Below are 53,131 nucleotides of genomic sequence, written 5' to 3' on the forward strand. Positions count from 1 at the left end.
AGCTGGCGGTACTGCATCTTGGTCCTTCAGGAATCAGGTTCCAAGATGCTAGCTGGCCGCACGCAGTTTGTCTGTCACAGGCTGCGGCTCACCGGGCCGCATCCCTGCTCAATCGAGGCCGCTGTCGTCGCCTTCCTCGTCGTCGTCCTTTTCGAGCTGGCTGCGGTTGTGCAGCTGGTCGCGCATGCTGTCAGTGCCCTGAATGAACTGGTCCACCGAGGTGGTGGGGGCCCAGCGCCATTCAGGCGGCAGCACGGTGGACATGTAGAGGTTGTCGCCCAGGCGCTTTTGCGTTTGCCACTGCAGGCCCAGCTTGGCGCCTGCGCCCAGCACCAGCAAGCTGGCCATCGCCAGCGCCAAGTTGCGCGCCGACACCAGGGTGGCCGCGCGCAGATGGAACCAGCCGACCACGGCCAGCAAGCTGAGGGACACCAGGCTGGCAAAGCGGGTGAGCAGGGGCCAGGACAGCGCAAAGCCCAGCACCGAGAGCAGCACATCGAGCAGCGCCATGACCACCAGGCCCACCGAGGCAATGCAGACATGGCGCCAGAACCCGGTCACCCCGGTGAACAGCTTGCCCATGAAGGACCAGCCCAGGGTCCAGACCAGCAGGCCCCCCAGCATCCACAGCAGGATGGCGGGCAGCTGGCGGGCAAGGTCGCCGGTTTCGGTGGCACCGAGCCAGGTCGTCCAGGCCGACAGCAGCACCAGCAGCACCAGGGCCATGCCGGTCAACAGGCCTTGGGCGCGTGAGAAGGGGCGCCAGTGCTGGGTGGCGGGCAGCGGCTGGGCGGTGCTGCGCAGGTTCAGCTGCACACCCCGGCCCAGGGTCAGCCGCTGGCCGGGCTGCCAGGCAAAGCGCTCGCCGGCCCCGTAGTGGCGCCGGTCATGCCAGACGCCATTGGTGCTGTCGAGCACCTCGACCTCATATTGGCCCGCACTCGGGTGGCCCGCATGCTGGCGGTGCAGGCGCACATGGCTGGGGCCGATGCTGGGATCGGTCAGTACCAGGTCATTGTTGGCCGCGCGGCCGATGGTGCAGGGCCAGGCAAACACTGGCAAGGCCAGGGCCAGGCGGTGGCCGCGCTCGACCAGCTCCAGCACGGCGCCTTCGGGCTCGCTGTCAGCGGCTGCTGGCTGGACACCCGCGTCTTCGTGCTCGGGAGCGATCTCGGTCAATTCGGGGTAGTCGTGCTGGCTCATTGGGCGGCCTCGCTGGAGAAGCCTTGCAGGTACTGGCGGGCCAGGCGCTGGGCATTGTCAAAACTGACGGCACTGACATTGAGCCGGCCGAGGACACCCTGGCGTGGCTGGTCCACCGAGACGGCCAGCACGGTCAGGTCATAAAGGCCGCTGAACTTGCGGTAGGCGGCCATGCAGACGACGGCACGCAGCGGCAGTTGGGCGTCACCGGAGACGAAATCCTCGCGGCACTCATAGCCGGTACGCACGCGGTTGCCGCGCTTGCGCAGCGGCTCGTTGGCAAAGCTCGACCCGTAGGTGTGGGCGAACTGCCAGGGGCTCAGGCGCGGGGCGTCATAGGCTTCGTAACGCATGCCCAGGCCGCCGACATCACCGTCGCCGGTGAAGACTTCGCTGTCGATGCGGCATTGGCTGCGCTCAAAATCAAACAGCGATTCGCTGCGCCGCTCGCGGCCATCGCCCCAGCAGCGGGCCAGGGTTTCGGATGGAACGGGTACGCGGTAAGGGCCGTAACGCTCGGTGCGGCTGCTGCCGCTCAGCACCCGGTCGACCAGGTCTTTTTGGTGGGCCATCAGCTGGCGCGTGACTTCGCCATGCATGGCGCCCTTGACCGGGGTGGCCTCGCGGCCCTGGGCGAGCAATTGCTCGACAAACTCCACCGGCACCAGAAAGCTCAGCTGCTCGGCGCCCAGCTGCTTGGCCACATTGACGCCGACCACCCGGCCCTGGGTGTCAATGGCCGGACCGCCGCTCATGCCCGGGTTCAAGGTGCCACCAAAGAAGATGCGCGGGTAGAAGCTGCGCTGTACCAGGCCGTTGTAGGTGCCCTCGGTGATGGCAAAGCCCACATCAAGCGGGTTGCCCAGCGAGAAGATGCGTTCGCCTCCGCTCAGCGGCCGGCTGCTGGGGCGCAGCGGCAGTGCGCTGTAGTGGGGCGCCGCTGCGGCCTCTGCGCCTGCGCTGCCTTCCTTGGCTGGGGCCACGCGCAGCAGTGCCAGGTCATGCAGCACATCAATGGCGAGCAACTGCACCGGCGCTTCCTGGCCGCTGACCGAGACCAGCACCGCCCGGTGGCGTTCGGGCTCCAGTGCCAGCTGGCTGACCACGTGGTAGTTGGTGATCAGCAGGCCATCTTCCGAGACAAAAAAGCCCGAACCGGTGCTGCTTTGCGTATTGGTCTGGCGCCGCAGCGTGCGGATCTGCACCAGCTTGTCGCGCGCAGCCATATAGGCCTGCTGGGCATCGGGGGAGGGCGGGGGCGCGTCGGCCGCAGGGGCTGCAAGCGCTGTAGCCGTTTGCGCGGGCGCGAGCGGGCTGGTGGCCTGTGCCGCAGGTGTCTGGGCACTGGCAGGCGCTGCCAGCAAGGCGGCCAGGGCAAGCGCCCAGCCGTTGCGCCGCGAGAGAGAAAGAATGCAATGGATCATGGTGTTGGGATTCGCGCCCGGCCGGTGAGCAGCTTTGCTCAGATGCACGGCGGGACGATGGGCACAAGGGCGGGCGGCCAGGGCTGGGTACCGGACCAGGGCAAATGCTATCAAAATTAAAGTGGTGCTGGGTGAACGGATGGGGTTGGGGTGGTGCAGTGGATGGGGCTCAACCCGCACTGCGTTGGATGACATCGTCAATGAGGTTGCGCAGACCGCCCCAGGCAATCTGTATGCCCACGCAGAGCAAAATAAAGGCGGAGAAGTTCAGAAAGATCATGACGCCACTCTTGCCCAGGGGCTTGAGCAGCCGATCCGCATAGCGGTAGCAGACGAGCACGGTGGCGCCCGCAGCCAGGCAGCCCAGAATGGCGCCGAGCAGGTTGGCGGTGACCACCGCAGACGAATCGCTGTCCAGCAAAGCCACGCTGACCGTGATGGTGCCGGCCAGGGTGCCAGGGCCAAAGGACAGCGGGAAGGTCAGCGGATAGAAGGTGATCACACGTGCGGACTCGGGCGTCAAGGTGGCTGGCGGGGGCCTTTCGGTCAAGTCCTCATTGGGCTTGGCGTTGATCATGTTCCAGCCAATCACGGCCAGCAGCAAGCCACCGCCCAGCCGAACAATATCGATGGACAGTGAAAACAGGCTGAGAATGATGGAGCCAAACAGCATGAAAAAAACCATCAGCAAGCTGACCTGGATGGCGATGCGGGTGGCCATGCTGCGCCGCAGATCCTTGGGCGCGCCCTCGGTAAGGGCCAGAAAGAACACCGAGATACCCACAGGACTCAGTGCGGGAAGGACCGTAGCAATCAAGAGCCAGAAGCTCTGATGGAACGCATTTAGATAAATGTCATTCATTGGTAAGTCCATTCCGATAGCCAAAGTGTGGCCCGATGATGCCACTCTAAAGTCTTAGGCACTAGGGGGCAATACAACGATATGGTTACAGCGTATGTGCGTGTTGCAGGCAGGGAGTTTGGCCAATTGGCCCCTGGCAGCAGGCAGGCCTCGCAGGCAGTGGACAATAGCGCCATGAACTGGAGAAACATACTGATCCCCGTTGGCCTGCTGGTGCTACTGGGGGCTGCTTACCAAAATTACAAATGGATGGGCGTGCTGGCGGTCAGCGGCGGCATTGTGCTGTGGCTGATGCTGCACTTCACCCGTCTGATGACCATCATGAAGCGAGCCGCCCAGCGGCCCTTGGGCTATGTGGGCAGCGCCGTGATGCTCAATGCCAAGCTCAAACCGAACGTGCCCTTGGTGCATGTGGTGGCCATGACGCGCTCCTTGGGTCTGCGCCAATCCAATGCCCTGGAGCAGCCCGAGGTGTTTGTATGGCGCGACAACACCGACTCGACCGTGACCTGTGAGTTTGTGCACGGCCGCTTGAAAACCTGGGCCTTGCAGCGCCCGACCGCAGTGGACGCGACTGCGGATACGCCCGCCCATCCTCAGCCCTGAGCCCTTGTCAGCTTCTTGTCAGTTGTAACAAGGGCGACCTGCGACCTGCCTGCGGAACCCTTTTCGGCGGGTTTGGCGGGCAATTCTGAGCCGGGCGGTCTGCATCTTCTGCCAAGTCGGCCCCCGCCCACGTAAAATCACTGCCCAGCACGGGAGCCCCTTGGGGCTGGTACCCACCCCCCGCCCTTGCCCACAGAATCATCGATAGCCGGTCCGCGACAGGGGTGCGGGGCCGGTACAGGAAAGTTGAAAACCATGACGCAGGCAGTTATTGAGTTGCTGGCCAAAGACCTGAACGCCCAAGGTGGCGTGTTTTGCCCCAATCCCAAGGCAGACATGAAATTGTGGAGTGGCCACCCCCGCGTGTTTCTGGATGTGGGCCACAGCGGTGAAGCCAAGTGTCCGTATTGCGGCACCGTGTACCGACTCAAAGCGGGCGAAACCTTCCACGGCGGCCATTGAGTGGCTGAGTCCCCATTGGGCGGTGCTCCAGCTTCGCGCAAGCTGACGCTGACCATTGGCATCCTGACGCTGAACGAAGAAGACAATATCGAGGCCTGCTTGCGCAGTGCCTCGTTTGCCGACCAGGTGGTGGTGGTGGACAGCGGCAGCGTAGACCGCACCACGGCCATTGCCTGTGGTCTGGGTGCCCAGGTGTTTCGCTACGAAGATTGGCAGGGCTTTGCCTTGCAGCGGAACCGCCTGCTCAGCCACGCCAAGGGCGACTATGTGTTCTTCCTGGATGCCGACGAGACCATCTCGGACGCTTTTCGCGAGGAGCTGCAGGCCATTGTGCAGTCGGGCGAAGAGGCCATCTGGATGGTGCGCTGGCGCATGGTTGCCTTTGGCAAGGAGCTGAAGTACCTGCGCTCCACTGCCAAGGTCGAGCGCCTGTTCTGGCGCGGTTTGCTGCGTGAGTACACCGGCGTGGTGCACGAGGAGGCGCAGCTGAGCCGCACCAACGTGACGCGCCACCTGATGCGCACCCCCTTGCTGCACCATTCGCGCAGCAGCGTGCACACCAGCCTGGAAAAGCTCACCCAGTACGCCATGTTGGGGGCGGCCAAGCGGGCCGAAGAGGGCGTGCGTGGCGGCATTCTGCGCGGCATGGCCTCATCGACCGCCATGTTTGTGCGTCTTTACTTCTTCCATTTCGGCTTTCTGTGCGGAGGTGCGGGCTTTTTGTACTGCGTATTCGTCGCGCTGGAGAGCTTCTTCCGCTATGTGGCCCTGGCCTATGACCGCCCCTACCTGAGCGGAGACGTGCGCCGATGAACCCTGCTGCGGCACGGCCCGCTGCGCTCTCGCCTGCGATGCGGGCCAGCCAGCTGGCGGCCTTTCTGGTGCCGGGCGTGGCGCTCAGCCTGCCCTCGGGCTACTCGGTGGGTGCGGCTGTGCTGGCGCTGTCCAGCCTGATTTTTGTGCGCCAGTGGTGGGGCCGCAGCTGGGACCGGCGCGCGCTGGTGTTGGCCTGCATGCTCGCCACCATGGCCGTCATGTGGACCATGAGCTTTGATGACTGGCACCTGCGCTCGCGCAGCGACCAGTTCGTCAAATACGCACTGGCCATCACGGGCCTGGGTTTTTTGCAGGCCTTTGCGCCCCGGGTCAGGCCTCTGGGCTGGGGCATGCTGGCGGGCGCGCTGGGCGCGGGCCTGGTCGCCGTCTACCAGATGGGCTGGACTGATGCCCACCGTGCCAATGGGTTTACCAATGCCATCCAGTTCAGCGGCATTGCACTGGTGCTGGCACTGGCCTGCTGCTTTGGGGTGCTGCTGCTGTGGCGTTCTTTGGTGGCCTGGCAGCGTGCCCTGGGCCTGGTGTGCAGCCTCTTTGGGCTGCTGGCGGTGATTTTGTCGGACACGCGGGGCAGCTGGATTGTGCTGCCTTTTGTGCTGTTGGTTGGCGCGCTGCTGCTGTGGCGCTGTGGCCTGCGCAAGCCCGTGGGCCTGGGTCTGCTGGCGGCAGTGCTGGGCATTGGCGGGCTGGTGTCATTCAAAGGTGGGGAGATGGCCCAGCGCTACCACACGGCCGTGCAGGAAGTGCAGAGCTACCAGGTTCAAGACAGCAATGCGGCTGAGACATCGGTAGGGCAGCGCCTGGCCCACTGGCACCTGGCCTGGCACATGGGGCTGGACAAGCCGCTGACGGGCTGGGGCCTCCAAGGCTATATCGCAGAGAAGGCCCGCCGGGTGGCGGCGGGCGAGGCCAGCGCCTCGGTGCTGCCCTATGACCATGCCCACAACGAATTGCTCGACATGTTTGCCAAGCGTGGCTTGGTGGGCGTGGCCCTGCTGCTGGCCTTTTATACCGTGCCGCTGCTGGTCTTCTGGCCCACCCGCAAGCGCATGGCGCAATGCGCTGGTGCGCCGATGGACCGCCAGATCCTCTACCTGCGCATGCTGGGCATCACCGTGCCGCTGTGCTACATGGGTTTTGGCCTGACCCAGGTGTTTTTTGCCCACAACAGCGGCCACATGTTTTACGTCTACATGCTGGTGCTGCTGCTGGGCGCGCTGATTGGACGTGAGCGCGCACTGTTGGCGCTGCATCCCAAGCACTGAGCAGGCGGTTCAAGCGCAGCGGCTGTGTTTCAGCCTGCGCGGCTGTGCCACTCGCGGGCCAGCAGCGCGTAGATGTACTCATCGCCCCACTGGCCGTTGAACTGGTCGTTCTCGATCAGATGGGCCTCGCGGCGCATGCCCAGGCGCTCGACAACGCCAACCGAGCCTTGGTTGGCGGCATCCAGGCGCGCAAAGATGCGGTGAAAGCCCAAGGGCCCAAATCCCTGCGCCAAGGTCAGCGCCACCGCCTCGGTGGCATAGCCCTGGCCGCCATGGGCGGGGTCAAAGATATAGCCCAGCTCGGCCTGGCGCGCAGCGGCGCTGGCTAATTTGAGCAAGGTCTCCCCCAGCAGGCAGCCATCGCTGCTGCGCACCACGGCATAGCGCCGCGTGTCGCCGTCCTGCGCCAGGCGCTGGGGCAGCGCGTCGCGCACGAACTGGGCCTGCAGCACGGCGGGCTCCTGCGGGGCTTCGGTATAGAGGTAGCGGTATACGGCAGGCTGGCGGTGGTAGCGGGCGTAGGTCTCGAAATCGCCGGGTACAAAGGCGCGCAGCTGTAGGCGGGGGACGGAGCTTGTATGCGACATGCCGTTGCGGATTCTCTGGTCAGGCCACTTGCTGCGCTGTAAAGCGCGCAGCCGGCTCAATCAGCTGGGCCTGCGCGGCCACCAGCGGCAGATCGCGTGAGCCCGCCACCGTGCCCTTGACCAGCGAGTACAGCGTGGCAGTGGCCAGTGCCAGCGCCTCGGGCAAGGGGCGGCCATCCATCAAGCGGCCCAGCAAGGTGGCGGCAAACACATCGCCCATGCCGTTGGGCAAGGGGTGCAGGTCGATGCGCGGCGTGGTCACCAGCCAGGCGCCTTGGCCGTTGACGGCCAGGGTGCCCAGTTGGTCGGCGGCGATATCGGGGGTGGCCAGGCTGGTGATGACGATGGTGTCCGGCCCCCGGCCGCGCAGCTGGCGCGCCACGGCCACGGCCTCATCGATGCTGGCCAGCTTGGCGCCGGTGAGCAGCTCAAACTCAAACTGGTTGGGCGTGATGATGTTGGCAAACGGGATGGCCTGGTCACGCAGAAAATCGGGGATGGCCGGGTTGACGAAGAGCCCCCGGCCGACATCGCCCATCACCGGGTCGCAAAGGTAGCGCAGCTGCGGATTGGCATGGCGGATGTCGTTGACGGCATCGAGGATGGCCGCGCCGGTATCGGCATTGCCCAGGTAGCCTGAGAGCACGGCGCCCACTTTTTGCAGCGCGCCGCGCTCGCGCAGGCCGGCAAGGATCTCGCGGATGTGTTCGGCGCTCAGGATCTGGCCCCGGAACTGCCCATAGCCCGTGTGGTTGCTGAACAGCACCGTATGCACCTGCAGCACCTCAAAGCCCAGGCGTTGCAGCGCAAACACCGCCGCCGAGTTGCCCACATAGCCCCAGGCCACATGCGATTGGATGGACAGGATAACGGGGCGAGTGCTGGGGGTGGCGGCAGAGCCAGCGTTGGAAGGGAGAGCAGAGGGTGCGGCAGTGTTCACGGTAGGCAGTCTTTGCAGGCCCGGACCAGGCTGCCGGGCAATGGCCGCTATTGTGCGCCAGCGGCCAGCCACTCCTCTTTGAGCTTTTGCAATAGTTGCGCAGCGGGCAGGGCTCTGGCCTGGGCCACGCCCTGGCCCGCCCAGAGCGACAGGTACTGCGCATCGCCCGCCGCGCCGGCGAGCTTGCGCAGCGCGCCTGTCAGCGCGTTTTGCACCGGGTAGGGCGGTATCGCCGCTTCATCGGCTTCGAGCGCATCGATCATCGCATTGCGGATGCCGCGCGCGGGCCGGCCCGAGATGGTGCGGGTGGTGACCGTGTCGGTGGCCTGTGCCCCGGCCAGCGCTGCGCGGTAGGCGGTGTTGATGGCCGATTCGGGGCAGACCAAAAAGGCGGTGCCCATTTGCACCGCTTGTGCGCCCAGCGCCAATGCAGCGGCAATGCCGGCGCCATCCATGATGCTGCCGGCCGCGATCACCGGCACTTGCAGCTGTAGCACGCAGTCGCGCACCAGGGGCAAGGTGGAGACCATGGACGAGGCATAGTCGGCCAAAAAGGTGCCTCGGTGGCCGCCGGCCTCACTGCCGCTGGCGATCACCGCATCGGCCCCCACGGTCTGCCAGGCCAGCGCCTCGGCCACGGTGGTCGCCGTGCCCCAGACCTGGCAGCCGGCGCCATGCAGGCGCTGCACCTGCGCGGCGCTGAGAATGCCGAAGGTAAAGCTGGCCACCGCCGGGCGGCAGGCGACCAGCGCATCGAGCTGCTGGCCAAAGTCTTCGCACCACTGCGCGGGCAGGGCCGGCTCGGCACCAAAGCGCGCATACAGCGGGGCCAGGCGTTGCAAGGCCTGCTGCACGGTGGCGGCCTCGGGCGTGGGCGTGGCCTGCACAAACAGGTTCATGGCAAAGGGCCGGTCGGTCTGCGCGCGCACCGCCGCTGCCGCCTCGGCCATGGCCTGGGGCGATCGCATGCCGCAGCCCAGCGAGCCCAGGCCGCCAGCGGCGCTGACGGCAGCGGCCAGCGCCGGGCTGTCCGCGCCCGTCATGGGGCCTTGCACCACGGGCAGCTGCAGGCCCAGTTGTTGCATCCAAACGCTTGTCATGCGGTCTCCATCGGTGGTGAAAAAGGGGTAGGGGCCGCTGCCTGCAGCACGGCCAGCAGCTGCTGCACGGCCGGTGTGGCATAGCCCTGTCGGGTCACAAACATGGTGGTGCAGGTGGCCAGTGGCTGGCTGTGTACGGGCAAGGGCCTGCGCTGCAGATCCAGCACGGTCTGCGGCACCACGGCCACGGCGCTGCCTGCCGCCACCGCCGCCACAATCGCGTGGTACGACGACAGCTGCAACACCCGCGTGGGGGCCGTGCCATGGGCCTGCGCCAGCCATTGCTCACCAATGCGGCGGTAGGTGCAGCCCTCGCTGAAACCGGCCAGGGTGCGCGGCAGCTCAGTGGGCGGGCCGCCTGGAAGGTTGTCTGACGGGGTTTGGACGGGGCGCAGCAGCTGCAGCGATTCTTCGTACAGCGGCACCAGATCCAGTGGCAGTGGGGCATCCACATCGGGCGGCGGCCAGGCCACCAGCGCGGCATCGAGCTGGTGGTCCAGCACCTGCTCCATCAGCTGCAGGGATGCGGCGGTCGACAGCTCCAGCTGCACCTGCGGGTGCGCGCGGTGGAAGGCGGCCAGCGGCATCGGCAGGCGTGCGGCGGCCGTGCTCTCCATCGAGCCCAGGCGCAGCCGCCCGCTGGGCTGCTGGCCGCGCAGGCTTTGCGTGGCCTCTTCGGCCAGGGTCAGCAGTTGGTCGGCATAGCGCTGCAGGCGCTGTCCCTCGGGTGTCAGCACCATGCGCCGTGCTTCGCGTACAAAAAGCGCCACGCCCAGCGACTCTTCCAACTGCTGGATGCGGGTGGTGATATTCGACTGGGCACGGCCCAGCTGCTGCGCTGCACGGGTGATGCTGCCGCTGGCAATGACCTGCTGAAAGATGGCGAGGGTGGCGAGATCCAACACGTTTGTATCTATCTTTTTTGAAGATGTTAATTTAACATAGCATCTCCAAAAAAGATACATAAGCAACAGGTCCGCACCATGCCACCCTCGGCCAGCTCTTCGGTCTCTTCCTCCACACCCGCCCCATCGCTGCCTTGGGGCCAGCGCCCCTGGTGGGTGGCCGTCGCCGGCATGCTGGCGCTGGCCTCGGCCATGGGCGTGGGGCGCTTTGCCTTTACCCCCTTGATGCCGATGATGCTGCACGACGGCAGCATCGACCTGGCCCAGGGCAGCTGGCTGGCGATGAGCAACTACCTGGGCTACTTTGTCGGCTCCCTGGTCTGCATGGTCTTGCCCTGGGTGGCCCCGGGCTGGATGCAGCGGCTGCACCCCTCGCGCATGGTGCACTGGTGGCTGTTTATCACCGCGGTGCTGACGGCGGCCATGGCGCTGAACTGGCCCGGGGGCTGGGCCAGCCTGCGTTTTGTCTCCGGGGTGGCCAGTGCCGTGGTGTTTCTCAATATCACCTTGTGGTGCATGTCGCAGCTGGCGCATTTGGGGCGGCCGCAGATGGGCGGCTTGCTGTTTTGCGGCCCTGGCATTGGCATTGCGCTCACGGGCCTGGCCACCAGCGCCATGGTGGCGGCTGGCTGGCATGCGGTCAGTGCCTGGCTGGCCTTTGCGCTATTGGCCGTGGTGCTGTGGCTGATGGTGATGACGGTGGTGCGCGGGCCGCTGGCGCCGCCGCCTGCCCATACCCAGCCCGGCGCAGCGGTGGTGGCCGCGCCGGAGGGCCCTGCCGACCGGCTGCTGCTGACCCTGGCCTACAGCCTGGCGGGCCTGGGCTATATCGTCACCGCCACCTACCTGCCGGTGATTGCGCGCGGCGCGCTGCCAGCCGATTCCATCTGGCCGGATCTGTTTTGGCCCATGTTTGGCGGGGGCGTGGCGCTGGGCGCTTACCTCTCCACCCTTTTGCCCGCGCGCTGGGACCGGCGCCGCCTGCTGATGGCGGGCTACGGCATCCAGGCGGTGTCGATTGCCATCAGCGCGCTGTGGCCTACGCCGCTGGGCTTTTCGCTGGGCAGCTTCTTGCTGGGCCTGCCGTTTACCGCGCTGACCTTTTTTGCGCTGCAAGAGGCGCGCCGCATCTGGCCCAGTGCGCTCAGCAGCTTTCCGGGCCTGCTGACCGCCGCCTATGGCCTGGGCCAAATTGTGGGCCCCCCCATGGTGGCCTGGATGCTGGCCCACAGCGCCAGTACCCAGCAGGGCTTTGCCTACGGCCTGGCGGCTGCGGGCGCGGCGCTGGTGCTGGGCATGGTGATTCTGGCCGGCATGGTCTGGCGCCACCCGCACCGGGGTTGAGCCGCCGGACGTCCGCTGGCAGGCGGCTGCAAAGCGGTTGCCCAGCGGTGGCGCAGCGGTTGCCAAGGGGCCTTTCCACCCGCATGTCCAACTCGTGAAACATTGTTTGACCTTGGGGTAAACTCCGGGGCGCAAACGTTTGCGCCTATGCAAACATGCGGCATCTCGCGGCTATTGCTGTAGATCGGCTGCGTGATGCACAACAACTTTCGGAGACATCTCTCATGCGCTTTACCCGCCGTACCCTGACTGCTGCGCTGGCATTGGCCACCGTGGCTGGTTTTTCCCACCAAGCCGTTGCGGCTGACAAGCCCAAGGTGGCCCTGGTGATGAAATCGCTGGCCAACGAGTTCTTCCGCACCATGGAAGACGGGGCCAAGGCGCACCAGAAAGCCAATGCCGCCCAGTACACCTTGGTGGCGAATGGCATCAAGGACGAAACCGATACGGCAGCGCAGATCAAGATGGTTGAGCAGATGGTGGCCCAGCGTGTGCAGGCCATCGTGATCGCACCGGCCGATTCCAAGGCCCTGGTGTCGGTGCTCAAAAATGCGGCAGACAAGGGCGTGCTGATCATCAACATCGACAACAAGCTCGATGCCGATGCGCTCAAGAGCAAGGACCTGAACGTGCCCTTCGTCGGCCCGGACAACCGTGCTGGCGCCAAGTTGGTGGGCGACTACCTGGGCAAGCAACTGCAGGCCGGTGACAAGGTGGGCATTGTCGAAGGCGTCTCCACCACCTTCAACGCCCAGCAGCGCACCCTGGGCTTCCAGGATGCGATGAAGGCCGCCAGCATCAATGTGGTCAGCCTGCAGTCGGGCCAGTGGGAAATCGACAAGGGCAACACCGTGGCCGCCGGCATGCTGCGCGAGCACCCCGATCTCAAGGCCATCATGGCGGGCAACGACAGCATGGCGCTGGGCGTGGTCGCTGCGGTCAAGGCTGCTGGTCGCACCGGCAAGGTGCAGGTGGTGGGCTATGACAATATCGCCGCCATCAAGCCCATGCTCAAGGACGGCCGTGTGCTGGCCACCGCCGACCAGTACGCCGCCAAGCAGGCCGTGTTCGGCATCGAGATGGCGCTCAAGGCCCTGGCCGACAAGAAAAAGCAGAGCGAGCTGCCTGCCGAGGTCAAGACCGATGTGGCCTTGGTGACCAAGGACAGCAAGTAACAACGGCGCGCACCATGGCTATGACTGAGGCGCAAGGCGCCAGCACACCCCGCGTGCGTTTGCAGCAGATGGGCAAGGCTTACTCCGGCACCTTGGTGCTGGAGGGCGTGAGCCTGGATCTGCATGCCGGCGAGGTGATGGCGCTGACCGGGGAGAACGGCGCGGGCAAGAGCACCTTGTCCAAGATGCTGTGCGGGTTGGTGGATCCATCGCAGGGCCAGATGCAGCTCGATGGCAAGGCCTTTGCACCCACCTCGCGCCGCGATGCCGAGCGCCAGGGCGTGCGCATGGTGATGCAGGAGCTGGGCCTGGTGGCCACCTTGACGGTGGCGGAGAACCTGCTGCTGGGGCGCCTGCCCCACAAGCTGGGCTGGCTGGACCATGCAGCGATGCGTGCCCTGGCCCGCACCCAGCTGGCCAAGATCGGCATGGCGCATATCGACCCGGACACGCCGGTCTCGCAGCTGGGCATTGGCCAGCAGCAGATGGTAGAGATTGCCCGCAATCTGCAGGACGGCACCCGGGTGCTGGTGCTCGATGAGCCCACCGCCATGCTCACGCTCAAGGAGACCGAGCACCTGTTCACGCAGATTGCGCTGCTCAAGGCCCGGGGCGTGGCCCTGGTCTATGTGTCGCACCGCCTGGAAGAGCTGCAGCGCATTGCCGACCGTGTGGCCGTGCTGCGCGATGGCCGCCTGGTCGATGTGCGCCCCATGCAGGGCGTGCAAGAGCATGAATTGGTCGAACGCATGGTGGGCCATGCCGTGCAGGACAACGAAGGCCGGCCGCGCCGCAAGCGCGGTGCGCTGCGCCTGTCGGCCAAGCAGCTACAACGCGGCACGCAAGTGCGCGGCGTCAGCCTGTCGCTCTATGCGGGCGAGATCATGGGCCTGGCCGGTTTGGTCGGCTCCGGCCGTACCGAGCTGGTGCGCCTGCTGTTTGGTGCCGACCGTGCCGAGCAAGGCGAAATCAGCCTGCATGCCGCTGGCAGCACGGCCCCCACGCAAACCGTGGCACCCAACTGGTCCAGCCCGGTGCAGGCCATCCGCGCGGGCATTGGCCTGGTGACCGAGGACCGCAAGTCGCAAGGCCTGCTGCTGTCGCAATCGATCCGCGCCAACACCACCTTGGCGGGCATGCACAAGATTGCGCGCGGCGGCTGGTTGCAGCGCGCCCAAGAGAGCGAAGTGGCGCGCCATTTTGTCGAACGCCTGCGCATACGCTCGCGCAGCGCCGAGCAGGCCGTCTCCACCTTGAGCGGTGGCAACCAGCAAAAAGTGGTGTTTGCCCGCTGGCTGCACCAGCCCTGCGATGTGCTGCTGCTCGATGAGCCCACACGCGGCGTGGATGTGGGCGCCCGCGCCGATATCTACCACGAGATCGACCGCATGTGCGATGACGGCAAGGCCGTGCTGATGGTCTCCAGCGACCTGCGCGAGTTGATGGCCATGTGCGACCGCATTGGCGTGATGCACGATGGCGAGCTGGTCGCCGTGTTTGAGCGCGGCCACTGGAGCGACCAGCAACTGCTGGCCGCCGCGTTTGGCAATGTGGATGCGGCCCCGTCTGCCCACCCGGCAGCACAGGCTGCCACCCCCGAATAAAAGAGCAGGCAAGAGGACCCAGCCATGACCACCCCCCTTTCCGCGCCGCCGAGCGCGACCACATCGTCCGCCACCACCAGCCCCAAGCTGTCTTCAGGCCCCATGCAGGCCTGGGGCACCTATGTGGGCCTGCTGCTGGTGCTGGCCGCCATGGTCGCGCTGTTCAGCTTTTTGAGCGAGTATTTCTGGAGCAAGGAAACCTTTGTCACCATTGCCAACGAGATCCCCGCACTGGCGGTGATGGCCGTGGGCATGACCTTTGTGCTGATCCTGGCGGGCATTGACCTGTCGGTGGGATCGGTGCTGGCGCTGTCGGCCGCCGTGGCGGCCCAGGCCATCCTGGTCTGGGGCCTCAACCCCTGGGCCGCTGGCGCCTTGGGCTTGCTGTGCGGCCTGCTTTGCGGCGCGGTGCTGGGTTCTATCTCGGTGGCCTGGCGCCTGCCGACCTTCATTGTGTCGCTGGGCATGCTCGAAGCCTTGCGCGGCGCGGCCTACCTGGTTACCGACTCGCGCACCCAGTATGTGGGCGATGCCATCTCGGGTCTGGCGGCGCCCATTGCCCAGGGCGTCTCGGCCGCCTTTGTCATCGCCATCGTGGTGGTGTTGCTGGGCCAGATTGTGCTCACCCGCACCGTGTTTGGCCGCTATGTGATCGGCATTGGCACCAATGAAGAGGCCATGCGCCTGGCCGGTATCGATCCGCGACCTATCCGCATTCTGGTGTTTGCGCTGACCGGCTTGCTCGCCGGCCTGGCCGGCCTGATGCAATCGGCCCGTCTGGAGGCCGCTGACCCCAACGCCGGCAGCGGCATGGAGCTGCAGGTGATTGCCGCCGTGGTGATTGGCGGCACCAGCCTGATGGGCGGGCGCGGCTCGGTGATCGCCACCTTCTTTGGCGTGCTGATCATTGCCGTGTTGGAAGCGGGCCTGGCCCAGATCGGTGCCAGCGAGCCGGCCAAGCGCATCATCACCGGCGCCGTGATCGTGGTGGCCGTGATCATCGATACGGTGCGCCAGCGCCGTGCCGCACACCGGGCCTGACCGGTGGTGATGAGCAGTATCAAGGATGTGGCACGCCTGGCGGGCGTGTCCGTTACCACCGTCTCGCATGTGCTCAACAAGACACGCGCGGTGCTGCCTGCCACGCAGGAGCGGGTGATCGAAGCGGTGCAGACCCTGGGCTATGTGCCCAGCGCTGTGGCGCGCAGCCTCAAGATCAATGCCACGCACACCATTGGCATGCTGGTGCCGGACAACTCCAACCCCTACTTTGCCGAGCTGGTACGCGCGGTAGAAGACGCCTGTTTTGCCGCCGGCTACGCGCTGCTGCTGTGCAATACCGATAACCATGCCGGACGCCAGCAGGTCTACCTGGATGTGCTGTCGCAAAAGCGGGTCGATGGCCTGATCGTGGCCTCGACCAGCGATGATGCGCTGATGTCGCAGCACCTGGCGCAAACCGCCTTGCCGATGGTGCTGATCGACCGGGCCATTGCCGGCCTGGATCGCCCCTGCGTGCAGACCGACCATGTGCAAGGCGGCATGCTGGCCACCCAGCATCTGATGGGCCTGGGCCGCAAGCGCATTGCCTGCCTGGGCGGTCCGCAGGATCTGCAATCCAGCGAGCAGCGCGTGCAGGGCTGGCGCCAGGCGCTGCAGCTGGTGGGCTTGCCCGCCGATCTGCTGGTGCATGGTGATTTCACCGCCAATGGCGGCTATGTGGCGATGCGGCGCCTGCTGCGCGACCGTCCAGCCGACCGGCCCACGGCCGTGTTTGCCTGCAACGACCTGATGGCCATGGGCGCGCTGCGCGCCGTGCATGAGGCGGGCCTGCAGGTGCCCCGTGATGTGGCCGTGGTGGGTTATGACGATATCGAACTGGCTGGCTACACCCAGCCGGCGCTGACCACGGTGGCCCAGCCCACCCAGGCCATGGCCGAGCAGGCGTTGGCCTGGCTGCTGGAGCGCATCCAGCTGGGCCGCAGCACGGAGCCGGTAGCGGCCGCGACGCAGCTGCTGGTGCCCGCCCTGGTGACCCGGGAGAGCAGCAGGGCGGTGGCCCGGGCCGCCGTGCCGATTGTGAGTGGAGAAACCCTGTGAATGTGCCTATCTTGAGCCAGGCCCCCCGTATCGTGGTGCTGGGCAGTTTGAACATGGACCTGGTGCTGCGCGTGCCGCATATGCCGCGCGCCGGCGAGACCATGCTGGGCCAGTCGCTCAGCCAGGTGCCGGGTGGCAAGGGCGGCAACCAGGCCGTCAGCTGCGCGCGCCAGGGCGCGGCCGTCAGCCTGCTGTCCTGCGTGGGCGAGGACGCCTATGCCGACCAGCTGCTGGCCGGCCTGGTGGCCGACCATATCGATGTGCAGCATGTGCAGCGCAGCGCGCGCGATGCCACGGGCGTGGCCGTCATCAGTGTGGACGACAGTGCCCAGAACCAGATTGTCGTGGTGCCCGGCGCCAACCTGCGCCTGCAGGTGAGTGAGCCCGTGCTGCGCCCGCTGCTGCAGGATGCCGCCTATGTGGTGCTGCAGTTCGAGACCCCCATGCAGGAGGTGGACCAGGCCTTGCGCAGCGCGCGCGCCGTGGGCTGCAAAACCGTGCTCAACCCCTCGCCGGTGCAGCCCTTGCCCGATGCCTGGTGGCCGGCCATCGATGTGCTGGTGGTCAACGAAGCCGAGGCGGCGCAACTGAGCGGCAGCGAGGTGGACAGCCCCGAGAGCGCGGCCCGTGCCGCCCGCTGGCTGCAGGCCAAGGGCACCGGCCAGGTGGTGGTGACCCTGGGCAGCCAGGGCGCCGTTTGCTGCGATGCGAACTCGCCAGCGGGTGCTGAAGCCCCCGCCCACTGGCACCGTGCCCCCCAGGTGCAGGCGGTCGATACCACCGCTGCAGGCGACACCTTTTTGGGCGCACTCACCGTGCAGCTGGCCTCCGGTGCCAGCCTGGATGAGGCCACGCAGTGGGCCATCCGTGCCGCAGGCATTTGCGTCACCCGCGCTGGCGCGCAGCCTTCCATCCCCTTTCATGCCGAGGTGGCCAGCCGCACCGAAGCCAGCCTCTGGAGTCCCGTATGAAGCGTGCTGCGCTGTTGAATATCGAGCTGTCGCAGATCATCGCCGGCATGGGCCATGGCGACATGTTGGTGATTGGCGATGCCGGCTTGCCGGTGCCCCCCGGTGTACGCCGGGTGGACCTGGCCGTCGCGCGGGGTGTGCCGAGCTTGGACCAGGTGCTGCAGGCCGTGCTCAGCGAGCTGCAGGTGGAGACCGCCATCGTCGCCAACGAATGCCTGGATGGCCAGCAGCAACTGCCGGCCTGGTACCAGCAGCGCCAGGCGGACGGTTTGCCCAGCGCGCCGCAATGCGTCTCGCACGAAGCATTCAAGGCCATGAGCCGCCAAGCCGTGGCCGTGGTGCGTACCGGCGAGTGCACACCGTATGCCAATATCGCGCTGCGCTCGGGCGTGGCGTTCTGAGCGCGCGGGTATAAAAAAGGGCCTCGGCCAGTCGGCGAGACCCTGGATGAAGCGCTTGAACGGCTGTCAAACGCTGGGCGGGGGCAGCGCTTCGGCCAAGGCCGGGCGTGCCAGCGGTGCCAGCGGCAGGCGCAGCACAAAGACCGCGCCACCGCCTTCTCGCCCCTCGCAATGCACGCTGCCATCATGGCGTTCCGCAATCGAGCGCACCAGGGCCAGGCCCAGGCCCACACCGCCATGGCGTTCGCTGGCGCCGGGCATGCGGTAGAAAGATTCAAAAATACGTTCACGCTGGTCAGGCGGCACACCCGGCCCCCGGTCAGCCACGCGGATTTCAGCAAACGCGCCCTGTTTGTCCAAAAACAGCGTGATCGGGCCCTGGGAGTAGCGGCGGGCGTTTTCCAGCAGGTTGCGCACGGCGCGGCGCAGCAGCTTGGCAATGCCGCGCACCTCGATGGCATCGCCATGCATGTCGGCCACTTCCAGATCGGCCTCCACCCGCGCACATTCTTCGGCGCACAGGCCGATGATGTCGATCATCTCGGTGGCGCCCATATCCGCCTCCCGGGCGCCCAGGCGGCTTGCCAGCAGGATTTCGTCGACCAGCTGGTCCAACTCGGCAATATTGCGCTGGATCTCTTGCTTGAAGGTGGGCGAGGGCTTGTCGCCCATCAGCTCCACGCCCATGCGGATACGGGTCAGGGGGCTGCGCAGCTCATGCGAGGAGTTGGCCAGCAGCGATTTGTGCGATTGCACCAGCGCCTCGATGCGGGCGGCAGCGGCATTGAACTGCTGGGCCAGATCGCTGACCTCGTCATTGCCACGCACATCGAGCCGCACCGACAGATCGCCATCGCCAAACTGCTTGACGCCTTTGCGCAGCGCTTCGAGCCGGCCCATCAGGCGCCGGATGATGGGGAACACGCCGACGACGACGACGACGCCAATGAGGCCCAGCATCCAGAAGAAACCAAATGGCGGCTTGACCCAGAACCACCAGGGGCTCAGGTTGGGCGGGGGCGGGCGGTGGCCTTCACCCCGGCCCGAGCGGCGCTGCAACTCCATTTCGTAGGCTCGGCCCTGGTCGTCCTCGATCAGGTAGAGCACCAGCTCGCTGGGGTCGCCGGGCTGGCGCACCGCCTCGCCATGCAGCAGCACCGTGCCATCGGCACTGCGGATCAGCAGCTCACGCGCGGGCGGCTGCATGGGCGTGGCATTTTTCTCTGCAGCCGCTTGCCAGGCCCAGCCAATCACCAGGATCAGCACGGCCACGCCGCCCACCACGGTGAGCCAGATGCGCAGATAAAGCCGCTCGGCGAAGTATTTGTACAGATGCATGCGGAGGAAGAAGCGCTAGGTCGGGGCCTCAGTCCTGCTGTTTGGCGAACACGTAGCCGACGCCGCGCACCGTCAGAATGCGGCGCGGGTTCTTGGCATCGGCCTCGATGGCGGCGCGGATGCGGCCCATGTGTACATCGATGGAGCGGTCAAAGGCTTCAAGTTCGCGGCCGCGCACGGCTTCCATGATCTGGTCGCGGCTGAGCACGCGGCCGGCCCGCTCGGCCAAGGTGACCAGCAGGTCAAACTGGTAGCTGGTCAGGTCGGCCGCCTTGCCGCTGATGGTGACGGCGCGGGCATCGCGGTCGATCTCCAGGCTGCCAAAGCGCAGCACCTGGCTGGCGGGGGCTGCGGCGCTGCCCCCATCGACGCGGCGGCGCAAGATGGCGCGGATGCGGGCCAGCAGCTCGCGCGGCTCAAAGGGCTTGGGCAGGTAGTCATCGGCGCCCACTTCCAGGCCAATGACGCGGTCCATCGGGTCGCCCTTGGCGGTGAGCATCAAAATAGGCACCTGGGCGGCGGCGCCGCTCAAGGTGCGGATACGGCGGCAGACCTCCAGGCCGTCTAGATCGGGCAGCATCAAATCGAGGATGACCAGGTCGGGCGACTGGCCGTTGGCCGGGTCCTGCAAGGCCGCCAGGCCGCTGGCGCCATCGGCCATGTGGCTGACCTGCAGCCCCGACTGGGCCAGATACTCGCTCACCATATTGGCCAGACGCTCGTCATCTTCGATCATCAACAGTTGGTGGGTATGCATGGCAGTCATGGTTATGGGCGGGTGGACCCGCAGATTTTGCTATAGAGGGCCATCGTGGCACGCTGGGGTCGCGCCGGATTGTCCCCGCCGTAAAGTTTGGTAAACCGCAGCCCTGGCCCTGTCAACCTCTTTATGACCTGCCCGGCACCGGCGTGATGCGCGAGGCCAGCCAGACCAGCACCAGCGCCGGCACCCCCAGCAGCGCCGTGGAGACAAAGAACTGCGCATAGCCGAAATGGTCCACATAGACGCCCGAGAACCCGGCAATCCACTTCGGCAGCGCCATCATCATCGAGCTGAACAGCGCGTACTGGGTGGCCGAGTAGTTCACATTGGTGAGGCTCGACATGTAGGCGATAAAGGCGGCCGACGCAATGCCGCCGGCCAGGTTGTCGGCGCTGACCACGGCAATCAGGCCCACCAGGTCATGCCCACGGGTGGCCAGCCAGGCAAACAGCAGGTTGCTGCCGGCCGACAGCACGGCGCCCAGCATCAGCACCCGCATCACACCGATGCGCATGGAGATCACACCACCAATAAACGCGCCCACCAAGGTCATGATGACGCCAAAGATCTTGCTGACCGAGGCGACTTCGGCCTCGGTGTAGCCCATGTCCACATAGAAAGGGTTGGCCATGATGCCCATCACCACATCCGAGATGCGGTAGATACCAATCAAGGCCAGGATCAGCGCCGCATTCCAGCCATAGCGGCCGATAAAGTCAGCAAACGGGGCCACCAGCGCCTCTTGCAGCCACTCGGCAGCATTGCGGGCGGGGGTTATGGCCTTGGCCGCCGGCTCGGGCGACAGCAGAACGGTGACCACGCCCACCAGCATCGACGCGGCCATCACCATATACGCAAAGCTCCAGGCCTCGCGCTGGTAGTCGCCCGCGCCTGCTTGCAGGCCCAGCGCCACCAGCCACAGCACGCCGGCGCCGGCCCAGATCATCGCGATGCGGTAGCCCGTCTGGTAGGTGGCGACCAGCGCGGCCTGGCGTTCGGCATCGGCCGATTCGATCCGGTAGGCATCGAGCGCAATATCTTGGGTGGCCGAACCAAAAGCCACGGCCAGCGCACACCAGATGACCGGGTTCAGGCTTTGCTGCGGATCGACCCAGGCCATTCCCAGCAGGCCGGCAATCACCAGGCCCTGAGCCAGCAGCAGCCAGCTGCGCCGGCGCCCCAGCAGCCGCGTGAGGCCCGGCAGCGGCAGCCGGTCGACCAAGGGCGACCAGATCCATTTGCCGGTATAGACCAGGCCTACCCAGCTGAGGTAGCCGATGGTGCTGCGGTCAATCCCCGCCTTGCGCAGCCAGAACGACAAGGTGCCCAGCACCAGCACCAGCGGCAGGCCGGCAGAGAAGCCCAGCGCCAGCATGCGCAGGCTGGCCGGCTCGGTATAGACGCGGAACGTGTCCGCCCAGGAGCGGCGGGCAGCAGGTGCGGTAGCGGACGAGGGGGTGGGCGAAGAGGTGTCGGCCATGCGGACGGGGCAGTGCAGTAAATCGAGGGACGCCCAGGCCAAGCCCGGACAATGCGCCAATATACGCTGATCCGCGCTGCTGACCTGGCCAAGCGGCGCAACAGACGGCAACGGCCACCGCTTGGCTACACTGTGCCCCTATGCACTGATGCACCGCTGCTGCCATGGCCGACCACTCCCCCCACCGCTTGCTGGCTCCCGACTACTCTGTTCGCCACTACGAAGGCGAGCAGCAGGCGCACAGCCATGACCATGTGCAGCTGCTGTATGCGCTGGCCGGGCGCATGGAGTTGGAGGTAGACGGCAAGGCCGCCTATGTGGATACCGCCAGTGGCGTGGTGATACCGGCGGGCGCCACCCACGCCTACCTGGCCCAGCGGGGCAGCGCGCTGGCCGTGGTGGATGTGCCCGATGGGGCGAACTTTGCACAGATGCGGCGTTTTGCCGTCCCGCCGCGCGAATGGCTGGCCACCCATGCCTCGGCGCTGACGGTGGCCCAGGCCCATGTGGCCTGGGTGCAGCAAACGCCGGCGCTGCTGCTGCGCCGCGCACTCGATGTACAGGCCATCACTGCTGTAGTGCGGGCCGATCTGGCGGGTGACTGGCGCACCCCGCAGCTGGCAGCCCTGGCCCACCTGAGCCCGCAGCGCTTTCATGTGCGCTGGCAAGAGCTGACCGGCAGCACCCCCCAGCAATGGCTGCGCGACCTGCGCCTGACCGAGGCCAGCCAGGCGCTGGCCGCCGGCCAGCCACTGGAGACCACGGCCTTGCGCTGCGGCTACAGCACCGCCAGCGCGCTGGCCTATGCGCTGCGGCGCGATCGCGGGGTGGGCAGCCGCAGCCTGCGCAAGGGCGCGGGCGGTTAAGGACCCTCTGCAAAACTCCCTGCCGTGGTCTGAACGCGGGCTCGGGCGATCCGCTGCGTTGTCTTCCTTGTCAATAGCTACAGCTCGACTGCAAAAGACGCCTTGCGTCTCAATCTGATCCGCGTCCATCCCATTGGGCGAGGGTCTTGCAGACGATCCTTAATGCCCTGGGCACGTTGGGTACATTGGGCAGCGCAGGCATAAGCGTTTCTCGACATTTGCCCGGGCCCCGTCGCGGCACCATAGCGGCATGACACAGACATCCAGCAGCATGGCATCTCCCGCCCGTTCTTCGTTTTTCAGCGCCTCTGCGCAAGGTATTGCGCTGGTCGCCATTGCCGGCGTGCTGTGGGGCACCAGCGGCACCGCCCAGTACCTGGGGGCGGCGGGGCTGTCGCCGTTTTGGGTGGGTGCGGCGCAGCTGGCCGTGGCCGCAGCATTTTTGGGCCTGAGCCTGCTGTGGGACCGGCGCGGCAGCACGGGCAGCCTGGTGCTGCGCCCCCGCCAGGCAGGGCTGCCGCTGTCCTCGTTTTTCTGGGCATCACTGGGCATTGGCGGCTACAGCGTGTTCTTCTACGCCGGCTTGCAGATGGCGGGCGTGGGCGTTGGCACGGCCGTGGCCATTGGCAGCAGCCCCATCTGGGCGGGCCTGCTGCAGGCGGTGGTGCTGCGCGCGCCACTGTCGCCCTTGTGGTGGCTGGGCACCTTGGTCAGCGTGGCCGGCGGCGTGGCCATGGTGATGGGCGAGGGCGCCAGCAGCCAGGTCTCCTGGCCCGGGCTGGCGCTGTGCCTGCTGGCCGGGCTGTCCTATGCCGGCTATGCGCTGGTCAACAAGCGCCTGGTCAGCCATATGCCCCCCAAGGTGGTGAACTTCTATGTATTCAGCGGCGCTGCGCTGCTGGCGCTGCCGGTGGCCGCGCTGTATGCAGGCCTGCCGCAGTGGAGCCTGTCTGCCGTGCTGGTGGTCGTCTACCTGGGCGCCGTTGTCTCGGGCATTGCGCACTTGCTGTTCTCGATGGGCCTGCGCCATATCTCCGGGCCCACGGGGGTAGCGCTCAGCCTGATTGAACCGGTGGCGGCCTTTGTGCTGGCCGTGTGGATTGTGGGCGAGCACCAGCCCTGGGTGGCTTGGGTGGGGTTGGCAGCGGTGTTGTTGGGGCTGTGGGTGGTCGTGAAAGCGGAGATGCGAGGCTGATCCCAGGTCACTTATCCGCTGGCGCAGCCTGCAGGCCCGGCGATAGAATGGCGCTCTTGCCACCACGGACTGCGTTTGCTGCCCCTGTATGACCTTGCCAGAAGCCACTTACCAACTGGATGACGCCGTATGGTCACGGGTGTTGACGCAGGAGATGGCCAGCCAGCTCCAGGGCCAGTCGCTGGTCTTTCTGGCGGGGGACACTGCCGGCCAGACGCAGCAGATTCCGCTGCTGGTAACGGCTTATGAGCAGCAAAGCCGCGCTGCCCCCGGCATGGCCGCATACCGGCTCAATTTCCAGGGCCCGCCCACGCCTTTGCTGCCCAGCCAGACCTACCGCGCACGCCATGCGGACTGGGGCGACTTTGCGATCATGGTGTCCGCCACCGGGGTCGATGCACAAGGCGTGTACTACGAAGCCCAATTCAGCCATGCACTCTGAGCTGCCTGCGGCCCTGCGGCTGGGTAGCTTGCAGCTGCGCCAGGCGCAAGCATCAGACACAGCGTTTTTGCGCGCGCTCTACCGCGATGTGCGCAGCGACGAGCTGGCGGTCACCGGCTGGCCCCCCGAGGCGATGGATGCCTTTTGCCAGTCGCAGTTTGATTTTCAAAGTCAGCACTACCGCAGCTACTACCCTGAGGCGGTGCATTACCTGGTCGAGCGGGATGGCCTGCCTGTAGGGCGGCTGATCGTGGATGACAGCCCGGATGCACTGCGGGTGGTCGATATCTCGCTGATGGCGACGCAGCGCGGCCAAGGGCTGGGCAGCCTGCTGATGCACTGGCTGTGTGAACGCGCCGATGCGCAGTGGCAGCCGCTGGCGCTGAGTGTGGAGCCCCAAAACCGGGCGCGCCATTTATATCTGCGGCTGGGCTTTGTGCAGCTGCCAAGTGATGGGCTGTACTGGACCATGCGCCGTGAGCCTACCAAGATGGAGCCTGCCGAATGACCGGCCGACCCGATTCCGCTGCCTCCATCTTTCCGCCAGGCCAAGCGGTGCTGCCGGCGCAGCGCGCCGCGCTGATGGGCCATGCGCCCTGCTGCATCTGGCTCACGGGCTTGTCGGCCTCGGGCAAGACCAGCCTGGCCCATGCGCTGGAGGGGGCCTTGCACCAGCGCGGCTGCCATACCTATGCGCTCGATGGTGACAACCTGCGCCATGGGCTCAATGCCGATCTGGGATTCAGCGCCGAGGCGCGGGCAGAAAATATCCGCCGCATGGCCCATGTGGCGCGGCTGATGGTCGATGCGGGCCTGGTGGTCATCGTGGCTGCCATCTCGCCCTTTGCGGCAGACCGGGCACAGGCGCGGGCCTTGTTTGCGCCCGGCGCCTTTGTCGAGGTATTTGTCGATACGCCCTTGGCCGTATGTGAGGCACGCGATCCCAAGGGCCTGTATGCCCGCGCCCGGCGTGGCGAGCTGCGCGACTTTACCGGTATCGACAGCCCTTATGAGCGGCCGCTGCAGCCGGAGCTGCATTTGCAAGGCGCAGGTCTGGCGCCCGAGGCTGCGCTGGGGGCTGTGCTGGCGTATTTGAACGCGCTGGGCTTGGATCTGAAGCGGCCCGGCTGAGCGGGCTGCTGCTGACATGCCCAATGCTCAGTTGCGCGAGGGGAAGACGCCTTCCAGGGCGATGATGAAATTGACGCCCAGATAGGGCTGCATGACGGAAATCGGCACTCCATTGCCCACAGGGTTAATTCCACCTAAAGCGACTGTTGTACCTTGCTGACCGCCTGCGATGAATTGTGCGTCTCGCTGGTTAGATTGCGCAAGGAATGCGCCGTCAACCGGTGTTTGCAGCGTGCCGGCTGAGGTGCTAACCCGTAGAGGGTTGTTCTGAGGGGGGAGATTTGACACAAGCAGTGTGACGTTCTGAGATCCTGCAACTTCTCCTTGAGTGATATTGGCAAGTCCAGGCCCTGTACCCATACCCACAGGTACCCGACCACGCAAGTCAGGAAGCGCAAAGGTCGTCTGACCATTGCCGCCATAGGTGGTCCCCAGCAACGAGAACAGAGCCGGATTTTGGGCGATGGCGATTTGCTGCCCCCAGCACAAGGCCCAACCGCGTGGGGCAAAATTGCCCCCGAACATCATGATTTGGCTTACAAACGGTTCCATGGTCGATTCCTTTGATGTTGTTAGGTTTGCAGATAGCCGTTGAGCCATCCGCTGACAAGAGGGGTCATAGGGCGGTTGTGCATGTTGGTGGTCGAGGCGATATCGCGCGAACTGCTTTCGCGTGGACCCTGTCGCACCGCCATTTGCCAACGCTGGCGCAACGCAGCAGCGAAGGGCTGTTGAGCAGGGTTATCAAATGCAGCCGCAATGCTGTATCCCGCTTCGGCGCCAAGCAAGGCCGCAGCGGTCCAAGGCAATCCAACCCGCTCAAAACGTTGCTTCCAAACCGGCTCAGCCTGAGCGGCGCTGGGCCAAGTGCCAGCAGTGATGGTATTACCGCCGGTATGTACATCCTCCAGCCACGGAAAACCAGCCAGTCCCCAAGCACCTTGTGACTGGGCATGCGCCTGCCACCAGCGGGCAAAGCGGGTCAACTGCGGGCCGGAGTACAAGGCCACAACGGCATCAGGCCGGTGGCTAAAAATGGCAGTGCGCAGGCCGTCGAATTCCTCGGCTTGTGGTCCATGCTGACCCACATGGCGGGCCAGCACCCGTCCACCTAGCGCGCGGTAGGCATGCTCGAAGCTATAGACAAAGTCATAGCCGCCTTCCATCTGCCCAACAGCCAGCACGGCGCGAGGCCCTAGCTGTTGGTAAACGGCCTGCGCCAGCTGCGCAGCGCTGCCGCACAAGTCCAGGCTATGGCGCACGACAGCCTGGGGCTGGCCAGGCTTGGCGGCGGCAGGCAGATCGGCGCCGGTATCGCTGGCCCACAGTGGCAAGCCCAGGGGCTGCGCATGGGCGGCTACTTTGGCTTCGACGGTGGGCGGCATCCAGCCGACAACACCATGCAGCTGGGGCAGCTGATCCATCGCAGCCATGATGCTGCGGGCGGCGCGGTTGGGGGTGGGTGGGGCCTCCACCCAGTGCAGCTGTACAGCGACCTCGGGACGCTGGGCCAGGCCCAGCTCCAGGCCCCGGCGGTAGTCCGAGCCCAGATCGGCCACTTTGTGTGACTGGGGAGCGACGGCCAGCAGTTGCCAGGCCTTGGAGGCCTTCGGGGCCAGGGCATCAGGGGCAAGCGCCTGCGCAGCGCCCCAGCCGCCTGCGGTGCTGACGGCCACACTGGTGGAGGCGAGAAAATGGCGTCTTGGGATCATGGTCATATAGCGGCCTCGGTGAGAGTCTCTGCGCGGTCATGGGCTTCGCACCGGGCCCGTAATTGCTGGTAATGGGGGGCCATCCATTGCTCGGCCAGCGCGCGCAGTGCGGCGTTGGCCTTGGCATGTTTGTCATTGGTGTCCTGGGCAAAGGGCTCATGGGGCCGTTTGCCGTGGCGCGACAGGCGCTCGCGCAGGGCGCGCATCGCAGGGGCATCGGGCTGCCAAGCCAGCCGTGGCAGCACCAGCTGCTCGATGGCCTCGGGCAGCTGGGCATGGTCCAGCACCAGCGCTTGCGCCGGATCGGCGACGCGGGCCATGTCGGCATAGATGCGGCCCAGCATGCGGGCGCAGTACTGCTCGGGCGGCATGGTGGCCTGCTCCAGCAGGCTCAGGCCCGGTAGGCCAAAGCTGGGGCCAAAGGCGCCAGGCACCAGGTAAAAGGCGCGCTCCTGCATTTGCGACACCAGCACAGCCAGCGGCTCACGGGTGAGGAACACCGGCAAGGCCTGGGGCCAGGCCTGCATCAGCAGCGGGGCCTGGTCGGTGTTCCAGGCGTCGATCTTGAGGCTGGCCGATTGCAGCGCGGGGCTGGCCGCATCGCTGCGCTGGGCCCAGGCGCTCATCCAGGCGCGCAAGGCTGCAATGGCTTGCGTGGGGCTGAGCCAGCCGTTGACCAGCGCTTCGCGCAGCAAAAAATCGACTGGCGGCGGCTCGGACATCGCCAGGTGGTGCGCACTTTGCGCCAGGGCCTGGGGGAACAAGGTGGAGCCGCAGCGCGAGACATGGAAGACCAGCAGGCAGGGCGCGATTCCCGGCGACTGGGCATGCCAGGCCAGCAGCGTATTCAGCGGCGTCTGGCGGCGAAAGGCCTGGTTGAACGGGGTGCTGAGCAGCGGCTTGAGGCTCTCTTGGTAGAAGGGTGCGCGCAGCGGGGCATCGCCCAGGCGCGCCCAGTCCACCATGACCTGGGCCCCATCCCAGTACAGCCGAACGGGCCGCCAGCCCTGGAGTGTCAGAGCATCCATTGGGCATTCCAGGCGCGGCGCCCGGCCTTCATCGCCGATTCCACATCAGAGGCATCAAACACCAGGCCCTGGGCCTGGCCCAGCTCCATGCTGCGGGCGCTCAGGGTCGCCAGATCCGGGCAATCTGCCAGTGCATCGGCCATGGATTCTTGCGCAAACACGCGCTGGCGAAACTGCGCAAAGGCCAACCAGGGGTCGCCGTCATCGGGCGCTGGCTCGCCCTGGTCACCGGCGGCAAAGGCCTGCGCCAGGCGCTCGTCGACCAGCGCATCGGCCACCAGGTGGATGCGTGCCTTGCCGCTGCGGTTGCGCACGCGGTGGGGCAGGGAGACATCGGTGTACCAGCACTCACCCACGCGCATGGGTACGCGCTGGCCACCCAGATGGAAAAACACCTTCTCTTCGGTTTGCAGGGGGATGTGCAGCCGGGCATCGCCCTGGGCGGCGCACAGGCCTGCATCCGTATGCTCCATGATCTCGCTATCGGGCTGCAGGCGCATCAGGCGCACCGATTTCCACTGCAGGCCCAGGCTGTGCAGCATGTCTGCAATGGCCGGGCAGGCCTGCAGCGCTTCGCAGTCTGTGTAAGTGTCCAGGTCGGCATCCATGGGCATGATGTCGGAGGGCGCTTGGTTTGACGCCCGCAAGGCCAGCGCCTGCCAGCCGCCATCGTGCCGGCCTTGGTTGAAATGCATGCGCCACAAGGATTCGGGCAGCTGTTGGGCTTGTTGCAATGCCGCTGCTACCTCCAGGCGCCAAGGCAGGCGCATGGTGGTGATGCCCTGCAGGCGCAGACCCTGGCGGGGCTGGGCTTGCAGGCAGGGAGCGGCTGCAGTGCTCATGGCTTTACGGGGCGCAAATCGCGTAGGCTTTGCAAGTCAAAGAGGTGTCGCCCTTGAACGAGTTCAGCACCTGCACCGACCAGCCTCGGGCGCCGCCGCCGCAGCTGGCGGGCGTGCCCGGTGCACTGACCGAAACGCGAACGTCGAAAGCAGCATTGCCGGGTTGTGTGCTAGAAGCGGAATGCCCGCCTCCGAGCACCTGCTCGCCAGCGCTGCAGCAGGCCACTGCCTGGCACAACTCACCCGTGCCGCTGGCTTCGACCGTGTGGACAGCGGCAATCGCGCCGGTCGCGCCTGTGGGGCCTGCTGGACCCACGGGGCCAACAGGACCCTGAACGCCGGTGGCGCCTGGGTTGCCAGTAGGTCCTGCAGGACCCACGGATCCAGTAGCGCCGGTCGCTCCGGCCGGGCCTACCGCACCTGTAGCGCCAGTGGGACCCGCGGGTCCGGCAGGGCCTACAGGGCCGGTGGTACCAATGGGGCCGGTCGCGCCCACAGGGCCAGCAGCGCCAGTGGGACCGGCAGGGCCCGCCGGGCCGGTGGTGCCGATGGGGCCCGCCGCACCGGTGGGACCTACAGCGCCGGTGGGACCGGCTGGCCCGATAGGACCGGTTGCGCCAATAGGGCCGACAGCACCTTGAGGGCCTACAGGGCCGGCTGGGCCTGTATCGCCTGTGCCAATCCCAGCGGCACAGCGCAGCAAACGGCCCGTGGCGGGGTCCATGCACAGCTGCTCAGTGCCGGTGGCCGGCGCGCTGGGCAGCGGCGGGGCATAGGTCTCGCCAGTGCCCTGCACCCGGAACAGATCTTGGTTGGCCTGGCCCTTGATGACAAAGCCCGAGCCTGCCGCCGGTTTGAAGCTGGTATCAGCGGACCAGGCGGCGCTTGCAGCCAGGGCCATGATGCCGCCGGCCAGCCAACGGCTGTGGAAGAAGGAGGTGACGAGGTTCATGGCTGGGTTCTCAGAAAAGAGCGGATGCGGGTGGAGCGCAAGGCGCCCCAAGACAGAATCGAGAGCAGCAGGGCCAGGCTGGCCGTCCAGCCCAGGCCAGACACCGGCACCGGTACGGCGGCGGTGCTGGGCGGTGGGCCGACGTAGACATTGACCAGGTTGACGTTCTGCTGGCTGACCTGGGCGCCGGGACCCAGGGTGAAGGTCGCGGGCTGGCCGGCAGCGGTGACGATCTGCAACGGTTGGCCAGGCTGGCCTTGCAGCACCAGGCTGCCAGTGACCACGATATTGGCGCCGTTGGGCAGCACAAAGCTTTGGCCGTTGTTGGAGCTGAGGGTGAGGTTGGCGACAGTGGTGACACCTGTAACCGTGATGCTGGCCCCGGGTGCGGCGCAGGATCCATCAAACACCATGGCGCTGGCCGCTGCGTTCAAGGTTCCCTGGTTGCGAAAGTCGGAGCCCAGTTGGATGCTGCCCTGGGCATCGAGAACGCCACCGGCGGCGATCAAGAAAGCGCCAGCGTTTTGCAGCGAGCCCCCATCCAAGGCGTAAGTGCCTGCGATCGTGACGGCCTCGCAGCCCACATCCTGGCTGCCTCCGCCAAGACTGCCTTCAGAGCCAGCAGGGATGTCCATCTGCGCGTGTGCAGCAGAGGCAAGGCCGACCGCGAGAGTCGCGGCAGCAAAAAAACGGAGGTTAGGCATGGGCGGGCCTGTTTTGCTTTGAAGCAAAATGTAATTAGGTGTCAATTTGTACCAGAGCGAAACATTGTTTGCAATTCATTTATTAAATATATTTATGGGCATGGCAAGCAAAATGATATTTGGGGCTAGAACCGGTGTGCAATCATCGCGATTTCATGATTGGAGTTCGAATGCCAGAGCTGCCCGACCCTTTACCCCTGTTGAGCTGCGCCTGCCACGGGCGCCGCGCCTGGCTGCAGACCTTGGTGGCTGGGGCTGCAGTGGCTGGCGCGGGCACCGCATGGGCCCAGGTGGATGTGGGCAAGTCCTCGGCGCTGCGCAAGCTGGTGCCCGCTGAGACGCTGGAGCAGGCGGCCCAGGAACAGTACGCGCAGCTGCTGGCACAGGCCAAGCAGCAGGGCGCGCTGGCAGGGCCGGGCAATGCCCAGCTGCAGCGGCTGCAAACGATTGCCCAGCGCCTGATTGCGCAGGCCCAGGTCTGGAACCCGCGCGCCAAGGACTGGCGCTGGGAGGTGAACCTGATTGGCAGCAAGCAGATCAACGCCTTTTGCATGCCCGGCGGCAAGATCGTGTTCTACACCGGCCTTATTGACCAGCTCCAGCTCAGCGACGATGAGATTGCGATGGTCATGGGCCATGAGATGGCGCATGCGCTGCGCGAACATTCGCGCGAGCAACTGGCCAAGACCCAGGCGACGGGCCTGGGCATACGCCTGGGAGCTGCCATTTTTGGCCTGGGCGATATGGGTACCGCTGCAGCCAACCTGGGCGGCCAGCTGCTGACCCTCAAGTTCAGCCGCTCGGATGAATCGGATGCCGATCTGGTGGGCCTGGAGATCGCCGCCCGCGCTGGCTACGCACCGCAAGCGGCCGTGACTCTGTGGGAGAAGATGGGTGCAGCGACCGGCAAGGGAGGCATTGGTTTTCTCTCGACCCACCCGACCGGGCCGGACCGCATCACCAGCCTGCAGGCCAATGTGCCCAAGGTGCAAGGCCTCTACGAGCGCGCCCGCAGATAAAACGAACGCAGATCCACGGCGCCTGAGCTGCCTCGGGTGTGTGTGCCAAAGCAGCAACCCATGCGCAGCGGCCCCACGGGGGATCGCGTCGCCAGCCTCTTCTTGTAATAGATCGTCAACACGTTCTGAGCCCAGCGTCTCAGGTCCCGCCCACATAGGGGTTGCTTTGGCGCTCTCGGCCAAAGCTGCTCTCGGGGCCATGGCCGGGAATGAACACCGTCGCATCGCCCATGGGCCACAGCCGCTGGGTGATGGAGTCGATCAGCTGCTGGTGGTTGCCCTGGGGGAAATCGGTACGGCCAATGCTGCCGGCAAACAGCACATCGCCCACAAAGCAGCGCGTGATTTGCGGTGCATGGAAGACCACATGGCCGGGGGTGTGGCCCGGGCAGTGGCGTACCTGCAGCGTCTCCTGCCCGATGCGGACGGCATCGCCATCCTGCAGCCAGCGCGTGGGCGTAAAGCTTTGCGCGGGCGGAAAGCCAAACATCTGGCTTTGCTGGGGCAGGCCATCAATCCAGAACTGGTCGCCCGGGTGGGGGCCGATGATCGGCAGCCCGCGCTGCTCGGCCAGCTCGCCCGCGCCACCGGCATGGTCGATATGCGCATGGGTGAGCCAGATGGCTTGGAGCTGCAAGCCCAGGCGTTCTATCTCGGCCTCGATCCGGTCCAGATCGCCACCGGGATCGATGACGGCGGCCTCCATCTGCTGGTCGCACCAGACCAGGGAGCAGTTTTGCTGAAACGCGGTGACAGGAATCGTGTGGTAGTGGAGCATGACAAGGGGTGTGGGGCGGACAGCAATGTGCCGTAACAGCCCCTGTAATGGGCAAGTGCAAGCGGCAGGGCCCTATTGTGCGGCAACCAGACTTTGAAAAATCCCTACACCGGGCGACGGCTGTGGTTTGTAAAATCACTACGTCCCATCCAGATTTGCCTCCTTCTTCAGCCACTCTCTTTGCTTGTTTATGCCCAGACCCTCTGCCTTGCCGCGCACCGATTGGGTCATGCGAAGTGCCCCATCAGAGAGCCTGGAGCGCATTGAGGCCTGGTTCCAAGGCAGCGCCTACGCCATGCATCGGCACGATACCTATGCGATAGGGCGCACTTTGGCGGGCGTGCAGAGCTTCAACTACCGGCGCGGGCGCCGGGACAGCACCGCAGGCAGCACCCTGGTGCTCCACCCCGACGAAGCGCATGACGGACAAGCGGGTACGGACGAGGGCTTTCGCTACCGCATGGTCTATGTGGAGCCTGCGCTGATCCAGGACATTCTGGGCGGCAGCGCCCTGCCTTTTTTGGAAGGCGGCATCACCAACGATCCAGAGATATCGGCCGCCGCCACGGCCTTGCTGCAAGGCGTGGGCGATGTCGTCGAGCCGCTGGAGCAAAGCGATGCGCTGGCGCAGCTGGCCCATGCCTTGGCCGCTGCAACAGGCGGGGCGGGCACGCGGCGCGCTACAGGCAAGGGCGACTACCAGTCCGCCCGCCGCGCGCGTGACTACCTGCTGGCCCATGCCACCCGGGTGGTGGCGCTCAATGAGCTGGAAGCAGCCACCGGCCGCGACCGCTGGAGCCTGTCCCATGACTTCCGCATGTTCTACGGCACCAGCCCCTACCGCTACCTGACCATGCGCCGGCTCGATGCCGTGCGGCGCCTGCTGCTGGCGGGCCTATCGCTGGCCGATGCCGCCCAGGATGCCGGCTTTGCCGACCAAAGCCATATGACACGGCATTTTCTGAAGACCTTTGGCCTCACGCCGGGGCGCTGGCTGCAGGTCATGCGCCATGCATCACGCCGCTGAACGGTTCCCACAAACGTTCAATACTTCCGGGCTGCGCATTCTTAAGCTGGCTGCTGGTTTCAACACATCCAGCAACACCATGCCAGCCCCTATCCAAACATCTCCCACTCCAACCCACCGTGGCCAAAGCCAGTCCATCGATCTGCGGGACAAGATCGCGCTGCTGCAGGGCCACTGGCAACCGCGCGTGGTCGCAGAAATGAACGACTACCAGTTCAAAGTCGTCAAGATCGCTGGCGAATTTGTATGGCACCAGCACAGCGACACCGATGAGACCTTTATCGTTCTCGACGGCGAGTTGCGCATCGACCTGCGCGACGCCAGCGGTGGCACCCGCTCCATCAACCTGCAGGCCGGCCAGATGGCCGTCATCCCCCAAGGCGTGGAGCACAAGCCCTTTGCGCAGGAAGAGGTCCAGCTGCTGCTGATCGAGCCGCGTGGGGTGGCGAATACGGGGGATGGGGAGGCGGGTGCGCGTACGGTGGCGAATGATCTTTGGATTTAAATGAGCCTCTATGAAGGTTAAGCTGCAGTGCGGAAAAGAGCCAAAAATTGTCAGGGAGGTATTTTCGATGAGCTGTGTATTGCGGGTCTCAGGCCCAAACTTGGGCGTGTGCTTGGCAAGTGCCTCGATAAAGCCATTTCGCATGGAAAGCGATGCCGCACATTTCATGGTCAGCCAATGCGATTTTGATGATTTCCCCGGTCAAATGCAGGATGCGCTGGCCTTTCTCAGCACCCATACCGGAGATATTGCTTTGTTGATGCAGCCCTCTGGCTCTATCGCTACGCTTGATTTCGCGATAGAGGCCAGGGGTGAAGGGTTTCAGTTTTTGGCTTTCCCGGCGGCGCTGGTGCAGCGTGCGGGAGCCATGGGGATTGGGCTGGAAATTTCTTTGTATCCGGCGTAAATCTGAAAAGATAGCAATATCTGCATAAACGTTAGAGGATTGCTTGCGCTAAGGCCGCTCGGCAGGCCTTCTGGTGCCTCAGTACGTTGGAAGCAGAATGAGGGCCAACACGCAAAGCACCATTTCGCTCGAGGGCTGGATGGCGCCCCTCCAGTTGCGCTGCCACATGTATCGTCCGAGACGAGCAAGAGCAAAGAGGAAGGACACGAGAAAGAGTTGGGGTCCCACATAGATCAACATCACATCGATCAGATCTCGAACGGTTTCTCCCGGGAGAGGCAATCTAGGGCCTTCCAGTAGCGTCGAGGACCATGGCAGCAATAGCAGTCCAATGCAGAGCAAGACGGTGCTGATGCGGAATTGAAAACGTGATTTCACAAATGCTATGGATGTTGCAGCAGCCCAAATCGACATGGATACGCTGGAGCAGCATTTTAGGGCTGTGTGCTGCTCGGTGCTGGCGCAGGGCAGGCATGGCATAGCTCCTAGGCAAAAATGCGCGTAGCCCAAACCGCCAGTGCGTGATACAAGGGGTTCAGCGCTGCAGGCACGGCCGGGCATACCGGCGCTCTGCAAGCCCCTTGATCCTCTGCACCAGGAGAGCGCGTCCATGTCCAGCACCCCCTTAACAACCACAGCGCCTGTGCCGCAGGCGCCGCCCCAATGCATAGGGGTGCCGCGCGAGATATCTCCTGGGGAGAAGCGGGTGGCCACGGTGCCTGCGGTGGTCGAAAAGCTGGTCAAGCTGGGCTTTCGGGTGTCCGTCGCTGCAGGTGCGGGCGAGGCGGCCAGTTTCAGCGATGAGGCCTATCGCGCAGCGGGGGCCCAGGTGCTGCCCAGTGCGGCGATCTGGGCGGGGGCGGACATTCTTTTTAAGCTGCGACCGCCCACTTCTGAAGAAATTGAATGGATGCATGCCGGCCAGATCCTGGTCGGCTTTGTTTGGCCTGCCCAAAACCCCGAACTGATGGCGCAGCTGGCGGCCAAGGGGCTGACGGTGCTGGCCATGGATGCGCTGCCACGCACGCTGAGCCGTGCGCAGAAGATGGATGCGCTGACCTCAATGGCGGGTGTCAGCGGCTACCGCGCGGTGGTCGAGGCGGCCCATGCGTTTGGGCGCTTTTTCAATGGGCAGATCACGGCGGCGGGCAAGGTGTCGCCGGCGCAGGTGTTTATCGCGGGGGCCGGGGTGGCCGGCCTGTCGGCGATTGGCACCGCAGTCAGTCTGGGTGCGGTGGTGCGCGCCAACGATACACGGGCCGAAGCGGCCGACCAGGTGGTATCGCTGGGCGGCACGTTTGTGCCGGTGGATTACGCCGAAGAGGGGGGCGGTGGTGGCGGTTATGCCAAGGTGATGAGCGAGGGCTTTCAGGCGGCGCAGCGCCAGATGTATGCGCAAGAGGCGGCCGCTGCCGACATCATCATCACCACGGCTTTGATTCCCGGCAAGCCTGCGCCCCGGCTGATCACTGCCGAGATGGTGCAGACCATGAAGCCGGGCAGCGTGATTGTGGATATGGCTGCCGAGCAGGGCGGCAACTGCGAGCTGACGGTGCCGGGCGAGGCCGTGGTGCGCCATGGCGTGACGATTGTGGGCTACACCGACCTGGCCTCGCGCCTGGCCGCGCAGTCCTCCACGCTGTATGCCAACAACCTGCTGCGCCTGGCCGAGGAGCTGTGCAAGGCCAAGGATGGGCATGCGGTGGTGAACATGGAGGACGATGCCATCCGGGGCCTGACGGTGGTGTACCAGGGCAGCATCAGCTGGCCCGCGCCTGCGCTGGCGGCCGCGCCCGTGGCCAAGCCGGCAGCTGCTGTGGGCACGGCGGCAGCCAGCCCGGCGGCGGTCAAAAAACGCGGGCACGGCCATGGCGCCGGCAGCCCCATGCCTGCGCGCACCTTGGCGATCATTTTTGCGGTGCTGGCGCTGCTCTTTTGGCTGGTGGGCGCCCATGCGCCTGCGGCGTTTCTGGGCCACCTGACAGTGTTTGTGCTGGCCTGCTTTATCGGCTACATGGTCGTCTGGAACGTGACGCCCGCGCTGCATACGCCGCTGATGAGCGTGACCAATGCGATATCCAGCATCATCGCCATTGGCGCGCTGGTGCAGATGGCACCACCGGGCGCTGCGGGCGCAGACCGGCCGGCGCTGCTGATTGGCGCGCTGGCCTTTGTGGCGCTGGTGCTCACGGCGATCAATATGTTTGGTGGTTTTGCGGTGACGCGCCGCATGCTGGCCATGTTCCGCAAATAGGCCAGAGAGGTAGAACCGCATGACCGAAAGCCTTGCCACTGTCGCCTACCTGGGCGCTGCTATTTTGTTTATTCTCAGCCTGGGCGGGCTGTCGCACCCGGAGACCGCGCGGCGCGGCAATCTGCTGGGCATGCTGGGCATGGGCCTGGCGGTGTTGGTAACGCTGTTTGGCCCGCGTGTGTCGCAGGGTGGCATGGCGGCCATCGTGGTTGCGCTGGTGCTGGGTGGCGGCATAGGCCTGTATGCCGCCCGGCGCGTGAAGATGACGCAGATGCCCGAGCTGGTGGCGCTGATGCACAGCCTGGTGGGTCTGGCTGCCTGCCTGGTGGGTTTTGCCAGCTATGTCGATACCTCTCACCCGCTGCAAGGCGCCGAAAAGGCCATCCACGCGGCCGAGATCTATATCGGCATTCTTATTGGCGCAGTCACCTTCTCGGGCTCGCTGGTGGCCTTTGGCAAGCTCAATGGCCGCATTGGCGGCAAGCCGCTGCTGCTGCCGGGCCGCCATCTGCTCAACCTCATCGGTTTGCTGGTGGTCATTGCGTTGGGTTGCTGGTTTGTGCAGACGGCGTCAATGGGCCTGGGCATGCTGGCGCTGTTGGTGATGGCCGTCATCGCGCTGCTGTTCGGCATCCATATGGTGATGGCCATTGGCGGCGCCGACATGCCGGTGGTAGTGTCCATGCTCAACAGCTATTCGGGCTGGGCAGCGGCTGCCACGGGCTTCATGCTGGGCAATGATTTGCTGATCGTGACCGGCGCGCTGGTGGGCTCGTCGGGTGCGATCCTGAGCTACATCATGTGCCAGGCGATGAACCGCAGCTTTATCAGCGTGATTGCTGGCGGCTTTGGCAGCGGCGCGCCAGCGGCTGCGGGCCCGGCAGGCGCTGCGCCCCAGGGCGAGGTGGTGGCCATCAGCGCAGCCGACACCGCCGAGATGCTGCGCGATGCCAAGCGGGTGGTGATCGTGCCGGGCTACGGCATGGCCGTGGCCCAGGCCCAGCACACGGTCAACGAGATCACCCGCACTTTGCGCGAGCGCGGGGTCGAGGTGCGCTTTGCGATCCACCCGGTGGCGGGCCGCATGCCCGGCCACATGAATGTGCTGCTGGCGGAGGCCAAGCTGCCCTATGACATCGTGCTGGAGATGGACGAGATCAACGACGACTTTCCCGACACCGATGTGGCCATGGTTATTGGCGCCAATGACATCGTGAACCCGGCGGCCCAGGATGACCCGGCCAGCCCGATTGCGGGCATGCCGGTGCTGGAGGTCTGGAAGGCCAGGCAGTCGATTGTGATGAAGCGCTCGATGGCGACAGGCTACGCCGGGGTGGACAACCCGCTCTTCTACAAAGACAACAACCGCATGCTGTTTGGCGATGCCAAGCAGATGCTCGATGAAGTGCTGGCCGCACTTAAAAGCTGAGCGCTCTCACCATTCAAAGGGCGAATCACTGGTGGGAAAGCGCGGTGTGGGGCACTCACCGCTGCGTACAAAACGGTTGGCATAGTTGAAGCGGTAGGCCATCTCGCTGCCGTTGCGGCAGGGCAGTCCGCCATACAGCCGGGCATAGGTGGTGCGTGCGCCGCTGCTGGAGCGGTAGGTGTCCTGGGCTTTGAAGACCAGCTTGCCGTCCTTCTCCTGAATGCGCAGGGTGCCGTACGAGGCGTTATTGGGCGTCTCGTAGTCGACCAGCATGTCGGGGCCTTGCTGGCCCAGCTGCGAGATGATGAGAAAGTTGGAGCGCTGCTCGGCGACCAGCTGCTCCTTGCTCAGCACCCGCATGCCGGGGGTGGACTGCAGCTGAGGGGCCAGCGCCAGGGCCTTGCCTTCCAGCACGATGATGGCGGCGGTATTGTCGGGTGAATCCCGGGTGGGGCCCGCTAGCAATACCTTGGACAGGCGCTGGGTCAGCGCCTCCACCAGTTCCTGCGTGTTGTAGTCGGAGGCATCCTTGGCGCAAGCGGCCGTGCTGGCCAGCAGGCAGGCCAGAAGAAGAGGGACTGCGGTCATGCGCATGGAAGGCTCCCGAATAGCGTTTGCGGGTCTCCGGGCTGGGGCCGCAGGGACCGGACGATGGGCTACAGCTTGAAGTCGTAGTCGATGGTGATGGGCGCGTGGTCCGAGAATTTCACATCCTTGTAGATGTGCTCCTTGCGGGCCAGCGCGGCAATCGCCGGTGTGGCCAGGTGGTAGTCCAGGCGCCATCCCACGTTGTTGGCATAGGCCTGGCCCCGGTTGCTCCACCAGGTGTAGCAGGCGTCGGTGGTATCGGGCTGCAGCACGCGGTACACGTCGACCAGGCCGCCGGCTTGTGCCTCTTTTTCCAGCAGCTGGGTCATCCAGCCGCGCTCTTCGGGCAGGAAACCGCTGTTCTTCTGGTTGCTGCGCCAGTTCTTGATGTCGGCATTGGTGTGGGCAATGTTGATATCGCCGCAGAGAATGAATTCGCGCTCGGCACGCAGGCGCATCAAATGCGGGTGCAGCTCGGCCAGAAAGCGGTACTTGGCGGCCTGGCGAATCTCGCCCGAGCTGCCGCTGGGGAAGTAGCAGCTGATGATGGAGAGCTTGCGCGTGGGGGTGTCAAAGCGCAGCTCCACATAGCGGCCTTCGGCGTCGAACTCGTTGGGCGAGAAGCCCACCACCACATCGCTGGGCACGTGCCGGGTGTAGACGCCCACGCCCGAGTAGCCCTTTTTCTCGGCGAACTGGAAATACCCGTTCATCTCGTCGATGACTTCGAACTTGTCCAGCATATCCGCTTGCTGTGCCTTGATTTCCTGCACACAAATACAATCGGGCCGGGTTGCCTCAATCCAGGGGATCACCCCTTTGGTGGCAGCGGAGCGGATACCGTTGAGGTTGAGGCTGGTTAATTTGAACAAGGATTGGGTCATGGTCGATAGTCTCCCACAGTCAGGCGCGGATGCGCAGCTGGCGCAGGATTTTGTAGAGTTCGCGGTGGCGTCCGGCGTGCTGCGCTTTGGGCAGTTCACCACCAAGGCCGGACGCATCAGCCCGTATTTCTTCAATGCGGGGCTGTTTGACGATGGCGCCAAGATGGCGCGCCTGTCCGAATTCTATGCAAAAGCGATTCTCGCCAGCGGTGTGGAATTCGACATGGTGTTTGGCCCCGCCTACAAGGGCATCCCGCTGGCCGCGACCGTGGCCGTGGAACTGGCCCGCCTGGGCAAGAATGTGCCCTTTGCCTACAACCGCAAGGAAGCCAAGGACCACGGCGAAGGCGGCAGCCTGGTGGGCGCACCGCTCAAGGGCCGGGTGCTGATCATTGACGATGTCATGTCGGCCGGCACCGCTGCGCGCGAATCGATCGCCCTGATCCAGGGCGCAGGCGCAATCCCCTACGCCATGGCCATTGCATTGGACAGACAGGAGAAAGCCACTGAGAATGGCCAGGATGTGGCGCACAGTGCCGTGCAATATGTGCGCAATCAACTGGGCATGCAGGTCTGCACCATCGCCAAGCTGGAGGACCTGCTGGCCTTTTTGGCCCAAGGTGCGGCAGCCGATTCGATGCGTGAGCACCACAGCCAGGTGCTTGCTTACCGTGAGCGCTATTGCGCAGGTAATCAGTAGTTAGAATTCGATAGTTTTGAATGATGGGAATCTGACAATGCGCAAGGACTGGTGTGCCGCTGCTCTGGCCATGGTGATGTTGGCACTCACGGGCGCCAGCCATGCCCAAAAGTCCCCCGCCACCAGCATGGTCTACAGCTGCGTGGACGCGGGCGGGCGGCGCCTGACGGCGGACCGGCCAATCGCCGCCTGCGCGGATCGGGAGCAGCAGGTCACCATGCCCGGCGGTGCGGTGCGCACGGTCGGGCCTGCGTATTCCGAGCGAGAGCGCGCCGAGCAGGCTGCCCAGCAGCGCCGTGAGGCCGAAGAGCGCTACCGTGCCAGTGACGGCAAGCGCCGTGAGCGCGCGTTGGCCACGCGCTACCCCAGCAAGGCGGCGCATGACGTCGAACGCGGCGAAGCCGTCGATGTGCTGCGCGCCCAGATTCGCATCGTGCAGGAGCGGCGCAGCTTTTTGCTGGAAGACCGCAAGAAGATCGACCAGGACATGGAGTTCTACAAAAAGGACCCGAGCAAGGCGCCCGCCCTGCTGCAGTCGCGCCTGGATGGCAACCGGCATGACTTGAAGGAAGTGGACGACCAGATCGCCACGATCAACGACGAGATCAAGGCCACGAACCTGCGCTTTGACGAAGAGGCCCAAAGCCTCAAACCTTACTGGAGCCCGGCTGCCAAGTAGCCGCGCGCACAAACCATGTCTCTCGAACCTCTGGCGCCAGGCCTGGCCCTGGCCGATGACCAGCGCGCGCGCTGCAGCTGGTGCATGGCCTCACCCCTCTACCAGCACTACCACGACCATGAATGGGGCTTTCCCGTGCATGAGGACCGCCGGCTGTTTGAGAAGATTTGCCTGGAAGGCTTTCAGGCGGGCCTGAGCTGGCTGACGATTCTGAACAAGCGCGAATCTTTTCGGGCCGCCTTTGCACAGTTTGATGCAGTGCAGGTGGCGCAGTTTGGTGCGGCCGATGTAGAGCGCCTGCTGGCCGATGCCGGCATCGTGCGCCACCGGGGCAAGATCGAGGCCGTGATCAACAATGCACAGCGCCTGGCCGAGCTGCAGCGCGAGTTTGGCAGCTTTGATGCCTATCTCTGGCGCTTTGCACCTGCGCCAAGCAGCCGCCCGGCCTTGGTCACCTTGGATGCCGTGCGCCAGTTGGGCGTGGCGCCGGAGGCGGTGGCCCTGTCCAAGGACCTGAAGAAAAGGGGTTGGAAGTTTGTCGGCCCCACCACGGTCTACGCCTTCATGCAGGCCATGGGCATGGTCAATGACCACCTGCATGGCTGCCATGTGCGGGATGGTCGACCGGTCTGAGCTACAGCCCGGATAGCTCGCTGGCCAGCAGCGAATGGCGCTGCAGTGACACATACTGGCCCCCGCGCTTGCTGCAGTCGCGCAGCAGGCCTTCATGGCAAAAGCCCAGGCGGGCCAGCAAACGGGTAGATGCCGCGTTTTGCGGCTCCACATAGGCCACCACACTGTGCAAACCCCGCTGTGCGAAAGCGCTGGGCAGCCACTGGCGCAGCGCCTGGTCCATCCAGCCCTGGCCCCAGTGCGCGGGCAGCAGCCAGTAACCCAGCTCGGCACTGTCGGCCTCGTCGTCATGGTCGTAAATGCCCACGGCGGCGATCACTGCACCGTCCAGCAGCACCGCCTGCCACCAGCCGCTGCCTTCGCTGGCGACGGATGCATACCAATCAAGTTGTTCTTGCGCAATGGCCCGGGCATCGCTGTGCGCCGTTTCCAACCCGTAGAAAGCGGTCAGCCGTGCATCGCCCATCGCATGGGCGACGACGAACAGATCGGCGGGGGAAAAATCGCGGAAGTGGAGGCGGGCGGGCTGCGACATGGTGCAAGCCTAGCACCGCTGGCTGGTGGTGTGCGATAGAAGATGAGGGGCGCGGGCGGCTTAAGCCGCTACATGCCAGCGAGCGGGCTGGTCGCTGCCCACGGCCTGGATGCCCAGCAAGGCAGCATTGCGCTGCAAAACGGCTTCGAACTGGGCGCCGCTGGCACCGATCTGCTCGGTAGCGCCGTCCCAGTAGTCGTCGGCGATCTGGGCGGCGGTGAAATCGCGGTGGATGAACTTCTGCACAATGTTGCGCAGCTTGTCGAGGTTGATGCTGTCGATATCGGTCATGGCAAGCCTCCAATGCAGACGTAAGCTCCAGTGTGGCGCAATTGGGGCAGCTGTCAATCGGCAATCGCCGCCAACTGCGGGTTGCGCGTGGTCAGCGCAGGCCCGTGGTGCTGCGCAGCAGCCGATGCACCAGGAAGACGCAGACCCAGGCCACGCCGCCGATCCACAGCGGCACCAGCACATAGCTGCTGGCGCGGGCCCACTGGCCCAGTTCGTCCAGCTCTCTCAGCGGCCACAAGGCCAGCGCCAGGCCAAAGCCCCACCAGACCAGCGCGAACAGCGCAAAAGCCCAGGGCAGCCAGTGGGGGTGGCCAGCAGGTGCGGGCTGTTTTTGCGCGCGCCTGTGCTGCAGGGATATCCACAGCACGGCGGCCAGCACCAGTAGCGCAGACAGACCCAGGGCCACCGGCCACCACAGCGCCAGCGGCAAAAATGCCAAAGACAGCGAATGCATGCGCGGCCTGGCCTTTATTCTTTGTTGCAGAGCATGGAGTCTGCCAGGCTCCCCACGGTCACCCGCAGGTTCTTGCCCTTGTGGGCCTGCACGGCCCAGGTGTCGCTCAAATCCTCGGGCACCAGGTCCTTGTCGTTCATCAGCTCGGGTTTTTTGTGCTCGGAGCGGTCTTGCTTGACGACCTGGGGCACGATCATCGTGATGGTGCTGCCCTCCATGCGCCATTGGCCGGTACCTTGCAGCACAAAGCGGTACTGCTGCTCGGTGCTGGGCATGTCATAGGCCAGGAAGGCCTGCGAGCGCAGTGTGTGGTCGGCGTTGAACTGGTTGGTGTAGGTAAAGCTGGCGCTGTCCTTGCCCATGCTGATCTGGAACTGGCATTCCCAGATGCCGGCCAAGTCAGCCTCGCTGATGCTGGCCGCTGCAGCGGCAGGTGCCTGCGGCGCCGGTTTGTCTTTGGGGGCCTGCTGGGGCGCCATCGGTGCAGGTTCGGCCTCTTTTTTGGAGGGCCAGAGGCTGGAGCAGGCGGCCAGGCCGGGGACCAGCAGCAGGCAAAAGGTGGTGCGGAAGAGGGGAGTCAATGGCATGCGCCCACTCTACCAAAATCTTGCTGCGCTGCAGCCCAGGCCTTTGTAGGCCTGGGCCGCTCGCCGTTTAACCCGCCAAGCTGGGGTAGTCGGTGTAGCCCTTTTCACCGCCGCCATAGTAGGTGCTGCTGTCCCCGGTGTTCAACGCGGCACCGCTGCGCAGGCGCTCGACCAAATCCGGGTTGGCGATGTAGGGGCGGCCAAAGGCCACGATATCGGCCTGGCCGCTGGCCACGGCTTGCTCGGCCAGTGCGCCGTCATAGCCGTTGTTCACCATCCAGGCGGCTTTGCCACCGGCGCGGCGGTACTCGGCCTTGAAGGCCTCGTAGTCAAAGGGGCGGCCTTCCACCTCACGCGGCCCGCCAGTGGCGCCTTCGATCACATGGATGTAGGCCAGGCCTAGCGGCGCCAGCTGGTGGGCCAGGTAGGTAAACAAGGTCTGCGGATCGCTGTCATCAATGCCATTGGCGGGGGTGACGGGCGAGAGGCGGATGCCGACCCGGCCACGGCCGACGGCGTCAATCACGGCGCGGGTGACCTCCAGGGTCAGGCGGGCGCGGTTTTCGACCGAGCCGCCGTAGTCGTCGCGACGCACATTCGCGCCGGTCTTCAAGAACTGGTCCAGCAGATAGCCGTTGGCGCCGTGGATCTCAACGCCGTCAAAGCCAGCAGTCTTGACGGCATTGCGGGCGGCAGCGGCAAAGCTATGCACGATGCCGGGGATCTCCTCGGCGTGCAGCGCGCGCGGCTCAGAGGTTGGCTCAAAGCGGCCCTCACCCGTAGCGGGGTCGATCAGGAAAGTCTTGGTCTTGGCGGTGATGGCCGAGGGCGCCACCGGGGCCTGCTGGCCGGGCTGCAGCAGGCGGTGGGAGACGCGGCCCACATGCCACAGCTGGCAGACGATCTTGCCGCCCTTGGCATGCACGGCGCTGGAGACCTTGCTCCAGCCATCGAGCTGATCCTGCTCGTACAGGCCGGGCACATCGGCATAGCCCTGGCCCTGGTGGCTGATGGCGGTGGCCTCGGTGATCAGCAGCCCGGCGCTGGCGCGCTGCGCATAGTAGGTGGCGGTCATCGGCTTGGGCACAGCCTTGGGCGAGCGGTTGCGGGTCAACGGGGCCATCGCAATGCGGTTGGCCAGGGCCAAATCACCCACTTGCACGGGGTGGAACAGCGGGTGGGCTGGGGTGCTTGTCATGCAAAACTCCTTGCGGTTGTGTCACGGAATCACCTGCTTTTTGTACCACGCAGCGCAGCCCTTTGCAGGCCAGGGTTGTAGCCCGGCCCCTGTCGGTGAAGCGCTCGGCCGCTTAAAAATCAAGCAAATCAAGGGGTTCAATGCTGCAAAGCAGCATGGCCGCGCGGGCGGCGTGAGGAACTCGGGCACTAGGGTCAACCCGACAACACGTAATGGCAAAGGTTCTGCGCCATGATCGACCCGGGTCTGCCAGCTGCCGATCGCAGCCGTGTTGGCAGACCGCTGTCGTTTGTGAAAGAGAAAGCGCGCATTCATGACCAAAACATCGCTGGATAAATCGAAAATCAAGTTCTTGCTGCTCGAGGGCATCCATCCCTCCGCGCTCAAGGTGTTGCACGCGGCAGGCTATACCCAGATCGAGGCGCTGACTGGCGCTTTGGAAGGTGAAGAGCTCAAGCGCAAGATTGCGGACGTGCACTTTGTCGGCATCCGCTCCCGCACGCAGCTGACGGCCGATGTGTTTGCCGCAGCCAACAAGCTGGTGGCAGTGGGCTGTTTTTGCATCGGCACCAACCAGGTCGATCTGAATGCAGCGCGCGAGCGCGGTATTGCGGTCTTCAATGCGCCCTTCTCCAACACCCGCTCCGTCGCTGAGCTGGTGCTGGCCGAAGCCATCCTGCTGCTGCGCGGCATTCCCGAGAAGAACGCGGTATCGCACCGTGGCGGCTGGAAGAAAAGCGCCGACAACTCCTACGAGATCCGTGGCAAAACCCTGGGCATCGTCGGCTACGGCTCCATCGGCACCCAGCTGTCGGTGCTGGCCGAAGGCCTGGGCATGAAGGTCGTGTTCCATGATGTGGTCACCAAGCTGCCGCTGGGCAATGCCCACCAGGCGGCTAACCTGACGGCGCTGCTGGAGCAGTCCGACATCGTGACCCTGCATGTGCCTGAGCTGGCCTCGACGCACAACATGATCGGCGCGACCCAGATTGCAGCGATGAAGCCCGGCAGCATCCTGATCAATGCCTCGCGCGGCACCGTGGTGGATCTGGATGCGCTGGCCCAGGCGCTGCAAGCCAAGAAGCTGCTGGGCGCGGCCATCGACGTGTTCCCGGTCGAGCCCAAGAGCAACAAGGACGAGTTCCAGTCGCCGCTGCGCGGCATGGACAACGTGATCCTGACCCCGCACATCGGCGGCTCGACCATGGAAGCCCAGGCCAATATCGGCCTGGAAGTGGCAGAAAAGCTCGTCAAGTACAGCGACAACGGCACCACCACCTCGGCCGTGAACTTCCCCGAAGTGGCTCTGCCCGAGCACCCGGGCAAGAACCGTATCCTGCACGTGCACGAGAACCGCCCGGGCATCCTGTCGGCCATCAACCAGGTGCTGGCCGACAACGGCATCAACATCGCCGGCCAGTACCTGCGCACCGATGAAAAGGTAGGCTATGTGGTGATCGACATCGACCAGGAATCGTCGGCCCTGGCGCTGGAGAAGCTGGCCCAGATCGCCGGCACCATTCGCTGCCGCGTGCTGTTCTGATCCAGCGCTGCACTGTGCACGGCCCTGGCAAGGGCGGCATGTGCATCAGCAACGACAAAGGCTCCCCTCGGGGAGCCTTTGTGCTGACAGGCGTGGCAGTTTAAGCCAGCGGACCTGCCGACAGGATTTCCGACAGTGCCTTGCGGGGCGATGGCGTCTCGCGCTCGGCCAGGTCGGCGGGCAGGCTGGACTTGTCGCCGCGCTCGCCGATGGCGACCAGGCATTCGACTTGCCAGTTGTCACCGAGTTTCAGCACCTCGCGCGCGGCATCGCGCTCGATACCGCCCATGGCGTGGGTGGCCAGGCCCATGGCATGGGCCTGCAAGGCCAGGTAGCCCCAGGCGCAACCGGTGTCAAAGCTGGGCGCAGGAGACTCGTCCTTGTTCGACAGCACCACCAGCAAGGCGCCGGCGTTCAGGCACCAGCGGCGGTTGAACTCATTGGGGATGGTGGAGAACGCTTGCCAGTTGGTATCGCCATGGATCGAATAGGCAAAGTGCCAGGGCTGCTTGTTGCTGGCCGAGGGGGCCCAGCGTGCGCCTTCAACGATGGTTTCGATGTCCTTGGCCGTCAGTGCCTTGCCGGAGAAGGCGCGGGGCGAGGAGCGGTCCAGAAACTGGGGATGGATGGCATGGGTGGATTGGCGCGTCATGGTCAGAAATCGAGCAATAAGGCCGCCAGCATGCCATATCTGCTGGTTTTTTGCAGGCTCAGATTTTTTGCTTTTCGACGAGCTTGAAGGTGCCCGTCGCCAGGCCCAGCAGGTTGCCTGCATCGTCATGCAGCTCGCCGCGCACAAAAGACAGGCTCTTGCCCCGCTTCTCACAAACGGCCGTGCAGACCACATCCCCGGCACCCGGTGCAATGTAGTGGATGGTCAGGTCCACGGTGATGACGCCGTAGCGCAGCGGATCATGCGCGCGTGCAGCGCAGGACAGGCCCACATCGAGCAAGGTGGCGATGGCGCCGCCATGCATATCGCCCCGGCTGTTGGTGTATTGCTTCTGGTAGGGCATGCGCACCCGGGCGCGGTCATTGCCGATGGCCTCGCCCTTGAGCAAGAAGGCCTCGGCCATGGCCATGCTGAGCCCAAAGATCTGGTTGGCCGGCTCATCAACGGTGTAGGCGGGAATGTCGGTGGCAACAGCGGTGGAGGGGGCGGTGGTGGTCATGGAACAGGGCGCAGCAGGTTCAAAAACCAGCATGTTAGCGGCTGGGGCGCCCGCGCGGGCCAGGTGGCTGACACCTGGGAGTCGCCCACCCAGTGGCGCCCAGCTTCGTTTGCAAAGCGGCAGCCATCCCTTCTGCGCCCTCGGTTTATCATGGCTGGCTTATGCCCGTCTGGCCCCCATCGTCCTCTCTGTCGTCCCCGTATTGCCCACGCTGCGGCGCTGCAAACTGCCGCAGCGCCGGTGCGCGCGACCACTTTGCCTGTTTGCAGTGTGGGGCGCAGTTTCAGCTGGAGCAGCGCCAGGGCCAGACCGTGCTGCGCATGCAGCCAACGGCCGCTGCACCGGATTGGAGCCGTCTGCGCAGCCATCTGCGCTGGCTGCTGCCTGTGCTGGCGGCGACACTGGCGATGCCCTGGTGGCTGCCGCCGCTGCAGCAGGGGCTGAAAGGCATCGTGCCAGCCACGGAGAGAAGCAGGGCCGAGAACGCTGCCGCCTGGGGCCGCAGCGAGGCCGCCACCCTCATCGAGCGCAAGGGCCAGCGCCTGCTGCTGCAGCTGATGGAGAGCCGCGAGGGCGAGGATGTGGTCTACCGCGTGCTGGTGCGCGATGCCGCCACCGGCCGCAGCGTGGGTGAGCCCCAGCGCATGGCCATGCCCTGGGCCAGCACCTCGGGCAGCGCCGAACTGCAGTTTTTCTCGGACGGGCAGCTGTACCTGTTTTTGAAAGGGCGCGGCCTGTGGCAGCTCGATTTGGCGACCCTGCGCTTTGTCGACCTGCTGCCCCAGCTCAGCGAGCGCTTTGCGCCGCAGCTGGGCGAAGGGGTGGTGGGCGTGGTGCCCCAGCGCCGTGACCGCCCCGACAGCCTGGAGGTCACCAGCCGCAGCGGCAGCAAATACCTGGTGTATTGGCTGCTGGGCCAGATCTGGCCTGCGGCGGAAAGCCACCGCCTGTACGAAATGGCCCAAGCCGGCTACCACCAGGAGATCGCCTACTACCGCTATGAATCCCTGCCCCGGCCCACCGGCGAGACAGACCGCGCGCTGCTGGTGCAATCCTGGTGGCGCCACCAGCCCGGCCAGCCCGCCTACTTTGGCTACTTTGATCTGCAGCCCAGCGACAGCCGCGAGGTGCAGACATCGCCGCGCAGCTATGTGGCCATTGGTGACGGCTATTCCACCCGCCCTTACGCCATCAAGGACCGGGGCCTGCTGCGGGTGAGCGTGGTGCAGCCGGCGGTGCCGCGTTTCCATGCCGATGTGATGGCCGAGAACGCGCGCCGTGTGCTGCTGGCCTACAACCCCACACCGGTGCGGCAAGAGGGCCGGGTGATCCAGCTGCTGGACAAGGCCAACCAGCAGGTGGTGTGGAGCCGCACGGTCGACCAATTGCCCCAGCTGGGCAAGCGCGAAGGCGGTGCCTATGTGAGTGCACAGGCCGTCAGCGCGGGCTTTTTGCTGCTCAACGATATGCGCCAGCCCGCGCTGTTGCTGGGGGATGATGGCGAGGTGCTGCAGGACTTTATGGCCGCCAGCGGGGCCGGGCGATGAGCATTCCCCGGCGTTTTTTGCTGCCGCTGGGCCTGGGCTTTCTGTTCTTTTTTGTGCTACCCCTGCTGGTGCCCGCCGCGATCCAGTGGATGCAATCGAACGGGGAGAAGACCGAGGAGCTGGGCGAGGTTGAGGCCTCGGCGGTCTACCAGGGGGAAGATGGCAGCCTGCGCATGCTGCGGGTGATGCGGCACAGCACCGAGCGCGACGATGTGTTTGTGCTGCTGCACAACGACCTGCAGGCCAAGCAGCTGCTGGGCGAGCCCCAGCGCATCGTGTTGCCCAGGGCCCAGGTGCGCCAGCCCGCCCGCTTGCGCACCGAGGCCGATGGCCAGATGTCGCTGCTGCTCAATGACCGGCACTGGTGGCTGTGGCAAGGCAAGCAGACCCGGTTTGCGTCCATGGATGCGGCGCTGCGCCAGCGCTTTGCGGCCGAGCTTGGCACGGGCGTGGCGCAGATGGGCTTTGGTGGTGTGCGCGAGCCCGGCCTGCTGGCAGTGACCAGCAATACAGGTGACCGCTATGCGCTTTACTGGGCCAGTGGCGATATCTACCGCTGGGGTGAGCCGCTACAGCGCCTGCGCGAGCGTCCCTGGGCGCAGTACACGCAGACCGTCACGCGCATCGACTATGCGGATTTTCAAACCGATGTGGCGAAATACGGCTTGCCCACCATGCTGCTGCAGTACCAGCAAAAAGTGCGGCCCGGCGAGTTTGAACAATGGCCGCGTCTGCAAGTGCATTCCAGCGCAGATGCGCAGGTGCGCGCCGCGCCCGGGCGCTACCAGCCGGTGAGCGATGGTTTTGTGGTGAGCCGCCAGAGCCTGCGCGAGGCGGGCATCACCCAGGTTGCTGCCGTCGCCAGCGTGCCGGTGCAGTTCAGCGGCCAGGTGCTGGCCCGCAATGCGGATCGGGTGCTGATGCGCTACGACGAGACCCCCAGCACCGCCGCCGAAGTGGTGCTGCAGATCGTCGATGCGCGCAGCCTGGAGCGGGTCTGGCGCAAGTCCTCGCGGGAGATACCGCAGCTGCTGTTTGCTGGGGAGCATCTGGCGGCCCAGGCCTGGGCCGGCGGTTTTTACCTGAGCACGGGCATGAACCTGCCGGCCCTGGTGATCGACAACGCTGGCCAGACGCTCTACGACTTTCAGCCGCAAAAACGGCTGGCGCCCGTCGACGAATAGGCACAGCAGACCCTGGCGGCAGGGGGCGGGGCAGCGATAGCCAATCCGGGCTGGATGCACTTTTCTGATAGCCATTGCATTCGCTAAAGCACTGTTTTGTAAAGAAATTTTGCAAAACACCGGCCTGGCTTACGTAAAGCGCGCCGATTCTCCAAAACTCCTACAGCCAAGCCCTGGGCCTGGGTGCACCATGTCTTAACGGCAGGCATTTGCCCTGCCGCCAACCTGACACTGAAGGAGTAAGCGCCATGAGCCCGCAGAAGCACCAACAGTCCGGACAGCAGCCTGCCCAGAAAAAGGAGCAGCAGCAGCAACAGCAATCCCCAAAGCAGCAGCAACCGGGCCAGCAGGACCGCAAGCAGCCATCGCAGAAGTAATCTGCGCCTGCGCGGAACAAGACGACCCCACGGAGCACCCCATGCCTACGCAAGCCATGCCCTTGCCGATGACCAAGCAGCAGCCTTGGCCCCTGCAGCAGGGTCAGCCATTGCGTGAGGCCAAGTACTCGCAGCAGCAGTGCAAGTGCAACCGCCGCCAGCTGGGCACCGAGCCCAAGACGCCGGACAACGCACAGATGTGCTGATCCTTTACCCCCCGCGCACAAGCCCGCTTATTGCGGGCTTTTCTGCGCGCGCAGCATCCCCTGCAGCGGCGATACTGGCCGCTTCGACCACGCTGGCCAGCCCACTATGAACACCGGATTCTTCGCGCAGCCCAACCCGCCCTACCGTCGCGCCAACTACGGCTTTGCCTACCAGTGGCTGGAGGATGTCGGCAGCCTCGCCGCCTTGCTGGCGCAGGTGGAAGCGCTTCGCGCCGCTGACCCGGATTACCGCTACCTGGCGACCCTGGACGATGTCCAGCAAGGCAGCTACACCAGCGGCCATGCCAGCCAGGATGACCGGCTCTACCTGGACAGCCCAGCCGACATGGACTGGGACGACCCTGCGCAAGAAGCAGCCTGGGCGTTGCAAGCCTTGCAGCACCGTGCGCAGCAGTTGCGCTTGGCCCATGGCCCGGGCAACTGGGCAGAGGTCTGCGGCAGCCTCAGCACCAGCGCTGACGACATCGCTGCCCTTGTCGCTGCCAACCGCGCGCCCGATCTGCTGCTCGACGATGTCGTCTATATCCAGCGCCTGCCGCTGGCCAGCGACGACCCGCTGATCGCCGGCCAGCCCAATGGCTATTTCAGCGCCGACTGGGACAGCTTTCAGAACCATGCCATCCACCAGTATCTGGCAGAGCACCATGGATACGCGCTCTTTGCGATGGGCGCGTCCTGGATGGCGTTGGCCCGCGCCGATCCACCTGATGCCGCGTAGGCCCAGGCGTTAGTGGATGACCTGCGGGTACTGTATGCCACTGGCGATGAGGAATTGCTGGCCCACCCTGGCTGGCAAGCCTTGCCAGCGCTGCTGCAAACGCAGCGTTCCTTGGTATTGGGCTATACCGAAGACATGGCCGACCGCTGGGAATGAGCCCTGAGCTTGTACTTCTGTCAAAGAAGGAAAAGGGATGTTTGCGCAGCCACCACGTGGCACAGGGCACAGCGCCGCAAAGGCTTTGCAAAATGTGCGCCGAGAAACGTCTCGAAGCAGGCGGCGCGTCAATTCCTACACCGGCCGCTGGGCGGCGGCGCGACTATGGAGCCATGGCAGGGCATGTTGCCTTGTCATCATCTTGAAGGAGCTACCGCTATGACTCAGCCAAACAGCCAACGTAATCCCAACCAGGTGAACCAGCAGCAATCGGGCCAGAAACCCGGCTCGCCCAAAGAGCAGCAGCACCAGCAGCAATCGCCGCAGCAAAAGCAGCCTGGTCAGCAAGACCGGTCGCAGCCGCAGCGCTGAAGCCCGCGTTGGCCTAAGCAACCGGTATTCGCCACCGCGCGATAACCAGCAGGGTCAGCCAGGGTGCATGCCTGGCAAGCCCGTAAAAAAGCCTCCATCGCTGGAGGCTTCTTGCTGTCTGCGGTGGCGGGGAGATCAGGCGAGCTTGGCCTTCAACAGCTCATTGACCTGGCCCGGGTTGGCCTTGCCCTTGGAGGCCTTCATCACCTGGCCGACCAGGGCGTTGAAGGCCTTGTCCTTGCCGGCCTTGTACTGCTCGACATTGCCGGGGCTGGCGGCGATCACCTCGTCGATGATGGCTTCGAGCGCGCCGGTGTCGTTGGACTGTTTCAGGTCCTTGGCGTCGATGACGGCGTCAACGTCCGTGCCCTCGCCGCTCCACAGCGCCTCGAACACCTGCTTGGCGCTGTTGTTGCTGATGACATTGCCGTGGATGCGGGCGATCAAGGTGCCCAGCTGCGCGGCGCTGACCTTGACCTGGTCCATGCCGATCTCTTCCAGGTTCAGACGGCGCGAGATCTCGCCCATCACCCAGTTGCTGGCCAGCTTGGGCTGGCCGCTGGCCTTAGCGGCGGCTTCGAAGTAGTCGGCCATGGCCTGACTTTGGGTCAAGGTGGTGGCGTCGTACTCGGGCAGGCCGTAGTCGGCCACAAAGCGGTCGGCGCGCTGGCGCGGCAGCTCGGGCATGTCGGCCTTCACGGCCTGCACCCAGCTGTCGGCGACGACCAGCGGTGGCAGGTCGGGATCGGGGAAGTAGCGGTAATCGGCCGCGTCTTCCTTGGTACGCATCGCGCGGGTCTCGCCGCTGTCGGGGTTGAACAGCACGGTGGCCTGCTGGATCGCGCGGCCGTCTTCGATCTCTTCGATTTGCCAGCGGATTTCGTAATCGATGGCGATCTGCATGTTCTTGAACGAGTTCAGGTTCTTGATCTCGCGGCGGGTGCCCAGCGGCGCGCCAGGCTTGCGCACGGACACGTTAGCATCGCAGCGGAATGAGCCTTCCTGCATGTTGCCGTCGCAGATGCCGATCCAGGTGACGATCTTGTGCAGCTCTTTGGCATAGGCCACGGCCTCTTCGGAGCTGCCCATGTCGGGCTCGGTGACGATCTCCAACAGCGGCGTGCCGGCGCGGTTCAGGTCAATGCCCGACTGACCGATGAACTCGTCGTGCACCGATTTGCCGGCGTCTTCTTCGAGGTGGGCGCGTACCAGGCGCACGGTCTTTTTCTGGTCGCCCACGAAGAAGCTCACCTCACCGCCTTGCACCACCGGGATCTCGAACTGCGAGATCTGGTAGCCCTTGGGCAGGTCGGGGTAGAAGTAGTTCTTGCGCGCAAAAATGCTGACGGGCGCAATGGTGCTGCCCAGCGCCAGGCCGAGCTTGATGGCGCACTCGACGGCCTTCTTGTTCATCACCGGCAGGGTGCCGGGCAGGGCCAGGTCAACGGCGCAGGCCTGGGTGTTGGGCTCGGCGCCAAAGGCGGTGCTGGCGCGGCTGAAGATCTTGCTGTTGGCGGCCAGCTGGGTGTGGGTTTCAAAACCAATCACCACTTCGTAGCCGTTGATGAGCTTGATGCTTTTTTCGGTCATTTCTGTGTTCCTCCCTGCGTTACTTCGCGATGCCGGTGG

62 protein-coding genes (2 of these 62 running past the window's edge) are annotated in these 53,131 nt (G+C 65.1%); 33 read left to right on the forward strand and 29 right to left on the reverse strand.

Annotated features, from left to right (window positions below):
* The 4 genes from M2375_RS12475 to M2375_RS12490 form a co-directional block, all read right to left on the reverse strand.
* Nucleotides 1-17: the beginning of an aldo/keto reductase gene (locus M2375_RS12475; RefSeq protein WP_259167431.1), read on the reverse strand. 988 nt of this gene lie to the left of the window's left edge; the window shows 17 of its 1,005 coding nt (coding positions 1-17); it begins with the start codon at nt 15-17; its stop codon lies beyond the left edge, outside the window.
* A 91-nt stretch (nt 18-108) separates the two neighbouring features.
* Nucleotides 109-1,203, reverse strand: a complete 1,095-nt coding sequence (locus tag M2375_RS12480; protein WP_259167445.1) for an FHA domain-containing protein — start codon at nt 1,201-1,203, stop codon at nt 109-111.
* Nucleotides 1,200-2,627, reverse strand: coding sequence for a S1C family serine protease (locus tag M2375_RS12485; RefSeq protein ID WP_259167447.1), 1,428 nt, complete (start codon nt 2,625-2,627; stop codon nt 1,200-1,202). The genes M2375_RS12480 and M2375_RS12485 overlap by 4 nt, the downstream gene beginning before the upstream one ends.
* 169 nt (nt 2,628-2,796) lie before the next feature.
* Nucleotides 2,797-3,489 carry a MarC family protein gene (locus tag M2375_RS12490; RefSeq protein WP_259167449.1) on the reverse strand — a complete coding sequence of 231 codons (693 nt, stop codon included), beginning with the start codon at nt 3,487-3,489 and terminating at the stop codon, nt 2,797-2,799.
* 174 nt (nt 3,490-3,663) lie between these two features.
* On the opposite strand from M2375_RS12490, the gene M2375_RS12495 reads away from it, so the two are divergent.
* The 4 genes from M2375_RS12495 to M2375_RS12510 all read left to right on the forward strand — a co-directional run bounded on the left by M2375_RS12495 (nt 3,664) and on the right by M2375_RS12510 (nt 6,659).
* Nucleotides 3,664-4,095 (forward strand): glycerate kinase, encoded by a 432-nt coding sequence (locus tag M2375_RS12495; protein WP_259167450.1) that lies wholly within the window; start codon nt 3,664-3,666, stop codon nt 4,093-4,095.
* Nucleotides 4,096-4,350: 255 nt separating this feature from the next.
* Nucleotides 4,351-4,557: a zinc-finger domain-containing protein gene (locus M2375_RS12500; protein WP_259167452.1), complete on the forward strand. Its 207-nt coding sequence runs from the start codon at nt 4,351-4,353 to the stop codon at nt 4,555-4,557.
* The gene (locus M2375_RS12505) at nt 4,558-5,370 is read left to right on the forward strand and encodes a glycosyltransferase family 2 protein (RefSeq protein ID WP_259167456.1); all 813 of its coding nucleotides are present in this window, start codon (nt 4,558-4,560) and stop codon (nt 5,368-5,370) included.
* The gene (locus M2375_RS12510) at nt 5,367-6,659 is read left to right on the forward strand and encodes an O-antigen ligase (RefSeq protein ID WP_259167461.1); all 1,293 of its coding nucleotides are present in this window, start codon (nt 5,367-5,369) and stop codon (nt 6,657-6,659) included. The genes M2375_RS12505 and M2375_RS12510 overlap by 4 nt, the downstream gene beginning before the upstream one ends.
* 29 nt (nt 6,660-6,688) lie before the next feature.
* Here M2375_RS12510 and M2375_RS12515 read toward each other — a convergent pair whose 3' ends face one another.
* From M2375_RS12515 to M2375_RS12530, 4 genes are read right to left on the reverse strand one after another with little or no spacing between them, the layout of a single operon-like run.
* A complete protein-coding gene (locus tag M2375_RS12515) occupies nt 6,689-7,246 on the reverse strand; it encodes a GNAT family N-acetyltransferase (protein WP_259167463.1) in 558 nt (185 codons plus the stop codon).
* A gap of 19 nt (nt 7,247-7,265) precedes the next feature.
* Nucleotides 7,266-8,186, reverse strand: coding sequence for a pyridoxal kinase PdxY (pdxY, locus tag M2375_RS12520; RefSeq protein WP_259167474.1), 921 nt, complete (start codon nt 8,184-8,186; stop codon nt 7,266-7,268).
* 47 nt (nt 8,187-8,233) lie between these two features.
* On the reverse strand, nt 8,234-9,286 hold the full coding sequence (locus M2375_RS12525; protein ID WP_259167477.1) for a nitronate monooxygenase family protein: 1,053 nt from the start codon (nt 9,284-9,286) through the stop codon (nt 8,234-8,236).
* On the reverse strand, nt 9,283-10,191 hold the full coding sequence (locus M2375_RS12530) for a LysR substrate-binding domain-containing protein (RefSeq protein WP_310473174.1): 909 nt from the start codon (nt 10,189-10,191) through the stop codon (nt 9,283-9,285). Before M2375_RS12530 ends, M2375_RS12525 begins: the two co-directional genes overlap by 4 nt.
* 78 nt (nt 10,192-10,269) lie before the next feature.
* On the opposite strand from M2375_RS12530, the gene M2375_RS12535 reads away from it, so the two are divergent.
* From M2375_RS12535 to rbsD, 7 genes are all read left to right on the forward strand, one after another.
* Nucleotides 10,270-11,535, forward strand: a complete 1,266-nt coding sequence (locus tag M2375_RS12535; protein WP_259167480.1) for a YbfB/YjiJ family MFS transporter — start codon at nt 10,270-10,272, stop codon at nt 11,533-11,535.
* Between the two features lie 224 nt (nt 11,536-11,759).
* Complete coding sequence (locus M2375_RS12540; protein ID WP_259167481.1) at nt 11,760-12,710, forward strand: sugar ABC transporter substrate-binding protein; 951 nt, start codon at nt 11,760-11,762, stop codon at nt 12,708-12,710.
* Nucleotides 12,711-12,724: 14 nt separating this feature from the next.
* Nucleotides 12,725-14,314 (forward strand): sugar ABC transporter ATP-binding protein, encoded by a 1,590-nt coding sequence (locus M2375_RS12545; protein WP_259167482.1) that lies wholly within the window; start codon nt 12,725-12,727, stop codon nt 14,312-14,314.
* 102 nt (nt 14,315-14,416) lie between these two features.
* A complete protein-coding gene (locus M2375_RS12550) occupies nt 14,417-15,355 on the forward strand; it encodes an ABC transporter permease (protein ID WP_259167738.1) in 939 nt (312 codons plus the stop codon).
* Between the two features lie 9 nt (nt 15,356-15,364).
* Nucleotides 15,365-16,414, forward strand: a complete 1,050-nt coding sequence (locus tag M2375_RS12555) for a LacI family DNA-binding transcriptional regulator (RefSeq protein ID WP_259167484.1) — start codon at nt 15,365-15,367, stop codon at nt 16,412-16,414.
* Complete coding sequence (rbsK, locus tag M2375_RS12560; RefSeq protein WP_259167485.1) at nt 16,411-17,385, forward strand: ribokinase; 975 nt, start codon at nt 16,411-16,413, stop codon at nt 17,383-17,385. Before M2375_RS12555 ends, rbsK begins: the two co-directional genes overlap by 4 nt.
* Nucleotides 17,382-17,786 carry a D-ribose pyranase gene (gene rbsD, locus M2375_RS12565; protein ID WP_259167500.1) on the forward strand — a complete coding sequence of 135 codons (405 nt, stop codon included), beginning with the start codon at nt 17,382-17,384 and terminating at the stop codon, nt 17,784-17,786. The genes rbsK and rbsD overlap by 4 nt, the downstream gene beginning before the upstream one ends.
* Nucleotides 17,787-17,852: 66 nt before the next feature.
* Here rbsD and M2375_RS12570 read toward each other — a convergent pair whose 3' ends face one another.
* The 3 genes from M2375_RS12570 to M2375_RS12580 form a co-directional block, all read right to left on the reverse strand.
* Nucleotides 17,853-19,124, reverse strand: coding sequence for a HAMP domain-containing sensor histidine kinase (locus M2375_RS12570; protein WP_259167503.1), 1,272 nt, complete (start codon nt 19,122-19,124; stop codon nt 17,853-17,855).
* Between the two features lie 28 nt (nt 19,125-19,152).
* Nucleotides 19,153-19,881, reverse strand: coding sequence for a response regulator transcription factor (locus M2375_RS12575; protein WP_259167508.1), 729 nt, complete (start codon nt 19,879-19,881; stop codon nt 19,153-19,155).
* A gap of 130 nt (nt 19,882-20,011) precedes the next feature.
* Complete coding sequence (locus M2375_RS12580; RefSeq protein ID WP_259167509.1) at nt 20,012-21,367, reverse strand: AmpG family muropeptide MFS transporter; 1,356 nt, start codon at nt 21,365-21,367, stop codon at nt 20,012-20,014.
* 164 nt (nt 21,368-21,531) lie between these two features.
* Between M2375_RS12580 and M2375_RS12585 the strand changes: the two genes are divergently transcribed.
* The 5 genes from M2375_RS12585 (at nt 21,532) to cysC (ending at nt 25,001) form a co-directional block, all read left to right on the forward strand.
* Nucleotides 21,532-22,233 (forward strand): AraC family transcriptional regulator, encoded by a 702-nt coding sequence (locus M2375_RS12585; protein WP_259167511.1) that lies wholly within the window; start codon nt 21,532-21,534, stop codon nt 22,231-22,233.
* A 271-nt stretch (nt 22,234-22,504) separates the two neighbouring features.
* Complete coding sequence (locus M2375_RS12590) at nt 22,505-23,428, forward strand: DMT family transporter (RefSeq protein WP_259167521.1); 924 nt, start codon at nt 22,505-22,507, stop codon at nt 23,426-23,428.
* Between the two features lie 88 nt (nt 23,429-23,516).
* Nucleotides 23,517-23,870: a DUF6916 family protein gene (locus tag M2375_RS12595; protein WP_259167542.1), complete on the forward strand. Its 354-nt coding sequence runs from the start codon at nt 23,517-23,519 to the stop codon at nt 23,868-23,870.
* Nucleotides 23,860-24,378, forward strand: coding sequence for a GNAT family N-acetyltransferase (locus tag M2375_RS12600; RefSeq protein ID WP_259167544.1), 519 nt, complete (start codon nt 23,860-23,862; stop codon nt 24,376-24,378). The genes M2375_RS12595 and M2375_RS12600 overlap by 11 nt, the downstream gene beginning before the upstream one ends.
* Nucleotides 24,375-25,001, forward strand: a complete 627-nt coding sequence (cysC, locus tag M2375_RS12605; RefSeq protein WP_404979319.1) for an adenylyl-sulfate kinase — start codon at nt 24,375-24,377, stop codon at nt 24,999-25,001. The genes M2375_RS12600 and cysC overlap by 4 nt, the downstream gene beginning before the upstream one ends.
* A gap of 27 nt (nt 25,002-25,028) precedes the next feature.
* Here the strand turns inward: cysC and M2375_RS12610 are convergent, their stop codons facing one another.
* Genes M2375_RS12610 through M2375_RS12635 form a run of 6 tightly spaced genes read right to left on the reverse strand, consistent with a single transcriptional unit; the run spans nt 25,029 to nt 30,239 of the window.
* Entirely contained in the window at nt 25,029-25,553 is a 525-nt protein-coding gene (locus M2375_RS12610) for a phage tail protein (protein WP_259167546.1), read from the reverse strand.
* A 20-nt stretch (nt 25,554-25,573) separates the two neighbouring features.
* Nucleotides 25,574-26,713 (reverse strand): hypothetical protein, encoded by a 1,140-nt coding sequence (locus M2375_RS12615; protein ID WP_259167547.1) that lies wholly within the window; start codon nt 26,711-26,713, stop codon nt 25,574-25,576.
* 2 nt (nt 26,714-26,715) lie between these two features.
* The gene (locus tag M2375_RS12620; RefSeq protein WP_259167548.1) at nt 26,716-27,741 is read right to left on the reverse strand and encodes a sulfotransferase family protein; all 1,026 of its coding nucleotides are present in this window, start codon (nt 27,739-27,741) and stop codon (nt 26,716-26,718) included.
* Complete coding sequence (locus M2375_RS12625; protein ID WP_259167551.1) at nt 27,729-28,583, reverse strand: aspartyl/asparaginyl beta-hydroxylase domain-containing protein; 855 nt, start codon at nt 28,581-28,583, stop codon at nt 27,729-27,731. Before M2375_RS12625 ends, M2375_RS12620 begins: the two co-directional genes overlap by 13 nt.
* 4 nt (nt 28,584-28,587) lie before the next feature.
* The gene (locus M2375_RS22485) at nt 28,588-29,535 is read right to left on the reverse strand and encodes a collagen-like protein (RefSeq protein WP_310473175.1); all 948 of its coding nucleotides are present in this window, start codon (nt 29,533-29,535) and stop codon (nt 28,588-28,590) included.
* On the reverse strand, nt 29,532-30,239 hold the full coding sequence (locus M2375_RS12635) for a hypothetical protein (protein ID WP_259167559.1): 708 nt from the start codon (nt 30,237-30,239) through the stop codon (nt 29,532-29,534). The genes M2375_RS22485 and M2375_RS12635 overlap by 4 nt, the downstream gene beginning before the upstream one ends.
* Before the next feature lie 170 nt (nt 30,240-30,409).
* Here M2375_RS12635 and M2375_RS12640 point away from each other — a divergent pair, with 170 nt between their 5' ends.
* Complete coding sequence (locus M2375_RS12640) at nt 30,410-31,258, forward strand: M48 family metallopeptidase (protein ID WP_259167562.1); 849 nt, start codon at nt 30,410-30,412, stop codon at nt 31,256-31,258.
* A 139-nt stretch (nt 31,259-31,397) separates the two neighbouring features.
* On the opposite strand, the gene M2375_RS12645 is transcribed toward M2375_RS12640, so the two are convergent.
* Complete coding sequence (locus M2375_RS12645; RefSeq protein ID WP_259167564.1) at nt 31,398-32,036, reverse strand: MBL fold metallo-hydrolase; 639 nt, start codon at nt 32,034-32,036, stop codon at nt 31,398-31,400.
* Nucleotides 32,037-32,226: 190 nt separating this feature from the next.
* On the opposite strand from M2375_RS12645, the gene M2375_RS12650 reads away from it, so the two are divergent.
* The 5 genes from M2375_RS12650 to pntB all read left to right on the forward strand — a co-directional run bounded on the left by M2375_RS12650 (nt 32,227) and on the right by pntB (nt 37,657).
* On the forward strand, nt 32,227-33,063 hold the full coding sequence (locus M2375_RS12650; protein ID WP_259167566.1) for an AraC family transcriptional regulator: 837 nt from the start codon (nt 32,227-32,229) through the stop codon (nt 33,061-33,063).
* A 79-nt stretch (nt 33,064-33,142) separates the two neighbouring features.
* Entirely contained in the window at nt 33,143-33,568 is a 426-nt protein-coding gene (locus M2375_RS12655; protein WP_259167568.1) for a cupin domain-containing protein, read from the forward strand.
* A gap of 10 nt (nt 33,569-33,578) precedes the next feature.
* Entirely contained in the window at nt 33,579-33,974 is a 396-nt protein-coding gene (locus tag M2375_RS12660; RefSeq protein ID WP_259167570.1) for a hypothetical protein, read from the forward strand.
* Nucleotides 33,975-34,584: 610 nt separating this feature from the next.
* A complete protein-coding gene (locus M2375_RS12665) occupies nt 34,585-36,228 on the forward strand; it encodes a Re/Si-specific NAD(P)(+) transhydrogenase subunit alpha (protein ID WP_259167572.1) in 1,644 nt (547 codons plus the stop codon).
* A gap of 19 nt (nt 36,229-36,247) precedes the next feature.
* Nucleotides 36,248-37,657 carry a Re/Si-specific NAD(P)(+) transhydrogenase subunit beta gene (gene pntB / locus M2375_RS12670; RefSeq protein WP_259167574.1) on the forward strand — a complete coding sequence of 470 codons (1,410 nt, stop codon included), beginning with the start codon at nt 36,248-36,250 and terminating at the stop codon, nt 37,655-37,657.
* A 6-nt stretch (nt 37,658-37,663) separates the two neighbouring features.
* Here the strand turns inward: pntB and M2375_RS12675 are convergent, their stop codons facing one another.
* Complete coding sequence (locus M2375_RS12675; RefSeq protein ID WP_259167575.1) at nt 37,664-38,251, reverse strand: hypothetical protein; 588 nt, start codon at nt 38,249-38,251, stop codon at nt 37,664-37,666.
* 62 nt (nt 38,252-38,313) lie between these two features.
* Nucleotides 38,314-39,117 (reverse strand): exodeoxyribonuclease III, encoded by an 804-nt coding sequence (locus M2375_RS12680; RefSeq protein ID WP_259167739.1) that lies wholly within the window; start codon nt 39,115-39,117, stop codon nt 38,314-38,316.
* Between the two features lie 10 nt (nt 39,118-39,127).
* Between M2375_RS12680 and pyrE the strand changes: the two genes are divergently transcribed.
* From pyrE to M2375_RS12695, 3 genes are read left to right on the forward strand one after another with little or no spacing between them, the layout of a single operon-like run.
* Nucleotides 39,128-39,829: an orotate phosphoribosyltransferase gene (gene pyrE / locus M2375_RS12685; protein ID WP_259167578.1), complete on the forward strand. Its 702-nt coding sequence runs from the start codon at nt 39,128-39,130 to the stop codon at nt 39,827-39,829.
* A 37-nt stretch (nt 39,830-39,866) separates the two neighbouring features.
* Entirely contained in the window at nt 39,867-40,508 is a 642-nt protein-coding gene (locus M2375_RS12690; protein WP_259167581.1) for a DUF4124 domain-containing protein, read from the forward strand.
* 15 nt (nt 40,509-40,523) lie between these two features.
* Entirely contained in the window at nt 40,524-41,141 is a 618-nt protein-coding gene (locus tag M2375_RS12695; RefSeq protein WP_259167583.1) for a DNA-3-methyladenine glycosylase I, read from the forward strand.
* Nucleotide 41,142: 1 nt separating this feature from the next.
* Here the strand turns inward: M2375_RS12695 and M2375_RS12700 are convergent, their stop codons facing one another.
* From M2375_RS12700 to M2375_RS12720, 5 genes are all read right to left on the reverse strand, one after another.
* Nucleotides 41,143-41,676 (reverse strand): GNAT family N-acetyltransferase, encoded by a 534-nt coding sequence (locus tag M2375_RS12700; RefSeq protein ID WP_259167585.1) that lies wholly within the window; start codon nt 41,674-41,676, stop codon nt 41,143-41,145.
* Between the two features lie 60 nt (nt 41,677-41,736).
* Nucleotides 41,737-41,967, reverse strand: a complete 231-nt coding sequence (locus M2375_RS12705; protein ID WP_259167588.1) for a hypothetical protein — start codon at nt 41,965-41,967, stop codon at nt 41,737-41,739.
* A 91-nt stretch (nt 41,968-42,058) separates the two neighbouring features.
* Nucleotides 42,059-42,421 carry a hypothetical protein gene (locus M2375_RS12710; protein WP_259167591.1) on the reverse strand — a complete coding sequence of 121 codons (363 nt, stop codon included), beginning with the start codon at nt 42,419-42,421 and terminating at the stop codon, nt 42,059-42,061.
* A gap of 14 nt (nt 42,422-42,435) precedes the next feature.
* The gene (locus tag M2375_RS12715) at nt 42,436-43,008 is read right to left on the reverse strand and encodes a hypothetical protein (protein WP_259167593.1); all 573 of its coding nucleotides are present in this window, start codon (nt 43,006-43,008) and stop codon (nt 42,436-42,438) included.
* A gap of 67 nt (nt 43,009-43,075) precedes the next feature.
* Nucleotides 43,076-44,206, reverse strand: coding sequence for an alkene reductase (locus M2375_RS12720; RefSeq protein WP_259167594.1), 1,131 nt, complete (start codon nt 44,204-44,206; stop codon nt 43,076-43,078).
* Between the two features lie 313 nt (nt 44,207-44,519).
* On the opposite strand from M2375_RS12720, the gene serA reads away from it, so the two are divergent.
* Complete coding sequence (serA, locus tag M2375_RS12725; protein WP_259167596.1) at nt 44,520-45,749, forward strand: phosphoglycerate dehydrogenase; 1,230 nt, start codon at nt 44,520-44,522, stop codon at nt 45,747-45,749.
* A gap of 100 nt (nt 45,750-45,849) precedes the next feature.
* Here the strand turns inward: serA and M2375_RS12730 are convergent, their stop codons facing one another.
* Nucleotides 45,850-46,401, reverse strand: a complete 552-nt coding sequence (locus tag M2375_RS12730) for a nitroreductase family protein (RefSeq protein WP_259167598.1) — start codon at nt 46,399-46,401, stop codon at nt 45,850-45,852.
* 58 nt (nt 46,402-46,459) lie between these two features.
* Complete coding sequence (locus M2375_RS12735) at nt 46,460-46,921, reverse strand: PaaI family thioesterase (RefSeq protein ID WP_259167600.1); 462 nt, start codon at nt 46,919-46,921, stop codon at nt 46,460-46,462.
* A 161-nt stretch (nt 46,922-47,082) separates the two neighbouring features.
* Between M2375_RS12735 and M2375_RS12740 the strand changes: the two genes are divergently transcribed.
* The 7 genes from M2375_RS12740 (at nt 47,083) to M2375_RS12770 (ending at nt 51,502) form a co-directional block, all read left to right on the forward strand.
* Entirely contained in the window at nt 47,083-48,468 is a 1,386-nt protein-coding gene (locus M2375_RS12740; RefSeq protein ID WP_259167601.1) for a hypothetical protein, read from the forward strand.
* Complete coding sequence (locus M2375_RS12745; RefSeq protein WP_259167603.1) at nt 48,465-49,652, forward strand: hypothetical protein; 1,188 nt, start codon at nt 48,465-48,467, stop codon at nt 49,650-49,652. Before M2375_RS12740 ends, M2375_RS12745 begins: the two co-directional genes overlap by 4 nt.
* Before the next feature lie 248 nt (nt 49,653-49,900).
* Complete coding sequence (locus tag M2375_RS12750; RefSeq protein ID WP_259167605.1) at nt 49,901-50,029, forward strand: transcription initiation factor TFIID subunit D10; 129 nt, start codon at nt 49,901-49,903, stop codon at nt 50,027-50,029.
* Nucleotides 50,030-50,070: 41 nt separating this feature from the next.
* A complete protein-coding gene (locus M2375_RS12755; RefSeq protein WP_259167606.1) occupies nt 50,071-50,235 on the forward strand; it encodes a hypothetical protein in 165 nt (54 codons plus the stop codon).
* Between the two features lie 106 nt (nt 50,236-50,341).
* On the forward strand, nt 50,342-50,974 hold the full coding sequence (locus M2375_RS12760; protein ID WP_259167609.1) for a hypothetical protein: 633 nt from the start codon (nt 50,342-50,344) through the stop codon (nt 50,972-50,974).
* Nucleotides 50,975-50,986: 12 nt separating this feature from the next.
* Entirely contained in the window at nt 50,987-51,130 is a 144-nt protein-coding gene (locus M2375_RS12765; protein WP_259167612.1) for a hypothetical protein, read from the forward strand.
* Nucleotides 51,131-51,349: 219 nt separating this feature from the next.
* The gene (locus tag M2375_RS12770) at nt 51,350-51,502 is read left to right on the forward strand and encodes a transcription initiation factor TFIID subunit D10 (RefSeq protein WP_259167615.1); all 153 of its coding nucleotides are present in this window, start codon (nt 51,350-51,352) and stop codon (nt 51,500-51,502) included.
* Between the two features lie 135 nt (nt 51,503-51,637).
* On the opposite strand, the gene gatB is transcribed toward M2375_RS12770, so the two are convergent.
* Both gatB and gatA read right to left on the reverse strand, forming a co-directional pair.
* A complete protein-coding gene (gene gatB, locus M2375_RS12775; RefSeq protein ID WP_259167616.1) occupies nt 51,638-53,092 on the reverse strand; it encodes an Asp-tRNA(Asn)/Glu-tRNA(Gln) amidotransferase subunit GatB in 1,455 nt (484 codons plus the stop codon).
* A gap of 19 nt (nt 53,093-53,111) precedes the next feature.
* Nucleotides 53,112-53,131: the final stretch of an Asp-tRNA(Asn)/Glu-tRNA(Gln) amidotransferase subunit GatA gene (gene gatA / locus M2375_RS12780; RefSeq protein ID WP_259167618.1), read on the reverse strand. 1,456 nt of this gene lie beyond the right edge of the window; the window shows 20 of its 1,476 coding nt (coding positions 1,457-1,476); the start codon falls outside the window, past its right edge; its stop codon occupies nt 53,112-53,114.

This window comes from Comamonas sp. BIGb0152 (genome assembly GCF_024809975.1).
Lineage (GTDB): Bacteria > Pseudomonadota > Gammaproteobacteria > Burkholderiales > Burkholderiaceae_C > Comamonas.

What these genes read in the sequence shown, in the direction of transcription:
- M2375_RS12480 (WP_259167445.1), bottom strand. Translation starts at nt 1,203, where the DNA reads ATGAGCCAGCACGACTACCCCGAATTGACCGAGATCGCTCCCGAGCAC.
- M2375_RS12485 (WP_259167447.1), bottom strand. Translation starts at nt 2,627, where the DNA reads ATGATCCATTGCATTCTTTCTCTCTCGCGGCGCAACGGCTGGGCGCTT.
- M2375_RS12490 (WP_259167449.1), bottom strand. Translation starts at nt 3,489, where the DNA reads ATGAATGACATTTATCTAAATGCGTTCCATCAGAGCTTCTGGCTCTTG.
- M2375_RS12495 (WP_259167450.1), top strand. Translation starts at nt 3,664, where the DNA reads ATGAACTGGAGAAACATACTGATCCCCGTTGGCCTGCTGGTGCTACTG.
- M2375_RS12500 (WP_259167452.1), top strand. Translation starts at nt 4,351, where the DNA reads ATGACGCAGGCAGTTATTGAGTTGCTGGCCAAAGACCTGAACGCCCAA.
- M2375_RS12510 (WP_259167461.1), top strand. Translation starts at nt 5,367, where the DNA reads ATGAACCCTGCTGCGGCACGGCCCGCTGCGCTCTCGCCTGCGATGCGG.
- M2375_RS12515 (WP_259167463.1), bottom strand. Translation starts at nt 7,246, where the DNA reads ATGTCGCATACAAGCTCCGTCCCCCGCCTACAGCTGCGCGCCTTTGTA.
- M2375_RS12525 (WP_259167477.1), bottom strand. Translation starts at nt 9,286, where the DNA reads ATGACAAGCGTTTGGATGCAACAACTGGGCCTGCAGCTGCCCGTGGTG.
- M2375_RS12535 (WP_259167480.1), top strand. Translation starts at nt 10,270, where the DNA reads ATGCCACCCTCGGCCAGCTCTTCGGTCTCTTCCTCCACACCCGCCCCA.
- M2375_RS12540 (WP_259167481.1), top strand. Translation starts at nt 11,760, where the DNA reads ATGCGCTTTACCCGCCGTACCCTGACTGCTGCGCTGGCATTGGCCACC.
- M2375_RS12545 (WP_259167482.1), top strand. Translation starts at nt 12,725, where the DNA reads ATGGCTATGACTGAGGCGCAAGGCGCCAGCACACCCCGCGTGCGTTTG.
- M2375_RS12550 (WP_259167738.1), top strand. Translation starts at nt 14,417, where the DNA reads ATGCAGGCCTGGGGCACCTATGTGGGCCTGCTGCTGGTGCTGGCCGCC.
- M2375_RS12555 (WP_259167484.1), top strand. Translation starts at nt 15,365, where the DNA reads ATGAGCAGTATCAAGGATGTGGCACGCCTGGCGGGCGTGTCCGTTACC.
- rbsD (WP_259167500.1), top strand. Translation starts at nt 17,382, where the DNA reads ATGAAGCGTGCTGCGCTGTTGAATATCGAGCTGTCGCAGATCATCGCC.
- M2375_RS12570 (WP_259167503.1), bottom strand. Translation starts at nt 19,124, where the DNA reads ATGCATCTGTACAAATACTTCGCCGAGCGGCTTTATCTGCGCATCTGG.
- M2375_RS12575 (WP_259167508.1), bottom strand. Translation starts at nt 19,881, where the DNA reads ATGCATACCCACCAACTGTTGATGATCGAAGATGACGAGCGTCTGGCC.
- M2375_RS12580 (WP_259167509.1), bottom strand. Translation starts at nt 21,367, where the DNA reads ATGGCCGACACCTCTTCGCCCACCCCCTCGTCCGCTACCGCACCTGCT.
- M2375_RS12585 (WP_259167511.1), top strand. Translation starts at nt 21,532, where the DNA reads ATGGCCGACCACTCCCCCCACCGCTTGCTGGCTCCCGACTACTCTGTT.
- M2375_RS12590 (WP_259167521.1), top strand. Translation starts at nt 22,505, where the DNA reads ATGGCATCTCCCGCCCGTTCTTCGTTTTTCAGCGCCTCTGCGCAAGGT.
- M2375_RS12595 (WP_259167542.1), top strand. Translation starts at nt 23,517, where the DNA reads ATGACCTTGCCAGAAGCCACTTACCAACTGGATGACGCCGTATGGTCA.
- M2375_RS12600 (WP_259167544.1), top strand. Translation starts at nt 23,860, where the DNA reads ATGCACTCTGAGCTGCCTGCGGCCCTGCGGCTGGGTAGCTTGCAGCTG.
- cysC (WP_404979319.1), top strand. Translation starts at nt 24,375, where the DNA reads ATGACCGGCCGACCCGATTCCGCTGCCTCCATCTTTCCGCCAGGCCAA.
- M2375_RS12610 (WP_259167546.1), bottom strand. Translation starts at nt 25,553, where the DNA reads ATGGAACCGTTTGTAAGCCAAATCATGATGTTCGGGGGCAATTTTGCC.
- M2375_RS12615 (WP_259167547.1), bottom strand. Translation starts at nt 26,713, where the DNA reads ATGATCCCAAGACGCCATTTTCTCGCCTCCACCAGTGTGGCCGTCAGC.
- M2375_RS12620 (WP_259167548.1), bottom strand. Translation starts at nt 27,741, where the DNA reads ATGGATGCTCTGACACTCCAGGGCTGGCGGCCCGTTCGGCTGTACTGG.
- M2375_RS12625 (WP_259167551.1), bottom strand. Translation starts at nt 28,583, where the DNA reads ATGAGCACTGCAGCCGCTCCCTGCCTGCAAGCCCAGCCCCGCCAGGGT.
- M2375_RS22485 (WP_310473175.1), bottom strand. Translation starts at nt 29,535, where the DNA reads ATGAACCTCGTCACCTCCTTCTTCCACAGCCGTTGGCTGGCCGGCGGC.
- M2375_RS12635 (WP_259167559.1), bottom strand. Translation starts at nt 30,239, where the DNA reads ATGCCTAACCTCCGTTTTTTTGCTGCCGCGACTCTCGCGGTCGGCCTT.
- M2375_RS12640 (WP_259167562.1), top strand. Translation starts at nt 30,410, where the DNA reads ATGCCAGAGCTGCCCGACCCTTTACCCCTGTTGAGCTGCGCCTGCCAC.
- M2375_RS12645 (WP_259167564.1), bottom strand. Translation starts at nt 32,036, where the DNA reads ATGCTCCACTACCACACGATTCCTGTCACCGCGTTTCAGCAAAACTGC.
- M2375_RS12650 (WP_259167566.1), top strand. Translation starts at nt 32,227, where the DNA reads ATGCCCAGACCCTCTGCCTTGCCGCGCACCGATTGGGTCATGCGAAGT.
- M2375_RS12655 (WP_259167568.1), top strand. Translation starts at nt 33,143, where the DNA reads ATGCCAGCCCCTATCCAAACATCTCCCACTCCAACCCACCGTGGCCAA.
- M2375_RS12660 (WP_259167570.1), top strand. Translation starts at nt 33,579, where the DNA reads ATGAAGGTTAAGCTGCAGTGCGGAAAAGAGCCAAAAATTGTCAGGGAG.
- M2375_RS12665 (WP_259167572.1), top strand. Translation starts at nt 34,585, where the DNA reads ATGTCCAGCACCCCCTTAACAACCACAGCGCCTGTGCCGCAGGCGCCG.
- pntB (WP_259167574.1), top strand. Translation starts at nt 36,248, where the DNA reads ATGACCGAAAGCCTTGCCACTGTCGCCTACCTGGGCGCTGCTATTTTG.
- M2375_RS12675 (WP_259167575.1), bottom strand. Translation starts at nt 38,251, where the DNA reads ATGCGCATGACCGCAGTCCCTCTTCTTCTGGCCTGCCTGCTGGCCAGC.
- pyrE (WP_259167578.1), top strand. Translation starts at nt 39,128, where the DNA reads ATGGTCGATAGTCTCCCACAGTCAGGCGCGGATGCGCAGCTGGCGCAG.
- M2375_RS12690 (WP_259167581.1), top strand. Translation starts at nt 39,867, where the DNA reads ATGCGCAAGGACTGGTGTGCCGCTGCTCTGGCCATGGTGATGTTGGCA.
- M2375_RS12695 (WP_259167583.1), top strand. Translation starts at nt 40,524, where the DNA reads ATGTCTCTCGAACCTCTGGCGCCAGGCCTGGCCCTGGCCGATGACCAG.
- M2375_RS12700 (WP_259167585.1), bottom strand. Translation starts at nt 41,676, where the DNA reads ATGTCGCAGCCCGCCCGCCTCCACTTCCGCGATTTTTCCCCCGCCGAT.
- M2375_RS12705 (WP_259167588.1), bottom strand. Translation starts at nt 41,967, where the DNA reads ATGACCGATATCGACAGCATCAACCTCGACAAGCTGCGCAACATTGTG.
- M2375_RS12710 (WP_259167591.1), bottom strand. Translation starts at nt 42,421, where the DNA reads ATGCATTCGCTGTCTTTGGCATTTTTGCCGCTGGCGCTGTGGTGGCCG.
- M2375_RS12715 (WP_259167593.1), bottom strand. Translation starts at nt 43,008, where the DNA reads ATGCCATTGACTCCCCTCTTCCGCACCACCTTTTGCCTGCTGCTGGTC.
- M2375_RS12720 (WP_259167594.1), bottom strand. Translation starts at nt 44,206, where the DNA reads ATGACAAGCACCCCAGCCCACCCGCTGTTCCACCCCGTGCAAGTGGGT.
- serA (WP_259167596.1), top strand. Translation starts at nt 44,520, where the DNA reads ATGACCAAAACATCGCTGGATAAATCGAAAATCAAGTTCTTGCTGCTC.
- M2375_RS12730 (WP_259167598.1), bottom strand. Translation starts at nt 46,401, where the DNA reads ATGACGCGCCAATCCACCCATGCCATCCATCCCCAGTTTCTGGACCGC.
- M2375_RS12735 (WP_259167600.1), bottom strand. Translation starts at nt 46,921, where the DNA reads ATGACCACCACCGCCCCCTCCACCGCTGTTGCCACCGACATTCCCGCC.
- M2375_RS12740 (WP_259167601.1), top strand. Translation starts at nt 47,083, where the DNA reads ATGCCCGTCTGGCCCCCATCGTCCTCTCTGTCGTCCCCGTATTGCCCA.
- M2375_RS12745 (WP_259167603.1), top strand. Translation starts at nt 48,465, where the DNA reads ATGAGCATTCCCCGGCGTTTTTTGCTGCCGCTGGGCCTGGGCTTTCTG.
- M2375_RS12750 (WP_259167605.1), top strand. Translation starts at nt 49,901, where the DNA reads ATGAGCCCGCAGAAGCACCAACAGTCCGGACAGCAGCCTGCCCAGAAA.
- M2375_RS12755 (WP_259167606.1), top strand. Translation starts at nt 50,071, where the DNA reads ATGCCTACGCAAGCCATGCCCTTGCCGATGACCAAGCAGCAGCCTTGG.
- M2375_RS12760 (WP_259167609.1), top strand. Translation starts at nt 50,342, where the DNA reads ATGAACACCGGATTCTTCGCGCAGCCCAACCCGCCCTACCGTCGCGCC.
- M2375_RS12770 (WP_259167615.1), top strand. Translation starts at nt 51,350, where the DNA reads ATGACTCAGCCAAACAGCCAACGTAATCCCAACCAGGTGAACCAGCAG.
- gatB (WP_259167616.1), bottom strand. Translation starts at nt 53,092, where the DNA reads ATGACCGAAAAAAGCATCAAGCTCATCAACGGCTACGAAGTGGTGATT.